The sequence below is a fragment of the Microbacterium indicum DSM 19969 genome, assembly GCF_000422385.1.
GTDB lineage: Bacteria > Actinomycetota > Actinomycetes > Actinomycetales > Microbacteriaceae > Microbacterium > Microbacterium indicum.
Genome location: NZ_AULR01000008.1, coordinates 1 through 53,763, shown reverse-complemented (window position 1 = coordinate 53,763; position 53,763 = coordinate 1). Strand labels below are relative to the sequence as shown.

The following is a 53,763-nucleotide window of genomic DNA, read 5'->3' as shown; positions in this document are numbered from 1 at the left end:
CACGACGCGGATCAGCGCGCCGATGCGCCCCGTGCCGTCGATCATCGCGGCCTCCTCGAGCTCCTTGGGGATCGACGCGAAGAAGCCCGAGAGCATCCAGATCGCGAAGGGCAGCGAGAACGTCATGTACGTGAGGATGAGCCCCAGGTACGAGCCCGTGAGCTGGATCCCGATCACCCTCTGCAGCTGCGAGAAGATCAGGAACAGCGGCAGCAGGAACAGGATCCCGGGGAACATCTGCGTCGAGAGGACGACGAGGCTGAACCCGCGCGACCCCCGGAACGCGAACCGCGACATGGCGTACGACGCCAGGATCGCGAGCACGACCGAGAACGCCGTCGCTGTCACCGTGACGATGAGGCTGTTGACGAAGTAGCGCCCGAGCGGAACCGTCTGCCAGATCTGGAAGTACGGCTCGAGGGTGATCCGCGACGGGATCCACGTGAAGACCCCGCGCACGTCCTCGAGCGGCTTGACCGAGGTCGCGAGGACGACGTAGACGGGGATGAGGACGAGGAGGCTCAGGAAGATGAGCCCGAAGACTCGGAGGATGCGGAATCCGCGGGTCTCAATCATCGGCGGACCTGCCCTTCGGCATGACGAGGCGGATGTAGAACGCCGACGCGATGAGCAGGACGATGAGCAGGAGCACGCTCATCGCGCCGCCGACGCCGAAGTTCCAGTTGTTGAAGGACTGCTGGTAGATGAGCGGGGAGATCAGGGTCGCCTCGGCGGGCGACGACGGTCCGAACAGCACGTACGGCACGTTGAACTGGTTGAAGATCCAGAGGCTGAGGATCAGGAGCAGCACGGTGTTGGCGTGGCGCACCATCGGGAGCGTGATCGAGCGGAACTGCCGCCACAGGCTCGCGCCGTCGAGGGCGGCGGCCTCGTAGACGTCGCTCGGGATCGACTGCAGCGCCGCGAGGAGCATGAGGAACACGAACGGCCAGAACTGCCAGATCGTCACGATCACCATGGCCCAGAAGGCGTTGCCGCCGAGGAGCCAGAAGGGCCGCTCGTCGAGGATCCCGAGGTCGTCCACGAGGAAGCGGTTGATGACGCCGTCGCGCTGGTTGAACATGAACGCCCACGCGATCGTCCCGACGTAGCTCGGGAGCGCGTACGGCACGAGGAAGAGCGTGCGGAAGATCCCGTTGCCGCGGAACTTCGACGAGAGCAGCACGGCGGCGAACATCCCGATCGCCCAGGCGAAGGCGACGACGATCACCGTGAACGCGATGGTGCGGAGGATCGCGCCGTAGAACTGGCTGCCGATCGGGCCCTCGGGGTCGAGCCCCTGGACGAAGTTCTGGAGGCCGACGAACGGCGCGGCCGTCCAGTTCGCGATCGAGTACTGCGTCAGCGAGATGAACGCGATGTACACGCCGAGGATCATCGGCACGATGTGGATGAGGAGCTCCATCACGCCGGCGGGCGCGATGAGCCAGTACGGGAGCCACACGCGCTTCTGCTTGCGCGGGTTCTCGAGGATGTACGGTCCCGGGTTCTCGTCCGGGCGATGGGTCTTCACCGTCGATGTCGTGATGATGGCCATGGATGTCCCTTCGACGACGCGGGGCGCCCCGTGAGGCGCCCCGCGCGTGTCTCTCGGTCGGGTCCGGTCAGCTCGCCGGCATCTGCGAGTCGGCGTCCTCGAGAGCCGACCTCACGTCGTCCTCCGTGACGGTGCCGCCCTGCGCGATCTGGGCGAAGAGCCCGTTGATCGCCTCGCCGACGAGCGTCTCCATCTGTCCCTCGCTGGGGTACAGCGGCATCGGCTGCGCGTGCTCGGCGAGGATCTCCTGCTTCATCGCGATGTCGTCGCTCTGGAACGCCTCGTCGTCGTACGCCGCCGTGACGATCGGCAGCGAGGTGAAGCGCTGGTTGAGGTAGATCTGCTCGTCGTCGCTCGTCAGGTGCGCGACGAAGTCCTCGGCGGCCTCCTTGTTGTCGGAGTTCGCGAAGACGCTGACGTTGATGCCCGCGACGTGGCTCTGGGTGCCCTCGAGCCCCGTCGCGTCCGCCGTCATCATGGGAACGGGTGCGGCCGCGTAGTCGGTCATGCCGGCCTCGTCGAGGGTCTTGCCCGGCGCCTGGTCGAAGAACATCGCCGAGTTGCCGTCGACGAAGTCGGCGACCATCTCGTTGCCCTCGGTCAGCTCGGCGTTCGAGGGGCTCACGACGCCGTCCTCGCCCATGAGCTGGACCCACTGGTTGACGCCCGCCACGACGCCGTCGTTCGCGAAGTCGGGCTGGCCGTCGTCGTCGTACAGCGCCCCGCCGTTCTGGAGGCCGCGGATGAACGCCTGGTGCACGTTGTTCGACGTGCGCTGGCCCGCGAGGGCGACTCCCCACTGGTCGATCTCGCCGTCGCCGTCGGTGTCGATCGTGAGCTTCTTCGCGTCCTCGACGAACTCGTCCCATGTGGCGGGGGGCTCGGTGATCCCCGCCGCCTCGAACATCGCGGTGTTGTAGTACAGCGAGTACGCGAGGCCGTAGAGCGGGACCGACGTGGGAGCCTGGCCCTCCGCGCCGCCCGTCGCCCAGCTCGACGCGAGGAAGCGGTCCTCGCCGCCGAGCTTGTCGAGGAAGTCGCCCTCGACGGGCTCGAAGGCGCCGGACGCCTGCAGCGACACGGCCCACGTGTTGCCGATGTTGAGGACGTCGGGGCCCTCGCCGCTCGACACCGCCGTGAGGATGCGGTTGTAGAGGTCGCTCCACGGGATGACCTCGAGCTCGACCTCGACGCCCGTCTCCTCGGTGAAGCGGTCGATCGACTCCTGCAGGATCTCCTCGTCCTGCGTGACGGACGCACCCTGGTTGCTGGCCCAGTAGGTGATCGTGTTGCCGTCGGCCGAGGTCGACGAGCAGCCGACGAGGCCGGCCACCGCCAATCCCGCCGCCGCGAATCCGGACATCCACCGGATGGTTCGCTTGGTGCTCATGTGATGCTCTCCTTGTTTCTCGCCGTTGAGATGAAGGGTGCGCGGGCAGCCTCAGGCGGCCGTGGGATCCCACGCGGGGTCGAGGGCCGGGGACGGCTCGACCGAGGACGCGACGTCGACGGGCTGGCCCGAGTCGATCGCCTCGCTGATGCTGACCATGACGTCGAGGACGTGCAGGGCGAGCTCGCCCGGCACGCGCTCGCGGCGGCCCTCGCGGATCGCCTCGGCCATCTCGGCGAGGCCCGTGCCTCGGGTCGACCGCGCCTCGCCGGCCTCGATCCGCTCGGGCTCCTCCTGGCCCGGCCGGTAGACGAGGGTGTCGCCCTCGAACGTGTTGGGGTCGGGGAAGGCCGCCGCCCCCTCCGTTCCCTCGATCTCGACGACGGTGTGGCGCAGCTGCGAGTCGAAGCTGAAGGTCGCGAGCGCGCTCCCGCCCGCTTCGAACTCGATGAGGGCGTTGATGTGGGTCGGCACCTCGACGGGGAACTCGGTTCCCGCCTTCGGGCCGCTGCCGATCACGCGCGTCTCGCGCGACTTCGTGCCCGTCGCCGACACCCGCTTGACGCCGCCGAACACCTGCACGAGCGTCGTCAGGTAGTACGGGCCCACGTCGAACATGGGGCCGGCGCCCTGCGCGAACAGGAACTCGGGGCTCGGGTGCCACGACTCGGGGCCGGGGGTCTGGAACAGCGCGAGGCCGCTCGTGGGGGTGCCGATCGCGCCGCCGCGCACGGTGCGCAGGGCGGTCTGCAGGCCGGGGCCGAGGAAGGTGTCCGGCGCGACGGCGACGCGGACGCCCGCCGCGCGCGCCGCGTCGAACAGCTCGCGCGCGCTCTCGCGGTCGAGGGCGTAGGGCTTCTCGCCCCACACGTGCTTGCCCGCCGCGACGACCTGCTTGGCGACCTCGACGTGCACGGCCGGGATCGTGAGGTTCACGACGATCTCGATCTCGGGATCCGCGAGCAGCTCGGCGGTCGATCCCGAGGCCGCGACGCCCCACTTGGCGGCCTGCGCGGCGGCGCGCTCCTCGTCGAGGTCGGCGATGAAGCGCACCTCGATCGACGGGAAGCGCGTGAGGTTCGAGAGGTACTCGTCGCTGATCGTGCCCGCGCCGATGATGCCGACGCCCGTGCGCGCGCTCATGCGGTCACCCCCGCGAGGTAGGAGAAGCTCGCTTCGACGGCATCGAACACGTCGCCCGCGAAGTCGTCGAGCTCGACGACGCGCAGGGCCTGCGGGGCGGCCGCGAGGATCGCCGGGACGTCCATGGATCCGGATCCGACGGCGACCTGGTCGATGTCGTCCTTCGTGAGGGGGCCGTCCTTGACGTGCAGCGCCGTCACCTGGTCGCCGAGGCGCTCGAGGAGCGCGGGGACGTCGCTCTCGCCGCCGACGGCGGCCCAGTAGGTGTCGACCTCGAGCAGCACGCCGGCTGAGACGGCGCCGGCGAGCACCTCGTAGCCGGCGACGCCGTCGAAGCGGTTCTCGAACTCGAACTCGTGGTTGTGGTACCCGACCGCGAGGCCGTGCGCCGCCGCGGCGCGGGCGATCTCGTCGAGCTCGGCCGCGATCTCGCGGATGCTCTCCTCGCTCCTCCACCGCTCGACGGGGACGTGCGGGTCGATCAGCGTCGAGACGCCGAGCGTCGTCGCCGCCTCGAACACCGCCTCGAGGTCGTCGGCCCCGACGAGGTGGCCGTGCGCCGTCGGCGCCGCGAGGCCCGCGGAGTCGAGAGCGGCGCGCAGCGCGTCGGCCCTGTCCACGAAGCCGAACGGCTCGACCTGGCGGAAGCCGATGCCCGCGACGCGGGCGATCGCGCCGGAGAGGTCGCGCTCGAGCTCGTGCCGCACGGTGTACAGCTGGAGGGACGGATGGGTCACGTCGCTCTTCTGAGCGCGCGTTTCGATCATCTTCGATTCCTTCGCGTCCGGCTCGGAGGCCGGGTCGTTGACGTCTTCGGCAACGGTGACCGAGTCACCACGACTTTCTTACTCCGCCTAAGTTAGATTCGTCAACAGGGGGTTCGAGGATGTCGCGAAACGTGATCCGGAGATCAGGCGGGTGCGGCCGCGGTGCTGTCGCGCGCCACGATGACGATGCCCTGCGTGACGCTCTGCGCCGCCGCATCCGCGTCGAGCAGGGCGCGCGCGACGAGCTCGCCGAGCCCGCGGACGTCGCGCGACACGGCCGACAGCGCGGGTCGGGCGAGCTGGCACACGGCCGAGTCGTCCCACGCGAGAACCGACAGCTCGGCCGGCACCGCGATCCCGCGCTCGGCCGCGACGTCGAGCGCGGCCGCCGCCATGAGGTCGTTGTCGAAGACGAGCGCCGTGAGGCCCGGATCCGCGTCGAGCAGCTCGGCCGTGCGCGCGCGGCCCGACGCCTCGCCGTAGTCGCCCTCGAGCGAGAGGGCGCGGATCCCGCGCTCCGCCGTCTCGCGCTCGAAGGCCTCGGAGCGCGCGATCGTGTGTCGCAGCTCGCCGGGGCCCGAGACGCGGCCGATCGCCCGGTGCCCGAGGTCGGCGAGGAACGCGACGGCGTCGCTCATCGCGCTGTCGTTGTCGACCCGGACCGACGCCTGGACGTCGTGCTCGACGCCGCCGACCGCGACGACGCGCAGGCCCAGATCGGCGCAGATCCCGGGGCGCGGGTCGTCGACGAGGAGATCGGACAGGACGATCGCCTCGACGGTTCCCGCCGCGGCCCAGCGGCGGAACGTCGCGAGTTCCTCCTCGAGCGACCCGACGATGTGGATGATCATGCTCGCGCCCTGCTCGTCGAGCACGCGGTCGGCGCCGCTCAGCAGCCCCGCGTAGAACTGGTCGAGCCCCCTCTGCCCCGGCGCCTTGCGCCTGACGGTTCCGAACACCCGATCCGCGTCACCCATGCAAGCAGTATGACCGCACCGCGCACCGCGCCCCTCGCGGACGGGGCCCGGCGATGAGCGGCGCACTGCGGGCCAGTGGCGTCGCCGTCCTCGCCGCGATCCGCAGCGCCGGGCGCGCGAGCCGCGTCGAGATCGCCCACGCGACGGGTCTCACGCAGGCGACGGTGTCGACGGCGGTCCGCGATCTCATCGCCGACGGGCGCGTCGTCGAGACGGGCGAGCGCACCCCGACGCGCGGGAAGCCCCGCACCCTGCTCGAGCTCGCGCCCCTCGCGACCTGCGCCGTCGGGGTGCAGCTCGGCGCCGACGCGATCGTGGTCTGCGTCACCGACGCGGTCGGCGCCGTCGTCGCGCGCTCGCGGATCCGCGGGGCGCGCGATGAACCGCCGTGCGACGTCATCGCCCGCGTCGCCCGCACCGTCCGCGCTCTCGGCGAGACGACGGGCCTCCCGGACGGCGCGATCGTCGGGGCGGGGGTCGTGAGCCCGGGCCTCCTCGACCTCGACCGCGGCGTGATCCTGCGCTCCCGCTCGCTCCCCCGGTGGGTCGGCATCGCGGTCGCCGACGAGATCGGCGCCGCGATCGGGCTGCCCGCCGCCCTCGAGAACGACGCCTCAGCCGCCGCCCTCGGCGAGCATTGGAGGTCCGGATCGGCCGTGTCGCCGGCCCACTGCACGGTCCACATGGGGGCGACCGTCGGGATCGGGATCCTCGCGGGCGGCGAGCTGGTCCGCGGCGCGAGCGGGAACACGGGCGCGATCGGCCCCATGCCCGTGCGCCGCGGCGGCTCCTGGCTCGGCACGACGGTCGACGACCTCGCGACGCCGCGCGCCGTCGCCGAGCGGGCGTACGCCCACGCGGCTCGCGGGACGGCCGACGGGTTCGAGCCGTCGGCCGACCGCGACTGGTTCCACGACTTCCAGCAGATCGCGACCCTCGCGGTGCACGGCAGCGCCTTCGCCCGATCCCTCATCGAGGGGTCGGCCGACGACCTCGGCGACGCGCTCGTGACGGTCGTGAACCTGCTCGACCTCGACTCGGTGTCGCTCGCGGGGCCGGCGTTCGAGATCGCCGGCACGATCTACCTCCGCCAGCTCTCGCGCCGGCTCGCGGCCGAGGCGTTCGCGGGCGAGCGGCACCCTGTCCGAGTGCGGCTCGCCGACCAGCTCAGCGACGCCGCGGCCGTCGGCGCCGCGGCCCTCGCCCTGCGCAACGCGATCGCGGATCCGCACCCGAGGCGTTGACTTTCTTAACCCGGCGATGAAAGTATGAGCTCCGCGCCGCCGACGAAGGAGTCCGTACATGCGCATCGACAGGGCAGAGGTCATCGTCACGAGTCCCGACAGGAACTTCGTGACGCTCCGGATCACGACGAGCGACGGGGTGACGGGCCTCGGGGACGCGACCCTGAACGGGCGCGAGCTCGCGGTCGTCGCCTACCTCACAGAGCACGTCGTCCCGCTCCTCACGGGGCGCGACCCGCGGCGGATCGAGGACACGTGGCAGTTCCTCTACCGCTCGGCGTACTGGCGCCGCGGCCCCGTGACGATGGCCGCGATCGCCGCCGTCGACATGGCCCTGTGGGACGTCGCGGGGAAGGTCGCGGGCATGCCCCTGCACCAGCTGCTCGGCGGCGCCTCCCGCGACGGCCTCCTCGCGTACGGACACGCCTCGGGCAAGGAGCTGCCCGAGCTGTTCGACTCGGTGCGCGAGCACCTCGAGCTGGGGTACCGGGCGATCCGGATCCAGACGGGCGTCCCCGGGCTCCGCGCGATCTACGGGATCGCCTCGCAGTCGGCCGACGCGGGAGGCGGCGACGCGCGCTACGACCACGAGCCGGCCCGCCGCGGCGCCCTCCCCGTGCAGGAGGACTGGGACACGCGTGCGTACCTGCGCCACCTGCCCGGCGTCTTCGAGGCCGTGCGGAACGAGTTCGGCCCCGAGCTGCCGCTGCTCCACGACGGCCACCACCGCATGACGCCGATCCAGGCCGCGAAGCTCGGGAAGTCGCTCGAGCCCTACGACCTCTTCTGGCTCGAGGACTGCACGCCCGCCGAGAACCAGGAGGCCCTGCGGCTCGTGCGGCAGCACACGACCACCCCGCTCGCGATCGGCGAGATCTTCAACACCGTGTGGGATTTCAAGGACCTGATCCGCGAGCAGCTCATCGACTACGTGCGCGGCGCCGTCACCCACATGGGCGGGATCACCCCGCTGCGCAAGACGATGGACTACGCCGCGATGTACCAGATCAAGTCGGGCTTCCACGGCCCGACCGACGTCTCCCCCGTCGGCATGGCGGCGCAGGCCCACCTGGGGCTCGCGATCCACAACTTCGGGATCCAGGAGTACATGCAGCACGGCGAGAGGACCGACCGGGTCTTCCGGCAGTCGTTCCGGTGGGAGGACGGGATGCTGCACCCCGGCGAGGAGCCGGGGCTCGGCGTCGAGCTCGACGTCGACGAGGCGGGGAGGTACCCGTACGAGCGCGCGTACCTGCCGTTCAACCGCCTCGCCGACGGCACCGTGCACGACTGGTGATCAGCCCTCCGACGTCACGCTGAACGCGGCGTCGAACGCGGCGGTCGGCAGCTTCCAGAGCAGCTCGCGGATGCGGCCGATCGCCTCGGCCGCGCCGACCTCGCGGTCCATTCCCGCGTCCTCCCACTCGATCGAGACGGGGCCCGCATAGCCGATCGACGCGAGCGCGCGGAACGCGTCCTCCCACGGGATGTCTCCGTGGCCCGTCGAGACGAAGTCCCATCCGCGGCGCGGGTCGCCCCACGGCAGGTGCGACCCGAGGATCCCCTGCCGCCCGCTCGCCGCCTTGATCCGCGTGTCCTTGCAGTCGACGTGGAAGATCCGGTCGGCGAAGTCGGTGATGAAGGCGACGGTGTCGACGCCCTGCCACGCCATGTGCGACGGATCCCAGTTGAGGCCGAACGACGCGCGGTGGTCGATCGCCTCGAGGGTGCGCACGGTCGTCCAGTGGTCGTAGGCGATCTCGGACGGGTGGACCTCGTGGGCGTAGCGGACGCCCTCGCCGTCGAACACGTCGAGGATCGGGTTCCAGCGCCGCGCGAAGTCCTCGTACCCCGCGTCGATGACGTCCTGCCCGACGGGAGGGAACATCGCGACGTACTTCCACACCGACGAGCCCGTGAAGCCCACGACGGTGTCGACGCCGAGCTTGCGCGCCACCCGCGCGGCGCGCTGCATGTCCTCGGCGGCGCGCCGGCGCACGCCCTCGGGATCTCCGTCGCCCCAGATGTACGGGCGGACGATCGCCTGGTGGCGGAAGTCGATGGGGTCGTCGCAGATCGCCTGCCCGCCCATGTGGTTCGAGATCGCCCAGACCCCGAGGCCGTAGCGGTCGAGGATCTCGAGCCTCGACCGCAGGTAGGCGTCGTCCTCGTCGGCGCGCCTGAGATCGAGGTGGTCGCCGCTCGCCGCGATCTCGAGGCCGTCGTAGCCCCACTCGCTCGCCTTGCGCGCGAGCTCCTCGAAGGGCATGTCCGCCCACTGCCCGGTGAAGAGCGTGACGGGGTGGCGCGAGGCCAGCTGGTCGTTCGTCATGTCGTCTCCTTCGACGTCAGTTCTCGGAAGGGGTCTCGACCCAGCCGCCCGAGGCGGCGGAGGCGAGCACGGCGTCGGTCACCTGGGCGGCGCGCACGCCGTCGGCGAAGGTCGGGAGGCCCTCGGGCCGCTCGCCGCGGATCGCGGCGTACGCGTCGCGCACGAACGCGTTGAACGCGTCCTGGTAGCCCGTCGGGTGCCCGGCGGGGACGTGCGCGAGCCGCGCCGCGTCGGGCGCGAGCGCCGCGGGGTCCTGCTCGAGGATCTCGGTGGATCCGCGGCGCCCGATGCGCAGCGTGCCGGGGCGCTCCTGCTCGAACCGGTAGGCCTCGCTCGTCGTGTGCACCTCGAGCTCGAGGCCGTTCTTGTGGCCCGCGGCGACCTGCGACACTAGGGCGACGCCCGGGGCCCCGCCCTCGAGGCGGAAGAGAACGGCCGCGATGTCCTCGTTCGAGATCTCGCGCCCCGCGCGGGTCGCGTACACGCGGCTCGTGACGGCGTTGACGGCCGCGACGCGGCGCCCCGACACGAACTCGATCGCGTCGAAGAGGTGCGAGCCGATGTCGGCGAACGCGCGCGAGGGCCCGCCGTCTCCCGTCGCGCGCCAGTTGTCGTCGTCCTTCTCGATGAGCCAGTCCTGCAGGTAGCGCGCATCGATCGAGAGCACGTCCTCGCCGCCCGCTGCGATCCGCGCCCGCGCCTCGCGGATCATCGGGTGGTAGCGGTAGACGAAGGGGACGGCGTGGGAGACGCCCGCGGCCTCGGCCGCCCGGAGCAGCGAGCGCGCGTCGTCGGCCGACGTCGCGAGCGGCTTCTCGCAGATCACGTGCCGGCCGGCCGCGATGACCTCGCGCGCCTGCGGCACGTGGAGGGAGTTGGGGCTCAGGACGTGGACGACGTCGGGGTCCGCGGCGAGCGCGCCCGCGACGTCGGCGGATCCGGACTCGACGCCCAGCTCCGCGGCCGCCGCGGCGGCCCGCTCGGGTCGCGAGGCGACGACCGAGACGAGCCGGGCTCCCGCGGCCCGGGCCGCGTGCGTGTGCGCGCGGCCCATCATCCCCGCCCCGATGAACGCGGCCCGGATCGGCGGATCGTCCGGCGTCGTCGCGGTCGCGTCATCGGGGGTGGGGGTCATGGTTCTCTCCTCTGTTCGGGGGTCAGGACTCGAAGGCCAGGTCGATGTACTGGTCGACGTTGTCGGCCGTCACGACGGGGGCGTCGAGCACGATGCGGTACGGGACGCTGGGCGTGACGAGGTCGCTCATCGTCTTCTCCTGCGCGAGGAGCCGGGCGAGGGCGATGCCGTCGGCCGCCTGCGTCGACGGGTAGACGACGGTCGCCTGGATGACGCTGTCGCCGGCCTGGATGCGGTCCATCATGTTCGCGGATCCGGCGCCGCCGACGAGGAAGAACTCGCTGCGGCCCGCGGCCTCGATCGCGGCCATCACGCCGACGCCCTGGTCGTCGTCGTGGTTCCACACGGCGTCGAACTCGGGGTTCGCCGCGAGCAGCTGCGACGCCGCCGACTCGCCGCCCGCGACCGTGAAGTCGGCCGAGACGCGCGCCGAGACCTCGAGCCCGCACTCGTCCAGCGCGTCGGCGAAGCCCTGCGAGCGGTCCTGAGTGAGCGGAAGGGAGTCGATGCCGGCGATCTCGCCGATCGTCGCGCCGTCCTGGCCGTCGAGCTGCTCGCAGATGTACTGGCCCGCGCTCACGCCCATGCCGTAGTTGTCGCCGAGGATCGTGATGCGCGACGCGTTCGAGTCGCTGAACTCGCGGTCGACGTTGACGACGGGGATCCCGGCGTCCATCGCCTGCATCGCGACGTCGGTCAGCGCCGCCCCGTCGGTCGGCAGCAGGACGATGGCGTCGACGCCCTCGTTGATGAACTGCTCGACGGCGGCGATCTGCTGGTTCGCGTCGTTCGTCCCCTCGGCCTGACGGAGATCGACGTCGTCGAAGGAGTCGGCCGCCCCGATGGCGCCCGAGTTGATCGCGCCGAGCCAGCCGTGGTCGGCCTCGGGGCCCGACCAGCCGATGACGACGGTGTCGCCCGACGCCTGGTTCTCGTCTGCCGACGTCCCCTGATCGATGGCCGCGTCGGTGTCGGTCGATGTCCCGCCGGTGCATCCAGCGAGGAGGCCGAGCGCGCCGAGTGCCGCGCCGGCGGTGAAGATCGAGCGTGCCCAGGTGCTGCGCCGTGTCTGCATGATTCCTCCTTGAACATGTGCAGATGCGCCGACGGGGCCCGGCCCGTGACCGGGGGGGTGTCCTCGTCGACGGGGCCGACGCTAACAGAGGCATCCCCCCTCTGTACACCTTTTGTCTGCATCGCGTCAAAAGTGTGATCCGGCGTGTGAATCCGCGAGATCACGACCATTGGAAGGCTTGCGATCACGATCCGATCACGGCCCCTTCCCCCTGTTCGAGAGGGCGGGCGTCATGTTATGTTCGCCGCGTGATCAAAGTCGACCACTCAACGGCACTGCTGTCGGTCCGCGGCGTGACGAAGCGCTTCGGGCCCGTCCGGGCGCTCCGCGGCGTCGACCTCGACGTCCGCCCCGGCGAGGTGCACTGCCTGCTCGGGCAGAACGGCGCGGGCAAGTCGACGCTCATCAAGGTCCTCGCGGGCGTCCACGCCCCCGACGAGGGCGAGATCTTCTGGAAGGGCGAGCCCGTCGCCGTCGACGGCCCGCAGGCGGCGATCGACATCGGCATCGCGACGATGTACCAGGAGCTCGACGTCGTCGACGGGCTCACGATCGTCGAGAACATCTTCCTCGGGCACGAGATGGACCGCGCGGGGCTCACCCGGCGCCAGGCGCAGGCCGCGGAGGCCCGGCGGCTTCTCGAGCGGCTCGGCCACGGATCCCTCTCGCCGCACACCGAGGTCGGCACGCTGAGCGCCGCGCAGAAGCAGATCGTGAGCATGGCGCGAGCGCTCTCGCACGACATCGAGCTCATCATCATGGACGAACCGTCGGCCGTGCTCGACACCGAGGAGGTCGCGAACCTGTTCCGCGTCGTCGGCGAGCTCACCTCGCAGGGCATCGCCGTCATCTACATCACGCACCGGCTCGAGGAGATCCGCCGCATCGGCGACCGCATCACGGTCCTCAAGGACGGCGCGTCGACGGCGAGCGGCCTCCCCGTCGACGACACCCCGACCGCGACCCTCATCACGCACATGACGGGCCGCGAGGTCGCGAACGTCTTCCCGGCGCGGCCCGGCGTCGGCGAGGCGGCGCCCGTCCTCCTCGAGGTCGACGGGCTCGGGCTCGACGGCGTCTTCGACGACGTCTCCTTCCGCGTGCGGGCCGGCGAGATCGTCGGCCTCGCGGGCCTCGTCGGCTCGGGACGATCCGAGATCGTCGAGACGGTCTACGGCGCGCGGCGCGCGACCTCGGGCGTCGTGCGGGTCGCGGGATCCGAGACGACCCGGGGCTCGGTGCCCGCCGCCGTCGCCGCCGGAATGGGGCTCAGCCCCGAGGAGCGCAAGTCGCAGGGACTGATCCTCGGCGAGCCGATCTTCCGCAACGTGACGCTGTCGTCGTTCACGCGCATGGCGCACGGCGGCCTGCTCGACGAGGGCGCCGAGCGCGAGGCCGCCGACGCGCAGATCGCCGCGCTCGAGCTGCGGCCCGCCGACTCCACGCGCGCCGCCGGGACCCTCTCGGGCGGCAACCAGCAGAAGATCCTCCTCGCCCGCTGGCTCGTCCACGGCAGCAGGATCCTGCTGCTCGACGAGCCGACCCGCGGCGTCGACGTCGGCGCCCGGGCCGAGATCTACGCCCTCATCCGGCGCCTCGCCGACGCCGGCAACGCCGTCGTCGTGATCTCGAGCGAGATCGACGAGGTCCTGGGGCTCGCCGACACCGTGCTCGTCATCGGCGACGGGCGCGTCCTCTCCACCCTCCCCGCTTCCGAGATCGACGAGCACGGCGTGCTCGACCTCGTCATGAAAGGCGCAGCAGCGTGACCACGACAACCGACACCCCGGCCGCGCCCTCGGCGGTGCGCCGCGTCTTCTCCGGATCCGTCGGGCGCAACCTCGGCCTCGTGCTGGCGCTCGTGATCCTCATCGTCGTCGGCGTCGCGACGGCGGGCGACACCTTCGCGACCTTCAGCAACGCGCTCGTGATCCTCCGCCAGGCGTCGATCGGCGGCGTCATCGCGATCGGGATGACGCTCGTGATCATCTCGGGTGGCATCGACCTGTCGGTCGGATCCGTCCTCGGCCTCGCGTCGGTCGTCGCGACGATCGCGGCCGTGCAGGACCTCGCCGACCAGGTGCACTGGATCGTCATGGTCCTCATCGCGCTCGCGACGGGCCTCCTCGCGGGTCTCGTCAACGGCGTCGTGATCGCCTACGGCAAGGTCGCCGCGTTCATGACCACGCTCGCGATGATGGTCGGCGCGCGCGGCCTCGCCGAGCTCGTCGCGCAGAACCGCACCCTCGTGATCAGCGACCGCGGCTTCCTCGGCGCGATGAACGTCGATCTCCTGGGCGTCGACATCCTCATCTGGATCTTCGCCGTCGTCGCCGTCGCGGGCTGGTTCCTCCTCAACAGGACGACGTTCGGGCGCAGGACCGTCGCGATCGGCGGCAACGCCGAGGCCGCGCGCCTCGCGGGCATCGCGGTGCGCAGGCACACGATGTGGCTGTACGGGATCCTCGGGCTCTGCTCGGGCATCGCCGCCGTCATGATGCTCGGCCGCACGCAGGCCGGCACCTCGACGCACGGCCTCCTCTACGAACTCGACGCGATCGCGGCCGTCGTCGTCGGCGGCACCCTGCTCGCCGGCGGCAAGGGCACCGTGACCGGCACGGTCTTCGGCGTCCTGATCTTCGCGACGCTCTCGAACGTGTTCGTGCAGAACAACCTCGCGTCGTCGGTGCAGGCGGTCGCGAAGGGCGTCATCATCGTCGTCGCCGTCCTGCTGCAGCAGAGGCTCGCGGGGCGGGAGCGCTGACCGGAACTCCCTATCATGGTCGTCAGTCGCCTGCGGCTCCCCCGGCTCCCGGCGACGCGACACGGGAAGACGCTCCATGACTGATGCTCCGACCGGCGCGCGCGGCAGCGTGGGCCACCTGTTCCAGCTGCTGCGCGACGGGCGGCCGCACACCCGCGCCGAGCTCGCGAAGGCCACGGGGCTCGCGCGCTCGACGATCGCGGCCCGCGTCGACCAGCTCCTGACGCTGGGCCTCATCGTGCCGGTCGCCGACGCCGCGTCGACGGGAGGGCGCCCGCCCTCGCAGTTCGCGCTCAATCCCTCGGGCCGCGTCGTCGTGGCCGCCGACCTCGGCGCGTCCCACGCGACGGTCGCGATCACCGACCTCACGGGATCCGTCGTCGCGGAGGCGACCGACCGCATGCCGATCGCGAACGGCCCCGAGACGGTCCTCGCGTGGATGGTCGACGCGGCGCGCCGGCTGCTGGCGGGCGTGGGGCGCGACGAGACGGCCGTCGCCGCGATCGGCATCGGCCTCCCGGGGCCCGTCGAGTTCTCGACCGGCCGGCCCGTGAACCCGCCGATCATGCCGGGCTGGGACCGCTTCGACGTGCCGGGCTGGGTGCGCGAGCACATCGACGTGCCGGTGCTCGTCGACAACGACGTGAACATCTCGGCGCTCGGCGAGCGCTCCGTCGCCTGGCCGGGCGCCGACGACCTCCTGTTCGTCAAGGTCGCGACGGGCATCGGCGCCGGGGTCGTCTCGAGCGGGCGACTCCAGCGCGGCGCGCAGGGCATCGCGGGCGACATCGGGCACGTGCGGGTGGCGCGGGGATCCGACGTCCCGTGCTCGTGCGGCAACACGGGATGCCTCGAGGCGCTCGCGTCGGGGCCCGCGCTCGCCCGCACGCTGCGCGCCTCGGGGATCGCCGCCGAGACGGGCGACGACGTCGTCGAGCTCGTCAAGAACGGCAGCCTCGAGGCGATCCAGGCGGTGCGCCAGGCGGGGCGCGACATCGGCGAGATGCTGACGGTCGCGGTGAGCCTGCTCAACCCGCGGGTCATCGTCATCGGCGGCTCGATGGCGCGCGTCGGCGAGCACCTGCTCGCGGGGATCCGCGAGGTCGTCTACACGCGCTCGATGCCGCTCGCGACCGAGCGTCTCGCGATCGCGCAGTCGGAGGCGGGCGCCCGCGCGGCCGTCCTCGGCGCGAGCATGCTCGCGGTCGAGCACGCGCTCGAGCCCGAGAACCTCTCGACGAAGATCGCGGCGGCGCTCAGCGCGCGATGATCGCGGCGACGAGCGCCTCCGCGGTCTCGCGCTTCGTCCCGGCGACGTCGGCGACGACGGCGTCCGATGCGTCGATCACGACGAGGTGGTTGTCGGCGAGCTCGAACCCGCGCTCGAAGCCGACCTCGTTGGCCGCGAGCAGGTCGGCGCCCTTGCGGCGGCGCTTCGCGATCGCGCGCTCCGCGAGGGTCTCGCCCTCCGCGGGCGTCTCTGCTGCGAAGCCGACGATCGTCTGGCCGTCGCGACGGCCCCGCGCGAGGCCCGCGAGGATGTCGGGGTTCTCGACGAGGTCGAGGCGGAGCGCGCCGCCCGCCTGCTCCTTCGTGATCTTGCGCTCCGCGACGTCGGCGACGCGGTAGTCCGAGACGGCGGCCGCCATCACGACGACGTCGGCGCCGGGGGCCTCGCGCTCCGCCGCCTCGGCGAGCTGCTCGGTCGACGACACGTGCGCGACGCGGATCCGCGGGTCGCGCAGCGCGTCGGCGATGACGTCGTGCGCGACGTTCGCCGCGACGAGCACGACGTCGGCACCGCGGCGGGCCGCGGCGAGCGCGACCTCCACGCCCTGCCGGCCGCTCGAACGGTTGCCGATGAAGCGCACGGGGTCGATCGCCTCGCGCGTGCCGCCCGCCGTGACGAGCCAGGTGCGCCCGGCGGCCTCCCCCGATCCCTTCCGCAGCTCTCGGGTCACGACCTCGTGGATCCGCTCGGGCTCGGTCATGCGGCCGGGGCCCGAGTCGTCGCCCGTGAGCTGGCCCGACTCGGGGCCGATCATGTGGACGCCGCGCGAGGTCAGGGTGTCGACGTTCGCCTGCGTCGCGGGGTTGCGCCACATCTCGGTGTGCATCGCGGGCGCGATCACGACGGGCGCCGTCGTCGCAAGGAGGGTCGTGCCGAGGAGGTCGTCGGCGAGGCCGGCCGCCATCTTCGCGATCGTGTTCGCGGTGGCGGGGGCGATCACGACGAGGTCGGCCTGCTGGCCGAGGGCGACGTGGCGCACGCGGGCGACGTCGTCGTGCACGCTCGTCGTGACGGGGTTGCGGCTGATCGCCTCCCACGTCGGCCGGCCGACGAACCTCAGCGCATCGTCGGTCGGGATCACGTGCACGTCGTGCCCGTCCTTCACGAGCAGGCGCACGAGGCTCACGGTCTTGTAGGCGGCGATCCCGCCCGTGACTCCGACGACGACGAACATGTCTCCATCCTGACAGGCCGGGGCACCGCGCGTCCGGCTCGCGCGATGGTCCCCCGGGGAGTTCTGTCAGACCCGGTGCCTAGCGTCGGACGGATGATGGGTGCATCTCACGCCGTGTCCGGCGCCGCCGCGTGGGTCGCGGTCACGACGACCTCCCCCGGCTTCGGGTGGGCGCCGCTCGACGCCGTCGGTGTCCTCTCGGGCGCCGCCGTGTGCGCCGGTGCGGCGCTCCTGCCCGACATCGACCACCCCTCGTCGACCGTCGCGGCGGGGCTCCCCGCGGGGCGCATCGTCGCGGGCGCCGTCAGCGGGCTGACGGGCGGGCACCGGAAGGGCATGCACTCCGTCGTCGCGATGATCGCCGCGATCCTCCTCGCGATCGCGCTCTCCTTCCTCACGTGGACGCCCGCGGGCTGGGACGTCTCGCTGGCCGTCGGCCCCGCGCTCGCCGCCGCGGTGTGCATCGCGATCGGGACGAAGTGCCTCCGGATCGCGCGCGGATGGATCGGCGCCTGGATCGTCGGGGCGCTCGCGGCGGGCGGGCTCATGTGGTTCCTCCCGGACGAGTTCGGATGGCTGCCCACCTGCATCGGCGTCGGCTTCCTCGCCCACCTCGTCGGGGACACGCTCACGACGGGCGGCGTCCCGTGGCTCTGGCCCATCATGCCGCGCCGGCCCGCGGGCCTCCGCCGCACCGTCGTGCTCTCGCGGATCTGGCCGCGGCGCGGGTCCTTCGCCGTCCCGATCCTCGGCGACGCGGGCTCAGGGCGCGAGTGGGTCCTGTCCATCCTCCTCGCGGCGTATGCGCTGTGGGGCGTCGGCGGGCAGGCCGTCCGGCTGATCGGGTCGCTCGCGGCCTGAGGCCGCCCGCGCCGGAGCACAATGGATCCATGGCGACGAAGGACCCCCGGGAGGAGGGCCGCTCGGTCGGCGGCCCGCCGCAGTGGACGACGCGCGAGGAGCGGGTCTCGGCGGTCGAGGCCGCGATCCAGGTGGCGATCCGCCGCGGCGACTTCGACGACCTGCCGGGGGCAGGCAAGCCCCTCGAGGGGCTCGACAGGCCCCTCGAGGACGACTGGTGGATCCGCCGCAAGATCGAGACGGAGAACCTCACCGGGATCGCCCCTCCTGCCCTCGCCCTCAGGGTCGAGCACCGCGCGATGGCCGAGACGCTCGACCTACTGGCGCGCGAGGAGGAGGTGCGCGAGCACGTCGCCGACTTCAACCGCCGGGTGCGCCGCGCGCGGATGCAGCTCGAGGGAGGGCCGCCGGTCGTCACGCCCCTGCTCGACGCCGACGCCGAGGTCGCGGCCTGGCGCGAGCGCCGCGAGGCCGCCGCGCCTCCGGCCCCCGAGCCCGCGCAGCGCCGCTGGTGGCGGCGGGCCTGACGCCCCTACGCGAGCGACAGCAGCCGGGGTGCCTCCTCCGACGCGCCCCAGGACGCGAGCAGGCCGAGCGTCTCGACGGTCGGCGATCCGGGCGTCGCCGTGTAGACGGTCATCGACAGGCCCGGCTCCCCGTCGAGGTCGAGCGTCTGGTAGTTGAGCTCCATGCCGCCGACGACGGGGTGGACGAAGCCCTTGACCCCCGCATAGTGCTTGCGCACGTCGTGCGCCGCCCAGAGCTCACGGAACACCTCGCTGCGCGTCGAGAGCTCGCCGATCAGCGCGTGCAGGCGCTTGTCGTGCGGGCTGCGCCCCGCCTCGCGCCGCAGGATCGTGACGTTCGTCCACGCCGCGCGATCCCAGTCGAGGTAGAAGTCGTGGCTCTCCTCATCGAGGAAGATGTGCCGGGCGAAGTTCGCGTCCTCCCGCGACCCGCGCAGGATCGGCGCGTACATCGCCCGGCCGAGCAGGTTCGCGGCGACCATGTCCATGCGGTTGTTCTGGATGAACGCGGGCGCGAGCGTGATGGCGTCGAGCAGGTACTGCAGCTCGGGGCGGACCGCCGTGTCGCCGTGCGGGCGAGGTCGAAGAGGTGATCGTGCTCCGCCCGGTCGAGCATGAGCGCCCGCGAGATCGCCTCGAGGACCTCCTCCGAGACGCCGCGCAGGTTCCCGCGCTCGAGCCGCGTGTAGTAGCCGACGCTCATGCTCGCGAGCCGCGAGGAGGTCGCGTACGTCGCCGCTGCGGAGATCCGCGGGATCCTCCTCGTCACCGCCGACGCGCGCATCGCGCGGGCCGGCGCCGCCCGTTGCGAGGTGCGTGTCACCGGCCGCGCGTGAGCAGGACGACGGCAGAACGGGCCCGGATCTCGCGGATCCGGGCCCCACAGCAGTCAGCGACGAATATCTGCCGTACTCATGCGGGCTCGACGACGAGGGTCGCCGCCGCGGACGCGTCGGTCGTGACGCCGTCGGAGTAGGTGTTCACGCCGAACTTCTCGCGGTACGCGGCGTCGATCGCGGCGCGGTCGAGGCGGCCGCCGTCTGCGAAGACGACGTCGCGGTCGACGCCGCCCGACGCGATGTGCAGCTCGTTCGCCCGGCCGCTGCGGTCGAGCTCGTCCTCGGTCCATGTGGTCATGGCTCCAGGATCCGCCTCGCCGCCCGTCCCGAGAAAGGCCCTGTCAGAGCCCCCCTGCGTACGGATCCGGCCCGCCGCCGAAGCGAACGGGCCGGATCCTCATCACAGGCTCAGAGGCCGGCGCCGCTCGGCGACACGAGGATCTTCACGGCTGTCTCGTTGCGGTTGATGAGCGTGTCGAAGCCCTCGTCGACGAGGCCCTCGAGGCCGATCTTCCCCGTGATGAACGGCTTGAGGTCGACCTTGCCCGACTCGACGAGCGCGATCGTCTCGGGGTGCGAGTTGACGTAGCCGATCGTGCCGCGCACGTCGACCTCCTTCATGACGAGCTTGTGCATGTCGAAGGTCGCAGGCTTTCCCCAGATCGAGACGACGACGATGACGCCCGTGGGGCGCACGGCGTCCATGAGGGTGTCGAAGACGACCTGCACCGAGGTGCACTCGAAGGCGCCGTCGGCGCCCTTCCCGCCCGTGAGCTCGCGGACCTCGGCGACGACGTCGACTTCGGCGGGGTTGAGCGCGTAATCGGCGACGCCCGCGTCGATGGCCTTCTGGCGGCGCAGCGGCGAGAGCTCCGAGACGACGACGGTGACGCCGAGGGCGTGCAGGACCGTCGCGGTGAGAAGGCCGATCGGGCCCGCTCCGCCGACGACCGCGACCTGGCCGGCCGCGACGCCCGAGCGCTTGACCGCGTGGAACGCGACGGAGAGCGGCTCGATGAGCGCGGCCTCGTCGAGCGCGACGTCGTTCGAGATCCGGTGCACCCAGCGGCGCTTGACGACGATGTTCTCGCTGAGGCCGCCGCCGCGGCCGCCGAGGCCGATGAAGTTCATGTCGGGCGACAGGTGGTAGTCGTTCGACGACGCGCTCGTGTCGACGTCGTCGCGGATGATGTAGGGCTCGACGACGACGTGGTCGCCGACGGCGAGGTCGGTGACGCCCTCGCCGAGCTCCGAGACCGTGCCCGAGAACTCGTGGCCCAGCGTCACGGGGGCGGACTCGCCCGAGATCGGGTGCGGGTGCCCGTGCGCCGGCACGAAGATCGGCCCATCGAGGTACTCGTGCAGGTCCGTGCCGCAGATGCCGCACCACGCGACGTCGATGCGGACGGTGCCCGGCTCCAACGGCTGCTGCTCGATGTCCTCGATGCGGATGTCGCCGCGGTCGTAGTAGCGCGCTGCCTTCATGATGCGTTCCTTCCCGGAGAGCTCGATGCTGTCGGTCGTCGATGACCGGGATCCACGCTACGCGTGTCGATTTGGACGCGCCAGCGTGTCGGATAATGGGGCGATGGCGCGTCAGAACGGCATCACCCGCGGCGATCGCGAGGCGCGCGGTGCGCACCTCAAGGAGCGGATCTACCTGAGCTTCTCGGCGCTCGCCGTCGTGTCGACGATGGGCGGGCACGGCGACCCGACGGCGGGCGAGGCGGCCGTCACGCTCTTCGTGACGGCGCTCGGCACCCTCCTCGCGGTGTTCACGGCCGACGTCATCTCGCACACGATCGTCAACGAGCACTTCCCGTCGCGGCACGAGGTCGCCGAGACGGTGCGCACGACGTTCAGCGCCGCGATCGCGATCGTCCCGGTGTTCCTCCTCCTCGCGGCGGCGGGGGTCGGCTGGTGGGAGACGACGACCGCGCTGCGCGCCTCGACCGTCGTGCTCGTCGCGTCGCTCGTCCTCATCGGCTGGGTCGCCGTCCGGCGCGTGCCCCTGACGTTCTGGCAGCGCGCGCTCGCCCTCGCGGCAGAGGCCGTCCTCGGCGTCGCGGTCGTGCTCCTGCAGCGCCTCGCGCACGGGTGACGGGAACCAGAACTCATTGCTATGGGTCGCATGTCCGCCGGGGATCCGTGTCAGTCTGAGACGGCAACCCCACCCATCCGACAGGAGTCACCCATGCTCACCGTCAGCGCATACGGCATGAAGGCCGCGGGCCAGCCCCTCGAGCCGCTCACGATCGACCGCCGCGACGTCGGCCCCCACGACGTCCTCATCGAGATCCGCTACGCCGGCATCTGCCACAGCGACATCCACACGATCCGCGAGGAATGGGGCCCGATCCAGTTCCCGCAGGTCGTCGGCCACGAGATCGTCGGCGAGGTCACCGAGGTCGGGTCCGAGGTCACGAAGCACGCGGTCGGCGACCGCGTCGGCGTGGGCTGCATGGTCAACTCGTGCGGCGAGTGCGACGAGTGCCGCGCGGGCAACGAGCACTACTGCCTGAACGGCAACGTCGGCACCTACGCGTCGGTCGACGTCGACGGCACCATCACGCAGGGCGGCTACTCGACCCACGTGGTCGTCGACGAGGGCTTCGTGCTGCGGGTCCCGAAGGAGATCCCCTACGAGGCCGCCGCTCCCCTGCTCTGCGCGGGCATCACGACCTACTCGCCGCTGCACCGCTTCGGCGCGGGGGCAGGCAAGAAGGTCGCGGTCGTCGGCATGGGCGGGCTCGGCCACATGGCCGTCAAGTTCGCCGCCGCGATGGGCGCCGACGTGACCGTGCTCTCGCGCACCGCCTCGAAGAAGGACGACGCCATCGCGTTCGGCGCGAGCCGCCACGTCGCGACCGGCGAAGAGGGCGCCGTCGCGGCCCTCCGCGGTGAGTTCGACCTCATCATCAACACCGTGAGCGCGCCGCTCGACATCGACGCCTACCTGCGCACGCTGCGCCCCGAGGGCGCGCTCGTCAACGTGGGCCTGCCGCCCGAGGCCCTCCCGATCCACGTCTCGTCGCTCATCGGCGGCGGCAAGACCTTCGCGGGCTCGGCGATCGGGTCGATCGGCGAGACGCAGGAGATGCTCGACTTCTCGGCCGAGCACGGCATCGCCCCCGAGATCGAGCTGATCTCGGCCGACCGGATCAACGAGGCCTACGAGCGCGTCGTCGCGAGCGACGTCCGCTACCGCTTCGTCATCGACACCGCGACGCTCTGACGCGCACCCCGCGGCGGCGCCGGCTCCCGATCGGGGGTCGGCGCCGCCGCGTTCCGCGGGGCCGACCGCCTAAACTTGCGGCCGTGACCCTCGAAACGCTGCTGCGCCGCGTCGACCGTCTGGCCGGCGGAAGCCTCCGCGACATCCGCGTGCCGCGCGTCGCCGACCCGCGCGCCGCGCTCGCACTGCGCTGGGTCGCGTGGATCTTCGTAGGCTGCCTCGCGCTCGGCGTCGCGACGATCACGATCGCGCTCGTCCTGACGGTCGAGGGATCCGCGCCGAGCCTCGTCGTGTGGATGCGGTGCCTCGTGCTCTTCGCGATCACCGCGAGCCTCTTCTACTTCCTCTGGCGCGCGCAGCTCGGCTGGTACTGGGCGTTCCGGCGGCTGCAGCTGTTCACGCGGATCTTCCCGGTCGTCGCGATCGTCCTCGCCCTGATCCCGGGGCTCTTCCCCGTGTGGGTCATCGCCGAGCAGCTGCTCTTCGGGGTCCTGCTGATCGCGGCCCAGGTGCTGCTCGTCTCGCGCCCCGTGCGCGAGGCCTTCCCGAAGCCTCAGCCGGCCTCGGCGTAGCGCGTCGCGGCCGTCGCGACGCGGGTCTGGTAGTCGAGGGTGTCGTTGTACGAGCGGACGGCGGCGATCCAGCCGTCGTCGGTCTCGAGGGATCCGTCGAGCCGGCACAGGTAGTTCGCGGCCGTGTACGCGGCGTCGTCGATGTTCTGCGGGTCGACGGATCCGTCGCCCGAGCCGTCGACCGCCCACCGCAGCCACGTCTCGGGGATGAACTGCATCGGCCCCACCGCGCGGTCCCACGTCGCGTCGCCGTCGAGCTCGCCGCCGTCGGTGTCGGGGATCGCCATCGTGTCGTTCGTGCCGTCGAGCGGGATCCCCGTGATCGCGGGCCGCGTCACGCCGTCGGCGTCGACGGATCCGCCCCGCAGCTCTCCGTGGTGGCTCTCGACCCAGCCGATGCCCGCCAGGGTGTTCCACCCGATCGCGCAGCCGAGCGTCTCGCGCGCCCAGCTGTCGGCGTTCGCGTACGCCCGCATGGCGCGCTCCGGGATCCCCGTCGCGAGCGCGCGGTCGGCGATCCACGCGTCGTCGACCTGCGCGGCGGCGGGCGACGCCGAGGTGACGGGAGGCGCGGGCGTGCCGATGACCTCGTCGAAGCCGACGGGGTCGACGCGGAAGGTCCCGATGAGCGCGACGACCCCGACGACGCCGAGCGCGCCGACGCCCCCGATGAGCGCGACCGCTCCGAGTGCGATTCCGACGCCGCGCTTCATGCGCCCATTGTCGCGGCCCGCCCGCCGCGCGAGCTGACAGGGCGCCGAGACATACGCTTGTCCCCATGGCACGCGAGACCCCGATGGAGCGATGGTGGCCGCTCCGCCGCCAGGAGCCGACCCGCACGGCCGTCGCGACCGCGACCCAGTGGCTCGTGCGATACGCGAAGGCCGGCAGGTTCGTCGACGCGCCGTCGAGCGCGACGCCGGGGACCGCCTACCAGTTCGCGCAGGAGAGCGCCGAGAACATGGCCGTACTCCTCTACCCCGCCCCGACCTCGGCCGACGTCGACGAGCTCGCCCGAGAGTGGGATCTGCACCCCCTCCTCACCGAGGACCTGCAGCAGGCGGGCCAGCGCCCCAAGCTCGAGCGATACGGCGACGTCCTCTCACTCGTCGTCCGCGCCGCCTACTACGTCGATGAGGCCGAGGACGTGCGCCTCGCCGAGTTCCACATGCTCGTGAAGGGCGACGCGATCGCCGTCCTCTGCCAGGACGGTCTGTGGATCGACGGCACGCCCGCCGCCGCCTACATCGCGCAGGTCGAGGGGCCCTCCCCCTCGGGGATCCTCGACCGCGGCATGCTCGAGCACGGGCCCGAGGCCGTGATCTACCGGCTCATCGACGCGATCGTCGACGGATTCACGCCCGTGCTCCAGGGGCTCGGGATCGACAAGGAGCAGATCGAGCGGCAGGTGTTCGGCGGGTCGAGCGAGGTCGCCGAGCGCATCTACCGGCTGAACCAGGAGGTCATCGACCTCCAGCACGCCGCGACGTCGCTGACCGAGATCGTCGAGGCGCTGCGGCGCGGGCACGCGCGCTATGGGATCCCCGACGCCCTCCAGTCCTACCTGCAGGACGTCGCCGACCACCTCGAGATCGTCGACCGCCGGGTGACCGAGCTGCGCGACGCGCTCGCGCAGATCCTCACCGTCAACGCGACCCTCGTCGCGCAGCGGCAGAACGAGGACATGAAGAAGATCTCGGGGTGGGCGGCGATCCTCTTCGCCCCGACGCTCATCGGCGCGATCTACGGCATGAACTTCGACGACATGCCCGAGCTGCACTGGACCTTCGGCTACCCCGCCGCCGTCGCGGCGATGGTCGCGCTCGGGGTCGGCCTGTGGGTCGTGTTCAGGAAGAAGAAGTGGATGTGACGAAGCGCTCGCGGGCGGCGAGGACGGGGCTCATGTGCTCGATCGCCCATTCCTCGAGCGCGCGGAGGGGGCCCTGCAGCGAGCGCCCCGAGTCGGTCAGCTCGTAGTCGACGCGCACGGGGACCGCGGCTGTGACCGTGCGGGTGACGAGGCCGTCCTGCTCGAGGCCGCGGAGCGTCTGCGTCAGCATCTTCTGCGAGATGCCGTCGACCCGGCGCGCGATCTCGCTGAAACGGCGCGGCCCGTCCGACAGCGCGCCCACGACGAGCACCGTCCAGCGATCGCCGATGCGGTCGAGGAGACGCCGCGACGGGCAGTCGGAGACGTACGGATCCCATGCGGTCATGTCAGCTCCCGGTGACGAAAAAAGCACCTACGCACCTTCTGGTGCCTCATATGTTTTCGAATGTTGGTCACTTATCGTAAGTCATGCGCCTCGGATGAGGCCCAACGAAAGGATTCCCATGGCTCGCATCACCGTCATCGGCGGCACCGGATACGCCGGCTCCCTCATCGTCGCAGAGGCCGCCGCGCGCGGCCACCAGGTCACCTCGATCAGCCGCTCGGTGCCCGCCGAGCAGGTCGACGGCGTCACCTACGTCGCGGGCTCGCTCCTCGACGCCGACACGCGCGCTCGCGCCGTCGCCGACGCCGACGTCGTCTACTCGGCCATCTCGCCGCGCGGCGACATGGCGGGGCAGACGCGCCAGGGGCTGGCCGACCTCGCCGCCGCGGCCCAGGACGCCGGCGTGCGCCTCGGCATCACGGGCGGGGCGGGATCCCTCCTCGTCGCAGAGGGCGGCCCGCAGCTGTTCACGACCCCCGAGTTCCCCGAGGCCTTCCAGGCCGAGGCTCTCGAGATGGGCGAGGTCCTCGACGACCTCCGCGCGTCGGACGAGGCGCTCGACTGGTTCTTCGTCAGCCCCGCCGCGGGCTTCGGCGCCTTCGCGCCGGGCGAGAAGACCGGCGCCTACCGCGTGGGCGGCGACGTGCTGCTCGCCGACGCCGAGGGAAACTCGTTCATCTCGGGCGCCGACTTCGCAACCGCGATCGTCGACGAGATCGAGAAGCCGGCCCACCGCCGCGCGCGCTTCACCGTCGCGTACTGACCCCGCCCTGCAGGACTACGGCAGAAAACACCCGCCGGGCCCCGACACCCCGGCCCCAGCCCCCTAACCGGCCGGATCTGCCGTAGTCCTGCGCCCAGGGGTCGGACAGACCGGCCTGAGCGCCGCCCGGCCGCACCTCGGCACCCCGCACCACCCCCGCCGAGCACGAGTACGGCAGAAAACACCCGCCGGGCCCCGACACGCCGGTCCCGGCCCCGAACCGGCGAAATCTGCCGTAGTCATGCGCCGGGGCGGCGGGTCAGCCCGCCATCTCCTGGGTCCCGACGACGCGCAGGAGGTCGAGTTTGCCGGCGTCGTCCGAGCCGGGCGGCGCCGTCAGCACCAGCAGGACCTGCGTCTCGTCCTCCGTGAAGAGGGCCTGGCAGTCGACCTCGATATCCCCGATCTCGGGGTGCACGACCACCTTGTGATCCTCGAAGCGCCGGGCGACGATCTGCTGTTCCCACAGCCCGCGGAACTCGTCGCTCAGCGGCAGGAGGGCGCGCACGATCTCCCCCGCCTTCGAGTCGGGCCCCAGCACAGCGTGCGCCGCCCGCAGACCCGCGACGTTCTGCCTGCTGTGCCGCGCGTGGTCCCGCTCCGGGTACACCCGGCGGGCCTGCGGATCCGCGAACCACCGATACACGGCGCTGCGCGAGAGACCCGTGAACGCCGTCTCATCGCCGAACAGCGCGCGGGCCGGCTCGTTCATCACGAGGGTCGTCGCGAGCCCGTCGAGGATCAGCGCCGGCACGTCGGTCAGCCGGTCCATGACCCGCATGAGCGCGGGCGCGACGTAGTCGCTCAGCCCCCTCCTGTCGGGTGCGCTGTGCCCCGCGACGCGGTGCAGGTAGTCGCGCTCGTCGGCGCTCAGCCGCAGCGCGCGGGCTATGGCGTCGAGGATCGCGACGCTCGGCTGCGGCCCGCGGCGCTGCTCGAGGCGGGCGTAGTAGTCGGTCGACATCGCCGCGAGCTGCGCGACCTCCTCGCGCCGGAGGCCCGGCGTGCGGCGGCGCGGCCCCGCGGGCAGGCCGACGTCGGCCGGCCGCAGGTCCTCCCTGTGCCGCACGAGGAATGCGGCGAGCGCTTCACGATCCATGCGTCCAGTCTCGCGCGCACGGCGCGGCGCAGGCAGGGATCCCCTGTCCCTGGCTCCGCCTCGGCCCGCGGATCACGCTGGATCCATGCAGATCAGCGGAAACACCATCTTCATCCCCGGCGCCACGAGCGGCCTGGGCCTCGCGCTCGCCGTCGCCCTCGAGCAGCGCGGCAACCGGATCATCGTCGCGGGCCGCCGCGAGGACCGCCTCGCGGAGATCCGCGCGGAGCACCCGGGCTTCGCGACCTACCGCCTCGACGTGTCCGACCGCGACGACGTCGCCGCGGTGTCGGCGCGCGTCATCGCCGAGCACCCGGACGTCGACGTCCTCGTGACGATGGCGGGGATCATGGTCGCCGAGGACTGGACCACGGGATCCTTCCTCGAGACCGCCGAGCGGATCGTCGAGACCAACGTGCTCGGCACCATCCGCCTCATCGCGGCCTTCACCGAGCACCTCCAGTCGCGCCCCGCCGCGACGATCATGACGGTGTCGTCGGGCCTCGCCCACGCGCCGCTCGCCCCGACCGCGACTTACAACGCGACGAAGGCCGCGATCCACCAGCTCTCGGAGACGATCCGCCTGCAGCTCGGGGACACGAGCGTCCGCGTGACGGAGCTCGTGCCGCCTTCGGTCGCGACCGAGCTCATGCCCGGCCACGCCGACGACGCCCGCGCGATGCCGCTCGACGAGTTCGTCGACGAGGTCGTCGCGCTCATCGAGGCCGATCCCGACGCGACCGAGATCCTCGTCGAGCGAGTGAAGTTCCTGCGCTACGGCGAGGTCCGCGGCGACTACGCGCAGGTCGTCGCGGCGCTCAACGCGTAGCCCGCGCGCGGCGCAGAATGGGGGCATGAGCTCCGCCCTCCCCCGTCTCGTGTCGGCGCCGATGGCGGGAGGCCCGACGACCGTCGCCCTCGCGAGGGCGGCGGCGTCGGCCGGCGCCTTCCCGTTCCTCGCGGGCGGCTACCGGGCCCCCGGCGCGCTCGCGGAGGAGATCGGGCAGCTGCGGGACCTCGCGGGGTTCGGCGTCAACCTCTTCGTCCCGCAGACCGCGGACGCAGACCGCGCGGCGTTCGCCGCCTACGCCGACGAGCTGCGCGACGACGCGGCGGCGTACGGGCTCACGCTCGACCCGGACCCGCGCTCCGACGACGACCGGTACGCCGAGAAGGTCGACCTGCTCGTCGCGGATCCCGTCGCGGTCGTCTCGTTCACTTTCGGTCTGCCGTCGCCCCGCGACGTCGCCCGGCTCCGCGCGGTCGGCACGCGCGCCTTCACGAGCGTCACGACGCCCGGCGAAGCGGCGCGCGCCGCGGCCGTCGGCGTCGACGGGCTCGTCGTGCAGGGCTTCGCCGCCGGCGGGCACAGCGCGACGTTCGACGCCGCGACCGATCCGGCCGACGTCCCGACGGCCGATCTCGTGCGCGCCGTCCGTGCGCGGACGGATCTGACGATCGTCGCGGCGGGCGGCGTCGCGGGGCCGGACGACGTCCGCGCGCTCGTCGACGCGGGCGCCGACTCCGTCGCGGTCGGGACCCTGCTCCTGCGCACGGACGAGGCCGGCACCTCGCCGACCCACCGGGCGGCGCTCGCGGATCCGCGCTTCGCCGAGACCGTGCTCACGCGGGCCTTCACGGGCCGGCCCGCCCGCGCGCTCCGCAACGGGTTCGCCGACCGCCGCTCGGGCCTCACGGCGTACCCCGCCGTGCACCACCTGACCCGCGAGCTGCGGCAGGCGGCGGGGCGCGCGGGCGACGCCGAGAGGCTGCACCTCTGGGCGGGATCCGGGTGGCGCGCGGCCGCGGAGGGCCCGGCCGCCGACGTCTTCCGCCAGCTCGCCGCGGGCCTCCCGTGACGCGCCGCAGACGCGCCGCGTCGGCCAGAATCAGAGCATGACCGCGCCGCCCGCCCGCGATGGATTCGCCGCCGTCTCGCTCACGTTCGGCATGATCGCGATCGCCTGCGCACTGATCCCGGTGATCGGCGACGTGCTGTCGGCCGTCCCCGCCGTCGTCGCCGTCGTCTGCGGGGTCGTCGGCATCGTGCGCCACGAGAGGCGCGGAACCCAGGGCGCCTGGGCGGCCGTCGTGGGCGCCGCGCTCGGCGCGCTGGCGCTCGCCCTCATCGCGCTGCTCGCGGCGATGGGCCACCTGCCGTCGTGACGGCGGCCCCCAGCGCGATCCGCGCCGGGGGCCCGCTCGTCACATCTCCTCGTGGTGGTTCGGGTCGGCGTCGAACAGGCGGCCGCGCTCGAGGGCGCTGATCTCGGCGACCTCGTCGGCCGTCAGGGAGAACCCGAACACGTCGGCGTTCTCGCGCTGGCGCTGCGGGTCGGCCGACTTGGGGATGGGCGTCGCGTCGAGCTCGACGTGCCAGCGGATCACGACCTGCGACGGCGTCACGCCGTACTTCTCGGCCAGGCGGCCGAAGACGGGCTCGGCGAGCAGCTCGCTGCGGCGGGCGAGGGGGCTCCAGCTCTCGGTGCGAATCCCGTGCTCGGTGTGGAAGGCGCGCATCTCGGCCTGCGGGAAGTAGGGGTGCAGCTCGATCTGGTTGACCGCCGGGGTCACGCCCGTCTCGTCGATCAGGCGTCCGAGCATCTCGGCCGTGAAGTTCGACACCCCGACCGAGCGCACGAGGCCCTGCTCGCGCGCCTCGAGCATGCCCTCGTAGGTCTCGAGCCACTTGCCGACCGAGGGGTTGGGCCAGTGGATCAGCAGCAGGTCGACGCGGTCGAGGCCGAGGGTCTGGAGGGACCCCGTCACCGACGCGATCGCCTCGTCGCGCCCGTGGTGGCGCCCGGGGATCTTCGTCGTGACGACGAGCTCGTCGCGGTCGACAGGCGATCGCCGGACGGCCTCGCCGACCTCCGCCTCATTGCCGTAGTTGACCGCCGTGTCGAGCACGCGGTAGCCGTTGTCGATCGCCGAGACGACGGCGTTCGTGCCCTCGTCTCCCGTCAGCTTGTAGGTGCCGAACCCGAGGGCGGCGAACGAGGTTCCGTCGTTGAGCGTGATCGCGGGAATCGTCATGCCCCCACCCTAGAACCGTGACCGGGAGCCGCGGCCACCGGACGTTACGTGATCGGCATCGGCATGATCGCGCTCGGCGTGAGCGCCGCGATCGCGGCTCAGACCGTCCAGCAGGACGTCGACCGCCCTGCGCATGAGGATCCTCATGGCGCGGGCCCTCGAGAACCAGCGCGTCGTGCCCGAGCAGATCGATGCCGTGAACCGCACGGCGGACGAGGACCTCGCGACGACGGCAACGGCACTCGAGCAGCAGTTCGAGAGCGCCCAGCCTTACCCCGAGAGCGAGGCGCAGCCGCGCGTCAGTCTCCGACGGCGTCGCGCCCGCGCTTGACGATGAGCGGGTCGGGGGTCCCGACGACCTCGGGATCCTTGCCCGCGTAGTCGACCGTCGACAGGAAGGGCGCATCGCGTTCAGGCGGGCGCGCTTCTTGTCGTTGCTCTTGATCGTGATCCACGGCGCGTGGTCGGTGTCGGTGCGCAGGAACGTCTGCTCCTTCGCGTCGGTGTAGGAGACCCACTTGTCGAGCGACTCGATGTCCATCGGCGAGAGCTTCCACTGCCGCACGGGGTCGACCTGCCGGATGATGAAGCGCGTGCGCTGCTCGGACTGCGTGACCGAGAGCCAGAACTTCGTCACGTGGATCCCCTGTCGACGAGCATGCGCTCGAGGAGCGGGACCGTGCGCATGAACTGCTCGTACTGCTCGTCGCTGCAGAAGCCCATGACGCGCTCGACGCCCGCGCGGTTGTACCAGCTGCGGTCGAACATGATGAGCTCGCCGGCGGCGGGGAGGTGCTCGATGTAGCGCTGGAAGTACCACTCGGTCGACTCGCGCTCGGTCGGCTTCACGAGCGCGACGGTCTTGGCGTAGCGCGGGTTGAGGTGCTCGGCGAAGCGCTTGATCGTGCCGCCCTTGCCCGCGGCGTCGCGCCCCTCGAAGATGATGAGGTGCCGCTCGCCGGTCTCCTGCTGGTGCTTCTGGAACTTCAGCAGCTCGACCTGGAGGCGGTACTTCTCGTCGTCGTACACAGAGCGGTCCAGCCGCTCGTCGTACGGGTAGTTCTCGCGCCATGTGTCGACGGCGCGGCCGACGGGGTCGATGAGAACGGGGTCGTCGTCGTGGTCCTCGCCGATCGTGTGCTCCTCGGATCCGAGCAGCTGGTCGATGTACGCGCGCAGGTCGTTCGCCATGAGCCCGAAGCTAGGCCCGGTCGGCGAACGATCGGTGTCACCCGACGAGGACCGTCCGCTCGGCGCGCGCCTCGACCTCGCGCACCTCGAGGACGACGCGGTCGGGGCGCACCCGCGGGTCGACGTGCACGCCGGGGGCGGGGTTCCAGGCGAACGCTCGGAGCGCGAGCCCGACCTCGCGGATCCGCTCGCGGTACGGCGTGAGATCGACCTCGAGGTCGCGGCCCGACCAGAACTGATCGGCGATCAGCCGGTCGCCCGCCTCGAGCCGCAGGACGTCGCCCGTCCACGCGATGCGCAGGAGCAGCCGCTCGCCCTCGTCGAACCAGGCGTCGTCGATCGGCAGCTCGTGCGGCTGGAGCAGCGCGAAGTCGTCGTCGGTCGGCGCCGACAGCCGGTGCGCGGGGCCGCCGCGCCGCACCGGCGCGATGACCGCGTCCGGCCGCGGGGCCGGGATCGCGTGGGGCGCGGGCGCCGCCGGAATCTCGGAGGATCCCTCGACAGGAGGGAACATGCGGATCCGCTCCGCGGCCGGGCCGCAGACGGCGCGGAAGCCGCCGTCGTCGAACCATCCCTCGCCCGCCCAGAAGACGAGGCGCTCGCGGCCCGCGACCTCGCCGCGCCACACGGCGTCCGCCGCCTGCTCGTCGAGGATCACGAACGAGGTGTCGCCGACGTCGACGGTGCCGAGGGTCGGCCGCACCACGATCTCGTCGCCCCGCACCTCGGCCTCGGCGCCGCGCACGTCGTCCGCGTCGACGCCGCCGAAGCGCAGCTCGACGGGCGCGCCGGGCGTCGCGGCGAGGAGCACGAGGCGGAAGCCGTCGTCCCCCGCGAGCTCGGTGATGGGCTGTGCCGTCGCCGTCACGCGGGGCACCGTGCCGAGCGGCTGCCGGATCGGCCATGCCGCGAAGGATCCCTCCCACAGCGTGAACGGCTCGGACGGGATCGCGACGTCCCCGACCTCGAACCGCACGCCCTCGACGTCGCCGAGCGGCGCCTGGTCGGGCTGGTGGTTCTGGAAGAAGAGGTAGCCGCCGCGCACGGCCCAGCGGACCCGGTCGTCGTCGCCGATCGCGACGGGCGAGGAGACCAGGGCGGATCCGTACGCGTCGAGGAAGAGGTGCTGGCGACGCAGCAGGTGGAAGTGCGGCCGCAGCCCGCCGGCCGCACCGATCGGCGCCGCGAAGTCGTAGTCGCGCCGCGGAAGGTCGTTGGGGTAGCCCGTCGCCTGCGACTCCTGCGTCTCGCCCGGGTGCGTGCCGCCGTGGAACATGTAGAACCCCTGCCACGCCGATCCGCTCCCGATCTTCGCGTGCGCGAGCGCCGCGACGTCGCGCGGCTCGACGAGAGGACGCCGGTGATACGCCACCTGCATGCCGCCGCCGAGCTCGCAGGTCGCGAAGGGCCAGGGATCGCCCGACGCGTCGCCGGCCTCCTCGGCGCGCAGGGCGCGCAGGTCGGCGCCGACCGTCACGTCGTCGCGCACCGTCGTGAAGCGGAAGTGCATGGGTCCGAAGCTCGGCCAGCCGACGTGCGACTCCTCCCAGAAGCCGTCGGCGTAGCCGCTGTAGACGGGCAGGACGCGACGCTCGGGCAGCCGGGCGCCGCCCCAGCCCGTCGCGGTCCACAGCGGCGCGCGCATGCCCGCCTCCTCGGCGATGTCGCGCAGCGTCGCGATGTGATCCGGCTGGTCGTAGAGCTCGTTCTCGACCTGCACACCGACGATCGGGCCGGGCGCGAAGAGCCCGTCGACCTGGGCCGCGACGGCGCCGAACCACCCGCGGACGAGCTCGAGGTAGGCCGGGTCGTCGGTGCGCAGGCCGACGCCCGACTCCTGCACCCAGTCGGGGAAGCCGCCGTTGCGGGTCTCGCCGTGCACCCACGGGCCGATCCGCAGCACGACGTCGAGACCCACGCGGGCGGCCGTCTCGACGAAGCGCCGCAGGTCGCGCCTCCCGTCCCACAGCACGTCGCCCCGCTCGAGCTCGTGGAGGATCCAGATCGCGTAGGTCGAGACGACGGAGACCCCGCCCGAGCGGATCTTCCGCAGCTCGGTCTCCCACAGGCTCGGGTCATCGCGCGAGAAGTGGTACTCCCCCATGATGGGGATCCACGGGCGGCCGTCGCGCTCGATGTGCGTCGTGAGGACCCGGATCCCGTGCCCGCCCATGTCGAGCGGGGCTTCGGCCTCCGGAACGGCGTCGGGCATGTCCAGGCGTCGGCGCACGGTCATAGCGCCGACCCTACCGGCGGGCCCCACCTGAGCGAGCGCTATGCGCTGGGCCTGGGAATGTTAGTTCTCGAGGAACGAGGTCGCGCCCCGTTATCTGACCGTTATAGAGTGCATCGCACGGTGATCGTTTGCTGTGGCGGTCACCGCATGTGAATCAGGGACACTCTTGGTGCAAGGGACAGGAGGGGCTCGGTCGTTCTGACCGGGCCCCTCTCACATGCCGCGGGCGCGGAATCCCCGGCGACGCATACAATTGCATGCATGCCTGATCGCCGCCTCGCCGTCGAAGCGTGGGAATCGCTGTTCCGCGCCCAGCACGAGATCTTCGCGGCCACGCAGCGCGACTTCTCGGCGACGTCGCTCTCGCAGGGCGAGTACGACGTTCTCCTGACCGTCACCCGCGGCGCCGAGCACACGGCGCGGCTGCGCGACGTCACGGGCAACATGCTCGTGAGCCAGCCGAGCGTGTCGCGGCTCGTCGACCGGATGGTCGCGCGGGGTCTCGTGACGAAGCAGCCGGATCCCGAGGACGGCCGCGGATCGCTCGTCACGGCGACGCCCGAGGGCCTGCACACTTTCCGCAGCGCCGCCGTCACGCACGGCCGTCACATCGCCGACCGCATGTCGTCGCTGTCGAACGACGAGCTGCGCACGCTGCGCGACCTCACACAGCGCCTCCGCGAGGCGCAGTAGCGCCGGCGCCCGTCGGCGGCGCCAGCGTGAGCTGCCGATCGGCGGCGAGCGCCAGGAGGTCGTCGTCGTGGCTGATGAGGATCACGACGCTCCCCGACTCTGCGACCTGCCGGATCTGGTCGGAGATCGACTGGAGATGGCGGCGGTCGACGCCGGAGCTGGGCTCGTCGAACACCACGATCCGTCGGCCCGCCACGCGGACGGACGCGACGACGAGGCGCTGCTGCTGCCCTCCCGACAGCGACAGCGGATGCCGGTCGGCGAGGTCCGCCAGGCCGAGGGCGTCGAGCACGCCCGGGCCGCCCATCGGGCCTGGCTCCTCGCCCCGCGCGACCAGCGCGATCTCCGCCGCGACGCTGTCGGCGAAGAGCTGGCGCTGCACGTCCTGCATGACGATCGCGCTCGCGCGCTGGCGCGCCCTCCTGCTCAGCGCGCGACCGCCCAGCCGCACGGTTCCGACGCTGCGCTGGAGGCCGACGACGATGCGCGCCAGCGTCGACTTGCCCGCGCCGTTGACGCCGCGGATCGCGGTGACCTCGCCTGCCGCGAGAACCGCGCGGTCGATCTCGACGACGGTGCGCCCGCCGAGCCGGCAGCGGATGCCGGAGAGCTCCAGGGCGCCCCTCGGGACGTCCCCCACGGCGGCGGGGTCGACGACGCTCGCGCCGATCGCCGGAACGGCCGGCGCCGAGGCTTCGCGCGTCCGCCCGCGCAGCCCCTCGCGCGCGAGCTGCTCGTCCGAGACGGCCCGGAATGCGCCGGCGTCCCACTCGAGATCGATCGCGCCGTCCCGCATGACGACGACGCGGTCGACGAGGTCCTGGAGGTAGCGCAGGCGGTGCTCGGCCGCGACGATCGTGACGCCCCGTTCCTTGAGCTCGGCGAGCGTGAGCGCCAGGCGATCGACGGCCTCGGCCGAGAGGTTCGAGCTCGGCTCGTCGAGCAGGAGCACTCGCGGCCCGTGCGCCGTCGCGGCGGCGATCGCCACCTGCTGCTGCTGGCCGCCCGACAGGTCGGAGAGGCGCCGATCGACGGGGACGCCGGCGCGCAGGCCCGCCAGCAGCTCCCCCACGCGGCCGCGGATCTGCTCGGAATCGAACCCGAAGTTCTCCATCGCGAAGGCGAGCTCCTCGCGCACGCCGTCGGTGAAGAACTGCCGCCGCGGGTGTTGCAGGACGGTCCCCGTGACGAGCCCCGTCTCGTCGAGCTCGGCGCGCGTCACGTCGACGCCGCCCACCGTGACCGTCCCGGTGAGCCTGCCGCCGTCGTGGAAGTGCGGGATGAGGCCGTTCATCAGCCGCAGCGCCGTCGACTTCCCGGATCCCGAGGCCCCGCAGAGCACGACGAACTCGCCCGGCGCGACGCGCAGGTCGAGCGCGCGCAGGCTCGGCGCATCGGCGTGCGGATAGGTCCAGGAGACGTTCTCGAGCCGGATCATGCCAGCGCCCACGGGGAGAGCAGGGTCCCGGCCGCGAGAGCCAGGAGGGCGACGAGCAGGATCAGGTCGGCGGCGGCGAACCGCGGCGCGACCATCGACGTCGGAGCCCGCCTGGAACCCAGCCCCCGCAGGATCGCCGAGGCGGAGAGGTCCTCGCTCGCCCGCAGGCTCGCTGCGATCATCGGGACCGCGAACCGCTCGAGGCTCAGGACCGGGTGGCGCACGAGCCCCGCGGGCCCGGCGAGGCCGCGGAGGCGCATCGCGTCCAGCACGGCCGCGGCCTCGGAGCGCACGACGGGGAAGAACCGGAGCATGACCGCGAGGGTGACGGAGATCGCGCGCGGCACGCGCCAGGAGCGGAGGGCGGCCGAGAGGTGCGTCGGCGAGGTCGTCGCGACGAGATGCATCCCGACGCCGATCGCGGCGACGAAGCGGATCAGGTAGGCGCACGCGACCGACACGACCATCGTCGCGGCGTTCGGCCACCACAGCGGGAGCGCCCAGCCGAGCGCCCACATGGCCGAGGCGACGATCGGCAGGGCGACGACCCGACGCCAGGCCCCCTCCGCCGCGGCGAGCGCGACGGCGAGCACGAGCGCGGCCGGCACGAAGCGCAGGCCGAGCGGGCTCATCACGACGACGCTGACGAGCACGACGAGGAGGATCCTGCTGCGCGGGTCGAGGCCCCGGCGGGTCGCCGGCGCGACGCCGGCCGGGGCCGCGACGTCAGGCGAGGCCGGCGCGGACAAAGTGCTTGCGCAGCAGCGACGTCCCCAGCAGGGCGCCGAGGAAGCCGCAGACGAGGGTCGCGGCGATCATGATCGTCACCATCGGGACCGTGACGACCTCGGCGAACGCCTCGACGTAGTCCTCACCCATCGCCTGGCTCCCCGAGCGCTGCAGGTAGGCGACGGGGTCGGCGAAGAAAGGGATCCACGGCCCGGCGAACCACCCGGAGAACACGACGTACGCCCAGATCGCGCCCCATTTCGAGCGGTATCGGCCCGCCCAGAGAAGGAGCTCGGCGAGCACGGACAGCGCGATCGTCGTGAGGGTGCTCTGCCAGGGGTGCCCCATCATCAGGTAGAGCAGCGCGATCACGATGCCGAACAGCGCCGCCATGCCCGCGTGCCGCACCCGAGTGAGGAACAGCATGTAGGGGATGCCCGCCGCGATCGCCGACAGCGGCAGCGTGAGCAGCATCACGAGGGGGCTGACGACGCCGAGCATCGCGATCACGACGACGATGACGAAGTAGATGACGGCGAAGATCGCCACGTTGAGCAGGTCGCGGGCGCTGAACGCGATCGTCGCGCGCGGTCGCTCGGAGGCGGCGCCGGACGCGGCCGCCGTCAGGGTCTCGTCTTCCATGTGATGTCCTTTCAGGAACGGGGTTCGTCTGCGGGGGCGAGCTCCCAGCCGGCGGCGTCGACGCGCTCTGTCCAGTAGCGGGCGTACCCGCCCCCGGCCGCGAGCAGCTCGGCGTGGGTTCCGGTCTCGCGGATGCCGCCGTCTCCGTCGAGCATGATGATCCGGTCGGCGGTCATGATGGTCTGCAGGCGGTGGGCGACGACGATGACGGTGCGCCCGCCGCGGATCTGGTCGACGGCGTCGCCGATCGCCATCTCGTTGCCGATGTCGAGCGCCGCGGTCGCCTCGTCCAGCAGCACGATCGGGGCGTCCTTCAGCAGCGCGCGGGCGATGGACACGCGCTGGCGCTCCCCTCCGGAGAGGTTCGATCCACCCTCCCCCACGCGGGCGTCCCAGCCCCCGGGGAGCCGTCGCGCGATCTCGTCGACGCGCGCACGTTCGGCGGCGGCGACGACCTCCTCGCGGGACAGGCTCGGGTTCCCGATCCACACGTTGTTCAGGATCGTGTCGTCGAAGAGGTAGACGTCCTGGAAGACGGGGGCGACCGCGGCCTCGACGGCCGGCGTCCCGAGGTCGGGCAGCGACGCGCCGCCGATGCGCACCTCGCCCGATTCGGGGTCGTAGAAGCGCGCGATGAGCTTCGTGATGGTCGTCTTCCCCGACCCGGACGGCCCCACGATCGCCGTCATCCCACCGGCCGGCGCCGTGAACGACAGGCCGCGGAGCACGGCGGCGTCCCCGTAGCCGAAGGTGACGTCGCGGAACTCGATGCCCCAGTCCGACGGCTCGGCAGGGGTCTCCGGCTCCGGGAGGGAGGCGACCGCGGCGAGCTCGTCGAGCTGGTCGAGGGTGTTCCGCGCGACGGCGACTCCCCCGCCGAGGTCGCCGGCCGTGACGATGGGCTCGTTGAAGCGCACGCCGAGGACGAGCAGCGCGATGAGGGTCGCGATGTCGACGGTGCCGCCGATCGCGAGGAACGCGCCGACGGTCAGGAGGAGCGTCAGCGAGAGCTGGACGAGGCCGGTGAAGGTCGCGATGCCCGCGCCCCCCGTGACGAGCATCCCGCGGTAGGCGCGGTGCTGGTCGCGCAGCGCGTCGTCCACGAGGCGGTCGGCGATCGATCCCTCCCCCGCCGTGCGCAGCGTGGGCTGCGCCCGCGCGAACTCGATGACCCGGTTCGATGCGTCGGCGACGGCCTCTGCGTGGACGACGTCCCCGCGCCCGATCGCGCGGCTCAGCAGGCGGTACCCGATGAGCAGCACGGGGATCATGACGGTCATCGCGAGCGCCAGGCGCCAGTCGAAGACGTACATCCCGACGAGGACCGTTCCGGGGGTGAGGAAGCCGACGATGACCTGGCGGAGGATCGCGTACGGCATGTTCGAGACGAACATCGCCCCCTGGGTGGCGATGCCCGTGACCAGGCCGGATCGGTCGGGGCCGAACCACGTCACGGGCAGCTCCACAAGGCGGTCGCCGAGGCGCGTGAGCAGGGAGTCGAGCAGCGCGCTCGACGCCCTCATGCCGATCTGGCTGGCGAGCCAGGTGGCGACGACATATCCGGCTCCGACGGACGCCACGGCGATCAGCCAGGACGTCGCGGCCACGACGTCGCCGAGGAACAGCGAGCGCAGCAGCGGCACGAGAAGCAGGAACGCGACGCCCTGCAGGATCGCCGCGGCGACGACGCACACGAGCTCGACGATCAGCAGCCGTCGGGCGTCGGGCGAGGAGTAGTGCAGAAGTCGGCGGATCACAGCCGGGCCCCTTCCGGGAGCGAGCGTTCGTGGTTGTTCTGGTAGTCGGCCCACATCGCGGCGAACCGTCCGCCCGCCGCGACCAGCTCGGCGTGCGTTCCGCGCTCGACGATGCGGCCCTCGTCGAGGACGACGATCTGGTCCGCGCCCGTGATGGTGTGCAGCCGGTGCGCGATCACGAGCACGGTGCGGTCGGCCGCGAGGGTCGACAGCGCCCGCTGGATCGCGGCCTCGGAGCCCGGATCCGCGAAGGCGGTCGCCTCGTCGAGCACGAGGACGGGGGTGTCGGCGAGCAGCGCGCGGGCGATCGTCACGCGCTGCGCCTCGCCGCCCGACAGGTTGGCGTCCTCGCCGACGACGGCGTCGTAGCCGCGGTCGAAGCGAAGGATGCGCTCGTGGATCTGAGCCGCGCTGGCGGCGACCTCGACCTGCTCATCCGACGCGTCGGGCCGCGTCAGCCGGATGTTGTCGCGCAGGCTCGCGCGCACGAGCTGCACGTCCTGGAGCACGAACCCGACCGATCGATACAGCTCGGGCGCCTCGACCTCCCTCACGTCCGCCCCGCCGATCGAGACCGATCCCCGCTGGGCGTCGTAGAACCGCGGCACGAGCTTCGCGAGGGTGGACTTCCCCGACCCCGACGCCCCGACGAGGGCCGTGAGGGTGCCGGGCGCGCACGCGGCGGCGACGTCGCGCAGCACGAGGTTCTCGCCGTCGTAGGAGAAGGAGAGGTCCGCGACGTCGATTCCGTTGCCGAGCGGCAGCATCGGGGCATCGGGGCGAGGGACGGGCGGGATCGCGAAGAACTCGGCGAGAGACTGCTGTGCCTTGGCGGCGCTGCGCAGGAACTGGGCCGACGCCCCGAGCTTCATCAGCGGGCTCGTCAGCCCGAGCCCCAGAAGCAGGCCGGGCAGGACGTCGAGCGGCGTCGCCGCCCCGACCCCCACGAGCCACAGCCCCGCGACGAGCAGCCAGACCAGGCCCACGACGGGGGACGTGATGATCTCGATGACCGTGAACATCGCGGCCGTCTCCCGCGTCCACTGCGCGACGAACCGCACGTACCGCGTCGTCTCGTCGCGGTACCTGCTGTGGCTGCGCCCCAGCTGCCCGAACCTCTTGACCACCGTGATCCCGTGGACGAACTCGACCGTCGCGCCCGAGAGGGCCGCGGTGGACTCGTCGTATCGGCGGTACTTCTCCTCCCCGCCCCGCATGAGGATCGGATAGAGGATCGCCGTGGCCGCGAGCGGCACGAGGGCGGCGAGCGCGAGCTGCCACTGGACCGCGAACAGGTAGGCGAGGCTCACGACGGGCACGGCGATCGCTGTCACGACGTCGTGGATCGCGTGCGCGACGAGCTGGTGCAGCGCGACGACGTCGTTCTCGACGAGCTTGCGCACCGTCCCCGACGTCTTCCGGTCGAACCACCCCAGCGGGAGGCGCTGCAGGTGGCGGACGATGCGCTGCCGCAGCGAGAGCTGCAGCTCGGCGTCGGCGAGGTGGCTCACGAGGCCCGAGAGGAACGCGGCGCCGAAGCTGAGGAAGAGCGCGGCCACGGCCGCTCCCACGATCACCCACACCCGGCCCGCGTCGATCGCGGCCCCCGACAGACCGGGCAGCAGTGTGCGCGCGAGCTCGACGATCGCGACGAACGGGATCACGCCGCTCACGGCCCCGAACGCGCTCAGGGCGATGATCCCCGCCAGGCTGCCCCGCACCGGCGCGAAGAACGACTCGCCCCGAGCCTCGATGCGCTCTCTGCTCATGCGCTTCCTCCTACTATTGAGAACTGTTCTCACATAGTACATCGAACAGTGTTCTAATCTCGAACCCGAGGCGAGCGAAGGAGCCACGATGACCACGACGGACCCCGCACCGTTCCATGCCGGCCTGACCCCCGAGCGCGTGATCGACGCCGCGTCGGACCTGACGCGCGAGACCCACCTCATGAGCTGGTCGATCCGCGACCTCGCGGGGCGGCTCGGCGTGGCCGCGTCGGTGATCTACCACCACGTCGGCGGGAAGGACCTGCTCTGCCGCGGGGTCGTCGACCGCGCGCTCGCCCGCGTCGCGCTGCCCGACGCAGGGCTGCCCTGGCAGGAGTGGTTCCGCGCCCTCCTCGGGACCCTCGGGCCGCGCGCGGCCGAGTACCCCGGCTCCGCGAAGTGGATGCTCATGCACGGGCCGACGCTCCCCGCGGCGCTGCCCGTCCTCGAGGCGGGCACCGCGGTGCTGCGCGCGGCGGGCTTCGGCTCGCGCACGAGCTCCGCCTACGCGGTGCTCCTCAACAACGCCATGCTGACCGTGTCGATGAGCGACGACAGGCTCCAGCACGAGGGCGACGGCCCGCGGGATCACGCGAGCATGATGGCGGAGTTCCGCCGGATGCCGACGGCGTCAGACGACGTCCGCGCGATGGGGCAGGACCTCATCCGCCCGTTCGCCGAGGGCGGCGACGCCGCGGCCGGAATGCGGTGGGAGTACTTCAGCCTCGTCATCGAGACGACGATCGCCGGGCTCGACACCGTCTGGCTGGCGGCCCCGGGTGGCTTATCCCCACGACAGACGGAAACGGCCCCCACCGAAGCGGAGGCCGAATCTGGACTGTCTCAACACAGTGTGCGCCTGGAGGGACTCGAACCCCCAACCTTCTGATCCGTAGTCAGATGCTCTATCCATTGAGCTACAGGCGCCCTGCCGCTCTCGCGGCAACCAGATAAGCTTACAACGGGGCCGCCCCCGGCGCGAAATCGGCCCGGCTAATTCGCAGGCTCGGGCGTGTCAGCCCTCGGCGCTCTCGTGCTTCTCGTGTCGCGCGGCCTGGCGCTCGAGGCGCTCGTGGGCCTTCTGCTTGCGCTTGACGTCGCTCTCGAGGGCCTGCAGGTCGACGAGGCGCAGCGCCTGCATGCGCGCCTCGCGCATGTTCTCGTAGTCGGGGTCGTCGCCCGGGCGCATAGCCTCGACATTGAGCCGCGTCGCGATGTTGTTCTCGACGTCGTGCCAGGCCGCGTCGCGCGCGTCTTCGACGAGCGAGTGGACGCGTTCGTCGCTCGCGGCGATCTCGCGCAGGCGCTTCGCGACGCCGGCGTACTGCTTCGACCGGCGGCGCAGGTTGCGCACGTCGCGATCACGATAGTCGTGCGTGCCGTGGGGATCCGAGTGGCGGCCCCACGCCTTGGCGCGCAGCTTGCCGACGGCCTCGGCCGCGTTCTCCTGCTCGGTCGCGAGCTGCACGAGCGCCTCGCGGGCGTCGCCGCTGAACACCTCGGGCGAGAAGTCGTCGTCGGCCGCGATCGTGTCGACGAGGATCCGGTTCTTGACCTGCAGGCGCACGGCGGCGAGCGCGATGGCGACGCCATCCTCGATGGCGGACGCGTTGCGCTTCATTCGGGCCTCCCGGTTCTCTCATCAGCGTAGTGCGCGGGAGGGCCCGGGACCCTCAGAGCTCGAGCACGATCTTCCCGTGCACGTGGCGCGCGAGCTGCAGCGCGGCGGCCTCCCGCACCTCAGCCAGCGGGAAGCGACGCGCGATGGGCACGCGGATCCGCCCCGCGGCGATCGCGGCCGCGAGCTCGTCCAGCGCCTCGGGGCGCGCGTCGGTCGCGCCGCGCTGATGGACCCCGGCCGGAAGGTCGCGGCCCGGCAGGACGGTCGTGATCCGCTCGGGCGCGACGCCCCAGGCGACCGCGGCGATCGCCGTGTCCGCCGAGAAGGCGTCGATCACGGCGTCGACGCCGCCGGGCGCGATCTCGCGGATCCGGCCCTCGAGCCCCTCTCCGTACGCGACGGGGTCGACGCCGAGGCCGCGGAGGAAGTCGGAGGTCGCGGGCGACGCCGTGCCGATGACGCGCGCTCCGCGATCGGCGGCGAGCTGCGCGGCGAAGACGCCGACCCCGCCGGCGGCCGCGGTCACGAGGACGGTGTCGCCGGGGCCCGGGGCGACGGCCTCGACGCTGGCTGCGGCCGTCGCGCCCGCGACGGGAAGCGCGGCCGCCTCGGCGTCGCTGACCCCGTCCGGCGTGTGCCAGAGGCGCGAGCCGACGGGGAGGACGACGTATTCGTCCGTCGAGCGCCCGATGACGCCCCCGAAGACCCGGTCTCCGACGGCGAAGCCCACCGCCCCCTCGCCCACCTCGTCGACGACGCCGGCTAGGTCCGCCGCGAAGCCGCCCGGGAGCGACAGCCCGAAGGCGCCGGCCATCCCCGCGTCCCCGACGAGCCAGGGATCCATCGCGTTGAGGCCGACGGCGCCGACGCGGACCCGCACCTCCCCGGGCCCCGCGTGCGGCTCGGGAACGTCCCGAACCTCGAGGACCTCGACGCCGCCGAACGAATCGTGTCGCACTGCTCTGCTCATGCGAGCCTCCTTGATAAGACCTTGTCCCATCACGCTACACCCGCGACGGGACCATGTCCCATAAAATGGACTCATGCCCCGATGGGATCCGAACCCCCGCGACCGCCTCGCCGTCGCCGCGCTCGAGATGTTCGAGGAACGCGGGTACGACGCCACGAACGTCGCGCAGATCGCCGAGCGCGCGGGCCTGACGAAGAGCACCTTCTTCCGCCACTTCCGCGACAAGCGCGAGGTGCTGTTCGGCGGCGGCGAGCTCGCGGAACTCATCTCCGAGGCGCTGCGCGCGGCGCCCGTAGGCGCGTCGGCGCGCGACGCCCTCGCGGGCGTCGCCGACGCCATGGGCGCGTCGGCCTTCACCCCGGAGCGGCACGACTTCGTGGCCCGCCGCCACGCGGCGATCGCCGGCGCGCCCGAGCTGCAGGAGCGCGAGGCCCTCAAGAACGTCGCGCTCACGCGCACGATCGCCGACGAGCTCGCCGCCCTCGGATCCGCGGACCTCGAGGCCGAGATCACGGCCCGGATCGCGGCCCTGGCGATCAGCCGGTCGCTGACCGAGTGGATCGCGGGGCCGCCCGGCGCCCCGTTCGCGCCGATCGCCCGCCGGGAGCTCGCCGGGGCGCTCGCGGCCGCCCGGGGGGCCTGAGGGCGCGGCGACGGCTCCGACCCCTCACGCCGTCGTCATGTGCGCGCGCTCGCCGTTGCCGCCGAAAAGCGAGATCACCTCGGCACCGCCGCCGGCCGGCGAGATCGCGTGGGGCGTGCGCGTGTCGAACTCGGCGGCCTCTCCGGGGCCGACCTCGATCGCCCGCTCGCCCAGCCGCAGGATCAGCCGACCACTCAGGACGTAGATCCACTCGTATCCGTCGTGCGTGCGCAGCGCTCGCTCGCCCCGCGCCGTCGGGTAGATCACCTTGTACGCCTGGATCCCTCCCGAGCGCCGGGTCAGCGGGATGTAGGTGACGCCCCAGCGGATGATCGGCTTGATGTGCACGCGCGGATCCCCCGTCTCCGGAGCCCCGACGAGCTCGTCGAGCGTGACCTCGAACTCGCGCGCGAGCGGGAGGAGGAGCTCGATCGTGGCCCGCCGCCCGCCGCCCTCGAGCCGCGACCAGGTGCTCGCCGAGACGCCCGTGCGCCGCTCGAGCTCCGTCAGGGTGATGCCGCGCTGCGTCCGGATCGCACGGATCCTCTGGCCGATCGCCGCCGTGTCCATGTTTGCCATTATCGCAAGTTCCGTTTGCGGCGTCGCCCCGTCCCCCGAAGACTCTCCCGCATGGACACCACCTTCGACGCCGCCGTCATCGGCGCGGGACCCGCGGGCCTCCAGGCCGCCCTCACCCTCGGCCGCATGCACCGCAGCGCCGTCGTCTTCGACGCCGGCACGTACCGCAACGACCCCACGGACGCCGCGCACAACCTGATCGGCCACGACGGGCAGGCTCCGGCCGAGCTCCGCGCCGCGGCGCGCGCCGACGTCGCGCGCTACGACGACGTCCGCTTCGTCGACGCCGAGGTGTCGCGCGTCACGGGATCGGCGGGCGCCTTCGCGCTCGAGACGGCGTCGGGAGCGTTCTCGGCCCGGCGCGTGATCCTCGCGACGGGCGTCCGCGACACCCTGCCGGCGATCCCCGGCCTCGCGGACGCGTTCGGAACCGTCGTCGCGCACTGCCCCTTCTGCCACGGGCACGAGTTCGCGGGCCGCGCCGTCGCCCTCATCGGGCCCGGGCCGATGCTCCTGCACATGTCGGCGCTCATGGATCCGATCGCGTCGTCGGTCGTCGGCTATCCGTCAGCCCCGCTCACACCCGACGAGGAGGCCGCGCTCGCGGCGCGCGGCGTCGAGATCTCGGAGGCCCCGATCCGCGAGATCCGGCGCGCAGGCGACGGCGTCAAGGTCGACGGGAGGCCGTTCGGCGGCGCCCTCGTGCGCGTCGAGAGCGCGCCCGCCGCGCCGCACGCCGAGCAGCTCGGCCTCGAGCTGTCGGATCTCGGGCTGATCGCGACCGACGCGCTCGGGCGCACGAGCGAGCCCGGGGTGTTCGCGGCAGGGGACGCGGCGCATCAGCGCGGCCTGCCCGGGCCCATGTGGCAGCTGTGGTCCGCGATCGCGACGGGCGCCGCCGCCGCGACGGCGACCGTCCAGAGCCTGCTCGCCTGACGCCGGGGGTGGGTCAGCGCAGCAGCGCGCCGATATCGTCGATCGCCTCGGGGATCCACCATGTCCAGTCGTGGCCGCCCGACGGGGTGCGGGTCGTCGCGTCGACGCCCTGCGCGCGCAGCCGGGACGCGAGGCGCTCGCCGCGCGCCGGCCCGTCGCCCTCGTAGCGGCCGTGGTGCAGGCGGACGCGGGATCCCGCGGGGACCGCGTCGCAGATCGCGTCGTCGAGGGCCGGGTCCGGGTACCGCCAGTACGAGGTCGACTGTGCGACGGCCGCGGCGACGCGCCCCTCCCCGTGCAGGAGCGCGAACAGCGCCGACAGGCCGCCGAACGAGGACCCCGTGACGATCGTGTCGTCCGGCGACACGGGCCCGAGCACGCCGTCGCGGTGCAGGCGCGGCACGAGATCCCGGCCCACCCGCTCGGCGTTGCCGCCCGGCACGCCGAGGATCTCGGCGCGCGCGTCGCCCGAGTCGACAAAGGCGAGCGCGACGTCAGGCAGGACGCCGGCCGCGTGCGCGCCCGCCGCGATCGACGCCGTGCCCTGGCGCTCGATGTGCCCCTCGCCGTCGAACCACACGACGAGCGGCGCGGGGCGCGACGGATCCCCGAGCCGGGCGAGGCGCACGCCGGGCTCGAGCTCGACGATCCGGGGCCCCGCGCCTCCCGCGAGCCACGGCTTGTCCGCCCCGAGGCGCACGACGCCCGTCGTCGCGGCCTCGACGCCCTCGATCGGCTGATCGCGCCCGCCGCGGCGGATCCCCAGGCCGTACATGTGCCAGGCCGGCGCACCCTGCCCGCGGTGCTCGAGGATCTCGAACCGCGTCTGCCAGTCGCCGGGAACCCGGAAGGCGGCCGTCCACCACCCGTCTCCCGCTGGCTCGAGGTCGCAGGCGTCGACGGGGTCGGGCCAGCGCCATCCGCTCGCCGAGACGGCGACGGCGGCCGCGTCGGAGCGGTGCCAGAACCGCACCGTCGCCTCGCCGCCCGACGCCTCCTCGACCAGCCAGCCGGCCGCGGGAGGCGCCGACGGGGCCGACGACGCCCGCGGCACGCGCACCCCTCCGCCCATGCCGGGCCTCGGGAGCGGCGTCAGCTCCTCGAAGGCCCTCATACGGCGACCACCAGGGGCAGGCCCGCGGTCGGATGCTCGAGGATCCGCACCTCCTGACCATAGACCGCGCGCACGCGCTCGGCCGTCAGCACCTCGGCGGGCGGGGCGTCGGCGACGAGCCTGCCGCCGTGGAACATCGCGATGCGGTGCGCGTAGCGGGCGGCGAGGTTGAGGTCGTGCAGCACGACGACGACGCAGGATCCCCCGGCCGCGAGCGCGGCGGCCGCACGCATGAGGTGCTCCTGGTGGCGCAGGTCGAGCGCCGCCGTGGGCTCGTCGAGCAGCACGACGGGAGTCGACTGCGCGAGCACGCGGCCGAACACCGTGCGGGCGAGCTCGCCGCCCGACAGCGTCATGACGTCGCGCCCCGCCAGGTGCACGACGTCCCCCGACGCCATCGCCGCGTCGACGATCCCGTCGTCGGCATCGGAGCGATCGTGCGGCACGCGCCCCATCTCGACGACCTCGCGGGCCGTGAACGAGAACGCGATCGCGTGGTCCTGCGCCATGACCGCGCGGTGGCGCGCGAGCTCCCGCGAACGCCACGCGGAGGGCGCGCGCCCCGCGAGCGCGACGGACCCGCCGTCGGGCTCGATGTCGCCCGCGAGCACCTTCAGGAGCGTCGACTTGCCCGCCCCGTTGGGCCCGACGAGGGCGACGACCTCGCCGGCGCCTGCCGCGAAGGAGACGTCGGACAGCAGCTCGCGCCCGTCGATCTCGATCCGCAGCCGCTCGACCGAGATCACGCGCGGACCTCCTTCGAGCGCATCACGAGCCAGAGGAAGAACGGCGCGCCGAGGGCCGCCGTGAAGAGGCCGATCGGCACCTCGGAGGGCGGCGCGACGGTGCGGGACGCCGTGTCGGCGACGACGATGAGGATCGCGCCGACGATCGCGGACATCGGGACGACGGCCCTGTGGGCGGGGCCGAACGCCATGCGCACGATATGCGGGACGACGAGGCCGATGAACCCGATCGTCCCCGCGAACGCGACGGTCGCCCCCGTGAGGAGCGCGGCGAGCGCGATGACGACGGCGCGGGTGCGCACGATGTCGAGGCCCAGGTGCCGCGCGTCGCGCTCCCCGAGCGCGAGCAGGTCGAGCGAGCGGTTCATCGCGAGGAGGACGACGATCCCGAGCGCGATGGGCGGCGCGACGAGGGCGAGCTTCGTCCACGTGATGCCGCCGAGGGATCCCATCTGCCAGAACACGACCGACTCGAGCTCGTCGTCGTCGGCGATGTAGGTGAGGAAGCCCGTGATCGCGGCGAAGGCCGCCCCGACGGCGACGCCGACGAGCAGGAGCCGCGCCGTGCCGCTCGTCGCGGACGGCCGCGCGAGGAGGTAGATCAGGACGGTCGCGAGCGCGCCGCCCGCGAACGCGCTCGCCGGCACGAGCCACGCGAACGCCACGGTGCCGACCGACGGCAGCAGGACGATCGCCGCGACGGCGCCCGTCGACGCGCCGCCGCTGACGCCGATGATCCCCGGGTCGGCGAGCGGGTTGTGGAACAGCCCCTGCAGCGCCGCGCCCGACACGGCGAGCGCCGCGCCGGCGAGGGCACCGAAGAGCACGCGCGGCATGCGCAGGTTCATCACGACGGTCGTCTCGAGCGACGCCCGCGCCTCCCCGACCCCGAAGACCTCGTGCAGGACGACGCGGACGGTCTCCCCCGGCTCGATCCGGATGGGGCCGATCCCGATGGCGAGGACCACGAGCGCAACGATCACCACGAGGCCGACGGCGGCCCCGACCGAGACGGGGAAGCGGCGGACCGAGCGGGATCCGCGCGCCATCACTCGGAGAAGGAGGCGTCGAGCGCGGAGGCGAGCGCCTCGGCCCCGACGCCGAGGGCGGGGCCGCTGATCTTGATCTGCTCCGAGGGCATCACGAAGATCCGGTCGTTCTGGAAGGCCGGGGTGTCGACGAGCGTCGGGAACGCGGCGACGAAGCCGTCGAGGCCGCCCCACTCCTCGAGGTCGGCGGTCCCGACGAGGATCGCGTCGGGCTCGGTCGCGAGCAGGCCCTCGTCGCTGTACTCGACCGAGTATCCGCGCAGCCCCGCGTCGACGCCGACGCTCGTCACGCCGATCGCCTCGGCGATGTCGGCCCCCGCCGTGCCCGTTCCGACGACGGCGTTCGCCCCTCCCGCGCCGCTCGCCGTCACCTGCAGGACCGTGATGCCCTCGAGGTCGTCGGCGTAGGAGGCGGCCTCGGCGAGCTGGCCCTCGACGGCGGCGGCGATCTCCTCGCCCGCGTCGGCCGCACCGACGTACTCGGCGACCGCGCGGATCTTGTCGGCCGTCGGCTGCTGGTCGTCGTAGACGACTGCGTCGACGCCCGCATCGCGGAATTGCTGCGCCACGTCGCCGTGCCGGTTCGGGTTGTTGCCGATGAAGAGCGTTCCGTCGACCGAGAGGAGCCCCTCGGTCCCCGTCGACTGGTTGAACTCGTACTGCACCTCCGCGCCCCGCGCGATCGCCGATGCGCCGTCCGCGGGGGCCGCGTACACGTCGTCCGCGAGGCCCAGCGCGCCGAGGATCTCGGCGACGTCGTCGCCCGCGGCGATGATGCGGCTCGTGTCGTCGACCTCCACCTCGGCGCCCGTCCCGTCGGTGACGGTGACGGGCAGCTCCTGCACGACCTCGGCCGTCGGCTGCGCGTCGCCCTCGACGTAGGTCCACCCGTCGGGGACGTCGACGGGGGGCGCGGCGCTGGGCTCGACGGCGGCGGCCGAACCGGCGGCCGCCGTGTTCGAGGAGCAGCCGGCGAGGAGCGCGACGGATCCCACGACGGCGACGGACGCGAGGACGAGGCGGTGCTTCATGCGGTGATTCTCCTGATATAGGTAAGGCTTGCCTGCCTAATGGTAGCACCGCGGGTAGCGTTGTCCCCATGGCCCACCCCCCAGGCAAGACCGCCGGCGCCGTCGCGTACCTCCGCGCGCGCATCGCCTCAGGCGAGTGGACCGTCAACGCCCGGATCCCCGCCGAGGCCGAGCTCCTCAGCAGGATCGGCGTCGGGAAGTCGACGCTGCGCGAGGCGATCCAGGCGCTCGTGCAGTCGGGCATGCTCGAGCCCGTGCGCGGGGTCGGCACATTCGTGCGCTCGCAGACGCCCGTCGACGGCGCGGTCGCGGCCCAGATCGCGGACCGGCCGTTCGCCGAGGTCCTCGGCCTGCGGCGAGCGCTCGAGATCGAGGCCGCACGGCAGGCGGCGCTCCGGCGCACGCCCGACCAGGTGGCCGCGCTCCGGTCACTGCTGAGCGACGCGAGCAACCCCGGCGCCGAGCACACGCTGCCCGCCGAGCACGCGCAGGGCCCCGGAAGCTTCCACCAGCTGCTCTTCGAGGCCGCGGGGAACGCGCTCGCGCGGGACCTGTACGCCGCGGTCCTCGCCGCCATCCGGACGAAGCGCTCCGCGGGGGACGACGCGCCGGCCCGCGCGCACGACCACGCCGCGATCGCCGAGGCCGTCGCCAGCGGCGATCCGGCCCGCGCGGCCGTGCTCATGGCCCGCCACGTCGACCGCGACATCGTCGCCGAGCGCGCGGGGGACGCCTGATGCGCCGCGTCCTGACCGGCGATCACGAGATCCCGGATCGCGCTCCCCTCGCGGTCCACCCGGGCGACGCCGTCTCGGTCGGCGAGCGCGACACCGAGTGGCCGGCCTTCGTCTTCGTCACGGCGCCCCGCGGATCCGGCTGGGTCCCCGCGCGGCACATCGCGGCCGACGGCACCGTCCGCACCGCATACGACACGACCGAGCTGCCGGCGCCGGCGGACTCGATCGTCGACGTCATCCGCGAGGATCCCGAGAGCGGCTGGTCGTGGTGCCGCGACGGATCCGGGCGCGAGGGCTGGATCCCCGACCGCCTGCTCGCCGCACTGTGACGGCGCCTCAGACGAGGGCGACCGCGCGGCGCTCGGGCAGGATCCGCGGGTGCGCCCCGGCCATCCGCTCCAGCACGCGCACGACCTGGCTCGAGTAGCCGAACTCGTTGTCGTACCAGACGTAGACGACGGCGTTCCGGCCGCCGTCCGCGATCGTCGCGAGCCCGTCGACGATGCCGGCGCGCGTGCTGCCGACGAAATCGGTCGACACAGCCTCGGGCGACTCGCTGTAGTCGATCTGCTGCCGCAGCTGCGCGGTCAGCGACGTCTGGCGGAGGAAGCCGTTGACCTCGTCCCGCGTGACGTCGCGCCCCAGCTCGAGGTTGAGGATCGCGAGCGACACGTCGGGCGTCGGCACGCGGATCGCGCTGCCCGTGAGGCGGCCCGCGAGCTGCGGGAGCGCCTTCGCGACGGCCTTCGCGGCGCCCGTCTCGGTGATGACCATGTTGAGGGCGGCCGACCGACCGCGGCGCGATCCGCTGTGGAAGTTGTCGATGAGGTTCTGGTCGTTTGTGAACGAGTGCACCGTCTCGACGTGCCCGCGCTCGACGCCGAACGCCTCGTCGAGCGCGGCGAGGACGGGCGTGATCGCGTTCGTCGTGCACGAGGCGGCCGACACGATCCGGTCGTCGTCGCCGATCTCGTCGCCGTTCACGCCGAACACGATGTTCGGGATCCGCCCCTTCCCCGGAGCCGTCAGCAGCACCCGCGCGACGCCCGGGGCGCGGAGGTGCCGCGAGAGGCCCTCCTCGTCGCGCCAGCGGCCCGTGTTGTCGACGACGATCGCGTCGCGGATCCCGTGGGCCTCGTAGTCGACCGCGGCGGGATCGTCCGACGCAATCACGTGGATGAGCGTGCCGTTCGCGAGGATCGTCCCCGCCTCCTCGTCGACGTCGATGTGCCCGTCGAACGCCCCGTGCACGGAGTCGCGGCGCAGGAGGCTCGCGCGCTTGCGCAGGTCGCCCGGCCCTCCCCCGCGCACGACGATCGCCCGCAGCCGCAGACCGTCGCCCTGGTGCGCGATGAGGATCCGCGCGAGCAGCCGGCCGATGCGGCCGAAGCCGTAGAGGACGACGTCGGTGGGGCGCGCGGGCTCGGCCCCGATCACCTCGCCGAGGCGCAGGCGCAGGAAGTCGTCGAGGTCGCCGCCCGCCGCGTCGTGCTCGGCGATGAGCCGCGCGATGTCGAGCGAGGCGGGACCCGCGCCGACGCGCTCGAGCGCCTCGAGGACGGCGAACGTCCGGTCGAGGCTCAGCACCTCGTCGCCCAGCTTGCGGGTGAAGCGGTGGGCCTTCAGGATCCCCGTCGGCGAGAGCCCCACGAGGCGGCGGCCGAGGATCGACGGGACGACGCCCCGCTCCCGCGCGAGCCGCCCGATGAGCGGGATCATCCGCTCGGCGAGCTCCTGCTTGCGGTTCCAGGCGGTGCGGTGGGCTGTCGCGGTCTCGATCACGCTGACTCCTTCGTCGTACGGTTCGGATCCGACGCTAGGCGGCGCGACGGGGCCGATCCGGCGGTCTCCGCGGGCAAGATCCCCCGTTCTTGCCGCGATCGGAAGCGGCCCGCGCGCGGCGCCCGGGGCGATCAGGGGGCGCTCAGTAGGCTGAAGCGGATGCCGCTCCTGGGCATCGCGTCACCTCCGAGTCGAAGGGTTGCCATGCGCGACAGCTCGAACGAAGACGGCCTCCACGCCACGATCAACGAGGACGGATCCGCCCTCTTCGTGGTGGACGAGACGCCGCAGTCGATCACCACGACCCAGGCCGAGGACGCCCGGCGGGAGATCGTGCGGCTCACGGCCGAGATCGCGCGCCGCGTCGGCATGCCCATGCGCGTCGTCGTGGCCGAGCCCGACGGCGAGTGGCCCCTCATCGTCGACGGCGAGGAGCACGTCGAGTACGCCGCCCCGGAGGGCACCCCGCGCCCCGCCGTGCGCCCCTACACGCCCGTCGCGACGGTGTCCGACGCGTCGCCGCTCACCCGATCCGTCCCCGTCGCGGTCGACCCCGCGCCCGTGTCGATCCTCCCCGAGAAGGCGGCGCAGGCCCCCGCCCCCGCGGGCCGTACGCAGGCGCCTGCGGGACGCACCGAGGCACCCGCCGGCCGCACCGCCGCGCGCCCGACGCCCGAGCGGCCGTCCGAGCGGGAGACCTTCCTCACGGGCACGAGCGAGGAGAGCGTCGAGGAGCCCGCGACGCGGGGCTTCCGCGGTGCGATGACGCGCATGGGGATCCGCATGGCACCGGGCGAGGCCGAGCGTTCGGAGCGCGCCGATCAGATGGCGGTCGCCCAGCACTGGCCGGGCCCCCGCACGATCGCGATCGTGAACGGGAAGGGCGGCAGCGGCAAGACCCCGACGACGATCCTCACGGCGGCGGTGTTCGCGCGCTACGGCGGGGCGGGCGTCCTCGCGTGGGACAACAACCAGACGCGCGGCACGCTGGGCTGGCGCACCGAGCAGGGTGCGCACGAGTCGACGCTGCACGACATGCTCGAGGCGTCGGATCACCTCCTCTCGGCCGAGGCGCAGGCCGCCGACGTGGCGAACTTCGTCCACCACCAGCGCCGCGACCGCTTCGACGTGCTGCGTTCGCAGCCGATCGCGCTCGCCGAGGATCAGCGCATCAGCGCCGACGACGTGGACCGGATCCACGCGGTCGCCTCGCGCTACTACCGCCTCATCGTCATGGACTCCGGCAACGACGAGTCGGATCCGCTGTGGCGTCGCATGATCGATCGCACGGATCAGCTCGTGGTCGCGACGACGACGCGAGACGAGCACGCGGAGGCCGGCGCCCTGCTGCTCGACGCGCTCGCCGAGCGCGACGAACGGTCCGCGCGACTCGCGGCGAACGCGGTCACGATCGTGAACCAGGCCGACCAGCGCGCGCCGTCGAGCGAGGTGCGCCGCGTCGTCGACGGCTACCGAAAGCTCACGCGCGACGTCGTGCAGATCCCGTTCGACCCCGCGATGATCGACGGCCACCTGCACTACGGCGCGCTCCGCCCCGAGACGCAGCGCGCCTGGCTCGCGGCGACGGCGACGATCGCCCGCGGCCTCGTCGCCGACTGACGCGCCCCGCCGCAACTCTCCTTTTCTCCGTGTTTTCCCCACGCCTCGCGTGGGGAAAACACGGAGAAAAGGAGAGTTCTCGCGCACGCGCAATCGCCGCGTCCCTCCTGAGCGAGGCGGAGCGCGGCGATCACACGTTGAGTCCGAGCGCTAGGGTGTGTCTGACAATTGTCTGGTCCAGGCGATGACGGCGTTGAGGATCACGGCGGCGCGGTAGATGATCGCGTGCTTGTCGTAGCGGGTGGCGAGTCCTCGCCATTGCTTGATGTGGCAGTAGCGGCGCTCGATGACGTTCCGGTTCTTGTAGTCGGCGGTATCGAGGCCGACGGGGCGGCCGCCGCGTGAGCCGCGCCGTTTGCGGTGTCCTTGCTGATCGGCGGGTTCGGGGATCACGGCCTTGATCCCGCGGGAGCGGAGGTGTCCGCGGATCGCGCGGGACGAGTACGCCTTGTCGCCCCGGACTGCGGCGGGCCTGGTGCGGG

Annotated in this window: 56 protein-coding genes, 1 tRNA gene and 1 pseudogene (1 of these 58 only partly in view); 24 read left to right on the top strand and 34 right to left on the bottom strand. The window is 72.5% G+C overall.

Annotation, left to right across the window (positions count from 1 at the left end; all coding sequences use genetic code 11):
• From H576_RS0108275 to H576_RS0108250, 6 genes are all read right to left on the bottom strand, one after another.
• Window positions 1–576, bottom strand: the 5' portion of a protein-coding gene (locus H576_RS0108275) for a carbohydrate ABC transporter permease (protein WP_029150546.1). The gene continues 264 nt to the left of window position 1, outside the view; only the first 576 of its 840 coding nucleotides appear in the window; it begins with the start codon at window positions 574–576; its stop codon lies off the left edge, out of view.
• Entirely contained in the window at window positions 569–1,558 is a 990-nt protein-coding gene (locus tag H576_RS0108270) for a carbohydrate ABC transporter permease (RefSeq protein ID WP_084502589.1), read from the bottom strand. The genes H576_RS0108275 and H576_RS0108270 overlap by 8 nt, the downstream gene beginning before the upstream one ends.
• Before the next feature lie 67 nt (window positions 1,559–1,625).
• A complete protein-coding gene (locus tag H576_RS0108265; protein WP_029150544.1) occupies window positions 1,626–2,948 on the bottom strand; it encodes an ABC transporter substrate-binding protein in 1,323 nt (440 codons plus the stop codon).
• A 51-nt stretch (window positions 2,949–2,999) separates the two neighbouring features.
• The gene (locus tag H576_RS0108260) at window positions 3,000–4,091 is read right to left on the bottom strand and encodes a Gfo/Idh/MocA family protein (protein ID WP_029150543.1); all 1,092 of its coding nucleotides are present in this window, start codon (window positions 4,089–4,091) and stop codon (window positions 3,000–3,002) included.
• Window positions 4,088–4,858: a sugar phosphate isomerase/epimerase family protein gene (locus H576_RS0108255; protein WP_051172455.1), complete on the bottom strand. Its 771-nt coding sequence runs from the start codon at window positions 4,856–4,858 to the stop codon at window positions 4,088–4,090. The genes H576_RS0108260 and H576_RS0108255 overlap by 4 nt, the downstream gene beginning before the upstream one ends.
• 143 nt (window positions 4,859–5,001) lie before the next feature.
• On the bottom strand, window positions 5,002–5,835 hold the full coding sequence (locus tag H576_RS0108250) for a LacI family DNA-binding transcriptional regulator (RefSeq protein WP_029150541.1): 834 nt from the start codon (window positions 5,833–5,835) through the stop codon (window positions 5,002–5,004).
• A 53-nt stretch (window positions 5,836–5,888) separates the two neighbouring features.
• Between H576_RS0108250 and H576_RS14970 the strand changes: the two genes are divergently transcribed.
• Both H576_RS14970 and manD read left to right on the top strand, forming a co-directional pair.
• Window positions 5,889–7,079, top strand: coding sequence for an ROK family transcriptional regulator (locus H576_RS14970; RefSeq protein ID WP_051172451.1), 1,191 nt, complete (start codon window positions 5,889–5,891; stop codon window positions 7,077–7,079).
• A 58-nt stretch (window positions 7,080–7,137) separates the two neighbouring features.
• Window positions 7,138–8,376, top strand: a complete 1,239-nt coding sequence (gene manD, locus H576_RS0108240; protein WP_029150540.1) for a D-mannonate dehydratase ManD — start codon at window positions 7,138–7,140, stop codon at window positions 8,374–8,376.
• Here manD and H576_RS0108235 read toward each other — a convergent pair whose 3' ends face one another.
• Genes H576_RS0108235 through H576_RS0108225 form a run of 3 tightly spaced genes read right to left on the bottom strand, consistent with a single transcriptional unit; the run spans window position 8,377 to window position 11,621 of the window.
• Window positions 8,377–9,411, bottom strand: a complete 1,035-nt coding sequence (locus H576_RS0108235) for a sugar phosphate isomerase/epimerase family protein (protein WP_029150539.1) — start codon at window positions 9,409–9,411, stop codon at window positions 8,377–8,379.
• Between the two features lie 16 nt (window positions 9,412–9,427).
• Window positions 9,428–10,546, bottom strand: a complete 1,119-nt coding sequence (locus H576_RS0108230) for a Gfo/Idh/MocA family protein (protein WP_029150538.1) — start codon at window positions 10,544–10,546, stop codon at window positions 9,428–9,430.
• Between the two features lie 22 nt (window positions 10,547–10,568).
• On the bottom strand, window positions 10,569–11,621 hold the full coding sequence (locus H576_RS0108225; RefSeq protein ID WP_029150537.1) for a substrate-binding domain-containing protein: 1,053 nt from the start codon (window positions 11,619–11,621) through the stop codon (window positions 10,569–10,571).
• A gap of 293 nt (window positions 11,622–11,914) precedes the next feature.
• Between H576_RS0108225 and H576_RS0108220 the strand changes: the two genes are divergently transcribed.
• From H576_RS0108220 to H576_RS0108210, 3 genes are all read left to right on the top strand, one after another.
• A complete protein-coding gene (locus H576_RS0108220; RefSeq protein WP_029150536.1) occupies window positions 11,915–13,390 on the top strand; it encodes a sugar ABC transporter ATP-binding protein in 1,476 nt (491 codons plus the stop codon).
• Window positions 13,387–14,385 (top strand): ABC transporter permease, encoded by a 999-nt coding sequence (locus H576_RS0108215; protein WP_029150535.1) that lies wholly within the window; start codon window positions 13,387–13,389, stop codon window positions 14,383–14,385. Before H576_RS0108220 ends, H576_RS0108215 begins: the two co-directional genes overlap by 4 nt.
• 76 nt (window positions 14,386–14,461) lie before the next feature.
• Entirely contained in the window at window positions 14,462–15,655 is a 1,194-nt protein-coding gene (locus H576_RS0108210; protein WP_029150534.1) for an ROK family transcriptional regulator, read from the top strand.
• Here the strand turns inward: H576_RS0108210 and coaBC are convergent.
• A complete protein-coding gene (gene coaBC, locus H576_RS0108205; protein ID WP_029150533.1) occupies window positions 15,642–16,850 on the bottom strand; it encodes a bifunctional phosphopantothenoylcysteine decarboxylase/phosphopantothenate--cysteine ligase CoaBC in 1,209 nt (402 codons plus the stop codon). The two genes, H576_RS0108210 and coaBC, sit on opposite strands and share 14 nt — an antisense overlap.
• 93 nt (window positions 16,851–16,943) lie before the next feature.
• On the opposite strand from coaBC, the gene H576_RS14965 reads away from it, so the two are divergent.
• Window positions 16,944–17,711, top strand: a complete 768-nt coding sequence (locus tag H576_RS14965) for a metal-dependent hydrolase (RefSeq protein ID WP_169564328.1) — start codon at window positions 16,944–16,946, stop codon at window positions 17,709–17,711.
• Window positions 17,712–17,740: 29 nt separating this feature from the next.
• The gene (locus tag H576_RS14960; protein ID WP_051172447.1) at window positions 17,741–18,238 is read left to right on the top strand and encodes a DnaJ family domain-containing protein; all 498 of its coding nucleotides are present in this window, start codon (window positions 17,741–17,743) and stop codon (window positions 18,236–18,238) included.
• A 5-nt stretch (window positions 18,239–18,243) separates the two neighbouring features.
• On the opposite strand, the gene H576_RS17140 is transcribed toward H576_RS14960, so the two are convergent.
• A complete protein-coding gene (locus tag H576_RS17140) occupies window positions 18,244–18,741 on the bottom strand; it encodes an MmyB family transcriptional regulator (protein WP_245559148.1) in 498 nt (165 codons plus the stop codon).
• A gap of 198 nt (window positions 18,742–18,939) precedes the next feature.
• Here H576_RS17140 and H576_RS17285 point away from each other — a divergent pair, with 198 nt between their 5' ends.
• Window positions 18,940–19,074 (top strand): hypothetical protein, encoded by a 135-nt coding sequence (locus tag H576_RS17285; protein WP_281167309.1) that lies wholly within the window; start codon window positions 18,940–18,942, stop codon window positions 19,072–19,074.
• Window positions 19,075–19,150: 76 nt separating this feature from the next.
• Here the strand turns inward: H576_RS17285 and H576_RS0108185 are convergent, their stop codons facing one another.
• Both H576_RS0108185 and H576_RS0108180 read right to left on the bottom strand, forming a co-directional pair.
• Window positions 19,151–19,375, bottom strand: a complete 225-nt coding sequence (locus tag H576_RS0108185) for a hypothetical protein (protein WP_029150532.1) — start codon at window positions 19,373–19,375, stop codon at window positions 19,151–19,153.
• Between the two features lie 110 nt (window positions 19,376–19,485).
• Window positions 19,486–20,562, bottom strand: a complete 1,077-nt coding sequence (locus H576_RS0108180) for a 2,3-butanediol dehydrogenase (RefSeq protein ID WP_029150531.1) — start codon at window positions 20,560–20,562, stop codon at window positions 19,486–19,488.
• A 103-nt stretch (window positions 20,563–20,665) separates the two neighbouring features.
• Here H576_RS0108180 and H576_RS14950 point away from each other — a divergent pair, with 103 nt between their 5' ends.
• The 3 genes from H576_RS14950 (at window position 20,666) to H576_RS0108165 (ending at window position 22,884) form a co-directional block, all read left to right on the top strand.
• On the top strand, window positions 20,666–21,178 hold the full coding sequence (locus tag H576_RS14950) for a hypothetical protein (RefSeq protein ID WP_051172444.1): 513 nt from the start codon (window positions 20,666–20,668) through the stop codon (window positions 21,176–21,178).
• Between the two features lie 93 nt (window positions 21,179–21,271).
• Window positions 21,272–22,312, top strand: a complete 1,041-nt coding sequence (locus tag H576_RS0108170) for an NAD(P)-dependent alcohol dehydrogenase (protein ID WP_029150530.1) — start codon at window positions 21,272–21,274, stop codon at window positions 22,310–22,312.
• Window positions 22,313–22,395: 83 nt separating this feature from the next.
• Window positions 22,396–22,884, top strand: a complete 489-nt coding sequence (locus H576_RS0108165) for a hypothetical protein (protein WP_029150529.1) — start codon at window positions 22,396–22,398, stop codon at window positions 22,882–22,884.
• On the opposite strand, the gene H576_RS0108160 is transcribed toward H576_RS0108165, so the two are convergent.
• Window positions 22,866–23,597, bottom strand: coding sequence for a lytic transglycosylase domain-containing protein (locus H576_RS0108160; RefSeq protein WP_084502585.1), 732 nt, complete (start codon window positions 23,595–23,597; stop codon window positions 22,866–22,868). The two genes, H576_RS0108165 and H576_RS0108160, sit on opposite strands and share 19 nt — an antisense overlap.
• Window positions 23,598–23,662: 65 nt before the next feature.
• Between H576_RS0108160 and H576_RS14945 the strand changes: the two genes are divergently transcribed.
• Entirely contained in the window at window positions 23,663–24,754 is a 1,092-nt protein-coding gene (locus H576_RS14945) for a magnesium and cobalt transport protein CorA (RefSeq protein WP_245559144.1), read from the top strand.
• Here the strand turns inward: H576_RS14945 and H576_RS0108150 are convergent.
• The gene (locus H576_RS0108150; protein WP_029150527.1) at window positions 24,732–25,100 is read right to left on the bottom strand and encodes a winged helix-turn-helix transcriptional regulator; all 369 of its coding nucleotides are present in this window, start codon (window positions 25,098–25,100) and stop codon (window positions 24,732–24,734) included. The genes H576_RS14945 and H576_RS0108150 overlap by 23 nt on opposite strands.
• 118 nt (window positions 25,101–25,218) lie before the next feature.
• Here H576_RS0108150 and H576_RS0108145 point away from each other — a divergent pair, with 118 nt between their 5' ends.
• Window positions 25,219–25,863 (top strand): NAD(P)-dependent oxidoreductase, encoded by a 645-nt coding sequence (locus tag H576_RS0108145; RefSeq protein ID WP_029150526.1) that lies wholly within the window; start codon window positions 25,219–25,221, stop codon window positions 25,861–25,863.
• Between the two features lie 259 nt (window positions 25,864–26,122).
• On the opposite strand, the gene H576_RS0108140 is transcribed toward H576_RS0108145, so the two are convergent.
• The gene (locus tag H576_RS0108140) at window positions 26,123–26,962 is read right to left on the bottom strand and encodes a helix-turn-helix transcriptional regulator (RefSeq protein ID WP_029150525.1); all 840 of its coding nucleotides are present in this window, start codon (window positions 26,960–26,962) and stop codon (window positions 26,123–26,125) included.
• Between the two features lie 85 nt (window positions 26,963–27,047).
• Here H576_RS0108140 and H576_RS0108135 point away from each other — a divergent pair, with 85 nt between their 5' ends.
• The 3 genes from H576_RS0108135 to H576_RS14940 are packed head-to-tail and all read left to right on the top strand — an operon-like array spanning window position 27,048 to window position 29,128.
• Entirely contained in the window at window positions 27,048–27,791 is a 744-nt protein-coding gene (locus H576_RS0108135; RefSeq protein WP_029150524.1) for an SDR family oxidoreductase, read from the top strand.
• A gap of 25 nt (window positions 27,792–27,816) precedes the next feature.
• The gene (locus H576_RS0108130) at window positions 27,817–28,821 is read left to right on the top strand and encodes an NAD(P)H-dependent flavin oxidoreductase (protein WP_029150523.1); all 1,005 of its coding nucleotides are present in this window, start codon (window positions 27,817–27,819) and stop codon (window positions 28,819–28,821) included.
• A gap of 37 nt (window positions 28,822–28,858) precedes the next feature.
• A complete protein-coding gene (locus H576_RS14940; protein WP_051172440.1) occupies window positions 28,859–29,128 on the top strand; it encodes a hypothetical protein in 270 nt (89 codons plus the stop codon).
• Window positions 29,129–29,167: 39 nt separating this feature from the next.
• Here H576_RS14940 and H576_RS0108120 read toward each other — a convergent pair whose 3' ends face one another.
• Window positions 29,168–29,998, bottom strand: coding sequence for an aldo/keto reductase (locus tag H576_RS0108120; protein WP_029150522.1), 831 nt, complete (start codon window positions 29,996–29,998; stop codon window positions 29,168–29,170).
• Between the two features lie 145 nt (window positions 29,999–30,143).
• On the opposite strand from H576_RS0108120, the gene H576_RS0108115 reads away from it, so the two are divergent.
• A complete protein-coding gene (locus H576_RS0108115) occupies window positions 30,144–30,329 on the top strand; it encodes a hypothetical protein (RefSeq protein ID WP_029150521.1) in 186 nt (61 codons plus the stop codon).
• Here H576_RS0108115 and ppk2 read toward each other — a convergent pair.
• Both ppk2 and H576_RS14930 read right to left on the bottom strand, forming a co-directional pair.
• Window positions 30,298–31,189 (bottom strand): annotated as a pseudogene (ppk2, locus tag H576_RS14935) (polyphosphate kinase 2). The gene H576_RS0108115 and the pseudogene ppk2 overlap by 32 nt on opposite strands.
• A 37-nt stretch (window positions 31,190–31,226) precedes the next feature.
• Window positions 31,227–33,425: a beta-galactosidase gene (locus H576_RS14930; RefSeq protein ID WP_051172439.1), complete on the bottom strand. Its 2,199-nt coding sequence runs from the start codon at window positions 33,423–33,425 to the stop codon at window positions 31,227–31,229.
• A gap of 261 nt (window positions 33,426–33,686) precedes the next feature.
• Here H576_RS14930 and H576_RS0108100 point away from each other — a divergent pair, with 261 nt between their 5' ends.
• Window positions 33,687–34,118, top strand: a complete 432-nt coding sequence (locus tag H576_RS0108100) for a MarR family winged helix-turn-helix transcriptional regulator (protein WP_029150520.1) — start codon at window positions 33,687–33,689, stop codon at window positions 34,116–34,118.
• Here the strand turns inward: H576_RS0108100 and H576_RS0108095 are convergent.
• From H576_RS0108095 to H576_RS0108075, 5 genes are read right to left on the bottom strand one after another with little or no spacing between them, the layout of a single operon-like run.
• Window positions 34,090–35,556, bottom strand: a complete 1,467-nt coding sequence (locus H576_RS0108095) for an ABC transporter ATP-binding protein (RefSeq protein WP_029150519.1) — start codon at window positions 35,554–35,556, stop codon at window positions 34,090–34,092. The two genes, H576_RS0108100 and H576_RS0108095, sit on opposite strands and share 29 nt — an antisense overlap.
• On the bottom strand, window positions 35,553–36,305 hold the full coding sequence (locus tag H576_RS0108090) for an energy-coupling factor transporter transmembrane component T (RefSeq protein ID WP_029150518.1): 753 nt from the start codon (window positions 36,303–36,305) through the stop codon (window positions 35,553–35,555). The genes H576_RS0108095 and H576_RS0108090 overlap by 4 nt, the downstream gene beginning before the upstream one ends.
• Window positions 36,283–36,927, bottom strand: coding sequence for an MptD family putative ECF transporter S component (locus H576_RS0108085; protein ID WP_029150517.1), 645 nt, complete (start codon window positions 36,925–36,927; stop codon window positions 36,283–36,285). Before H576_RS0108085 ends, H576_RS0108090 begins: the two co-directional genes overlap by 23 nt.
• 11 nt (window positions 36,928–36,938) lie before the next feature.
• Complete coding sequence (locus H576_RS0108080; RefSeq protein WP_029150516.1) at window positions 36,939–38,684, bottom strand: ABC transporter ATP-binding protein; 1,746 nt, start codon at window positions 38,682–38,684, stop codon at window positions 36,939–36,941.
• Complete coding sequence (locus tag H576_RS0108075; protein WP_029150515.1) at window positions 38,681–40,453, bottom strand: ABC transporter ATP-binding protein; 1,773 nt, start codon at window positions 40,451–40,453, stop codon at window positions 38,681–38,683. The genes H576_RS0108080 and H576_RS0108075 overlap by 4 nt, the downstream gene beginning before the upstream one ends.
• An 88-nt stretch (window positions 40,454–40,541) precedes the next feature.
• On the opposite strand from H576_RS0108075, the gene H576_RS16150 reads away from it, so the two are divergent.
• Complete coding sequence (locus H576_RS16150) at window positions 40,542–41,342, top strand: TetR/AcrR family transcriptional regulator (RefSeq protein ID WP_211215787.1); 801 nt, start codon at window positions 40,542–40,544, stop codon at window positions 41,340–41,342.
• On the opposite strand, the gene H576_RS0108060 is transcribed toward H576_RS16150, so the two are convergent.
• The 3 genes from H576_RS0108060 to H576_RS0108050 all read right to left on the bottom strand — a co-directional run bounded on the left by H576_RS0108060 (window position 41,308) and on the right by H576_RS0108050 (window position 43,044).
• Window positions 41,308–41,380, bottom strand: a tRNA-Arg gene (locus tag H576_RS0108060). The genes H576_RS16150 and H576_RS0108060 overlap by 35 nt on opposite strands.
• 88 nt (window positions 41,381–41,468) lie before the next feature.
• Entirely contained in the window at window positions 41,469–42,074 is a 606-nt protein-coding gene (locus tag H576_RS14925) for a hypothetical protein (RefSeq protein WP_036320034.1), read from the bottom strand.
• Window positions 42,075–42,126: 52 nt separating this feature from the next.
• Complete coding sequence (locus H576_RS0108050; RefSeq protein ID WP_029150513.1) at window positions 42,127–43,044, bottom strand: NADP-dependent oxidoreductase; 918 nt, start codon at window positions 43,042–43,044, stop codon at window positions 42,127–42,129.
• A 73-nt stretch (window positions 43,045–43,117) separates the two neighbouring features.
• Here H576_RS0108050 and H576_RS0108045 point away from each other — a divergent pair, with 73 nt between their 5' ends.
• Window positions 43,118–43,687 carry a TetR/AcrR family transcriptional regulator gene (locus H576_RS0108045; protein WP_029150512.1) on the top strand — a complete coding sequence of 190 codons (570 nt, stop codon included), beginning with the start codon at window positions 43,118–43,120 and terminating at the stop codon, window positions 43,685–43,687.
• Between the two features lie 24 nt (window positions 43,688–43,711).
• On the opposite strand, the gene H576_RS0108040 is transcribed toward H576_RS0108045, so the two are convergent.
• Window positions 43,712–44,266 carry a helix-turn-helix domain-containing protein gene (locus H576_RS0108040; protein ID WP_029150511.1) on the bottom strand — a complete coding sequence of 185 codons (555 nt, stop codon included), beginning with the start codon at window positions 44,264–44,266 and terminating at the stop codon, window positions 43,712–43,714.
• Window positions 44,267–44,317: 51 nt separating this feature from the next.
• Between H576_RS0108040 and H576_RS0108035 the strand changes: the two genes are divergently transcribed.
• Complete coding sequence (locus tag H576_RS0108035; protein WP_029150510.1) at window positions 44,318–45,202, top strand: NAD(P)/FAD-dependent oxidoreductase; 885 nt, start codon at window positions 44,318–44,320, stop codon at window positions 45,200–45,202.
• A gap of 13 nt (window positions 45,203–45,215) precedes the next feature.
• On the opposite strand, the gene H576_RS16145 is transcribed toward H576_RS0108035, so the two are convergent.
• From H576_RS16145 to H576_RS0108015, 4 genes are read right to left on the bottom strand one after another with little or no spacing between them, the layout of a single operon-like run.
• Window positions 45,216–46,316 (bottom strand): alpha/beta hydrolase-fold protein, encoded by a 1,101-nt coding sequence (locus H576_RS16145; protein WP_084502583.1) that lies wholly within the window; start codon window positions 46,314–46,316, stop codon window positions 45,216–45,218.
• Complete coding sequence (locus H576_RS0108025; protein ID WP_051172435.1) at window positions 46,313–47,062, bottom strand: heme ABC transporter ATP-binding protein; 750 nt, start codon at window positions 47,060–47,062, stop codon at window positions 46,313–46,315. The genes H576_RS16145 and H576_RS0108025 overlap by 4 nt, the downstream gene beginning before the upstream one ends.
• Window positions 47,059–48,111 (bottom strand): FecCD family ABC transporter permease, encoded by a 1,053-nt coding sequence (locus H576_RS0108020; RefSeq protein ID WP_029150508.1) that lies wholly within the window; start codon window positions 48,109–48,111, stop codon window positions 47,059–47,061. Before H576_RS0108020 ends, H576_RS0108025 begins: the two co-directional genes overlap by 4 nt.
• Complete coding sequence (locus tag H576_RS0108015; RefSeq protein ID WP_029150507.1) at window positions 48,111–49,142, bottom strand: ABC transporter substrate-binding protein; 1,032 nt, start codon at window positions 49,140–49,142, stop codon at window positions 48,111–48,113. Before H576_RS0108015 ends, H576_RS0108020 begins: the two co-directional genes overlap by 1 nt.
• 68 nt (window positions 49,143–49,210) lie before the next feature.
• Here H576_RS0108015 and H576_RS14915 point away from each other — a divergent pair, with 68 nt between their 5' ends.
• Both H576_RS14915 and H576_RS0108005 read left to right on the top strand, forming a co-directional pair.
• Window positions 49,211–49,879 carry a FadR/GntR family transcriptional regulator gene (locus H576_RS14915; protein ID WP_051172433.1) on the top strand — a complete coding sequence of 223 codons (669 nt, stop codon included), beginning with the start codon at window positions 49,211–49,213 and terminating at the stop codon, window positions 49,877–49,879.
• Complete coding sequence (locus H576_RS0108005) at window positions 49,879–50,208, top strand: SH3 domain-containing protein (RefSeq protein ID WP_029150506.1); 330 nt, start codon at window positions 49,879–49,881, stop codon at window positions 50,206–50,208. The genes H576_RS14915 and H576_RS0108005 overlap by 1 nt, the downstream gene beginning before the upstream one ends.
• A 7-nt stretch (window positions 50,209–50,215) precedes the next feature.
• Here H576_RS0108005 and H576_RS0108000 read toward each other — a convergent pair whose 3' ends face one another.
• The gene (locus tag H576_RS0108000; protein ID WP_029150505.1) at window positions 50,216–51,661 is read right to left on the bottom strand and encodes a glyceraldehyde-3-phosphate dehydrogenase; all 1,446 of its coding nucleotides are present in this window, start codon (window positions 51,659–51,661) and stop codon (window positions 50,216–50,218) included.
• A 204-nt stretch (window positions 51,662–51,865) separates the two neighbouring features.
• On the opposite strand from H576_RS0108000, the gene H576_RS0107995 reads away from it, so the two are divergent.
• Window positions 51,866–53,281 (top strand): AAA family ATPase, encoded by a 1,416-nt coding sequence (locus H576_RS0107995; protein WP_029150504.1) that lies wholly within the window; start codon window positions 51,866–51,868, stop codon window positions 53,279–53,281.
• Window positions 53,282–53,431: 150 nt separating this feature from the next.
• Here H576_RS0107995 and H576_RS0107990 read toward each other — a convergent pair.
• Window positions 53,432–53,763: IS5/IS1182 family transposase (locus tag H576_RS0107990; protein WP_029150503.1), on the bottom strand; the 332-nt coding region annotated here is incomplete at its 5' end.

What these genes read in the sequence shown, in the direction of transcription:
- H576_RS0108270 (WP_084502589.1), bottom strand. Translation starts at nt 1,558, where the DNA reads ATGGCCATCATCACGACATCGACGGTGAAGACCCATCGCCCGGACGAG.
- H576_RS0108265 (WP_029150544.1), bottom strand. Translation starts at nt 2,948, where the DNA reads ATGAGCACCAAGCGAACCATCCGGTGGATGTCCGGATTCGCGGCGGCG.
- H576_RS0108260 (WP_029150543.1), bottom strand. Translation starts at nt 4,091, where the DNA reads ATGAGCGCGCGCACGGGCGTCGGCATCATCGGCGCGGGCACGATCAGC.
- H576_RS0108255 (WP_051172455.1), bottom strand. Translation starts at nt 4,858, where the DNA reads ATGATCGAAACGCGCGCTCAGAAGAGCGACGTGACCCATCCGTCCCTC.
- H576_RS0108250 (WP_029150541.1), bottom strand. Translation starts at nt 5,835, where the DNA reads ATGGGTGACGCGGATCGGGTGTTCGGAACCGTCAGGCGCAAGGCGCCG.
- H576_RS14970 (WP_051172451.1), top strand. Translation starts at nt 5,889, where the DNA reads ATGAGCGGCGCACTGCGGGCCAGTGGCGTCGCCGTCCTCGCCGCGATC.
- manD (WP_029150540.1), top strand. Translation starts at nt 7,138, where the DNA reads ATGCGCATCGACAGGGCAGAGGTCATCGTCACGAGTCCCGACAGGAAC.
- H576_RS0108235 (WP_029150539.1), bottom strand. Translation starts at nt 9,411, where the DNA reads ATGACGAACGACCAGCTGGCCTCGCGCCACCCCGTCACGCTCTTCACC.
- H576_RS0108230 (WP_029150538.1), bottom strand. Translation starts at nt 10,546, where the DNA reads ATGACCCCCACCCCCGATGACGCGACCGCGACGACGCCGGACGATCCG.
- H576_RS0108225 (WP_029150537.1), bottom strand. Translation starts at nt 11,621, where the DNA reads ATGCAGACACGGCGCAGCACCTGGGCACGCTCGATCTTCACCGCCGGC.
- H576_RS0108210 (WP_029150534.1), top strand. Translation starts at nt 14,462, where the DNA reads ATGACTGATGCTCCGACCGGCGCGCGCGGCAGCGTGGGCCACCTGTTC.
- coaBC (WP_029150533.1), bottom strand. Translation starts at nt 16,850, where the DNA reads ATGTTCGTCGTCGTCGGAGTCACGGGCGGGATCGCCGCCTACAAGACC.
- H576_RS14965 (WP_169564328.1), top strand. Translation starts at nt 16,944, where the DNA reads ATGATGGGTGCATCTCACGCCGTGTCCGGCGCCGCCGCGTGGGTCGCG.
- H576_RS14960 (WP_051172447.1), top strand. Translation starts at nt 17,741, where the DNA reads ATGGCGACGAAGGACCCCCGGGAGGAGGGCCGCTCGGTCGGCGGCCCG.
- H576_RS17285 (WP_281167309.1), top strand. Translation starts at nt 18,940, where the DNA reads ATGCTCGCGAGCCGCGAGGAGGTCGCGTACGTCGCCGCTGCGGAGATC.
- H576_RS0108185 (WP_029150532.1), bottom strand. Translation starts at nt 19,375, where the DNA reads ATGACCACATGGACCGAGGACGAGCTCGACCGCAGCGGCCGGGCGAAC.
- H576_RS0108180 (WP_029150531.1), bottom strand. Translation starts at nt 20,562, where the DNA reads ATGAAGGCAGCGCGCTACTACGACCGCGGCGACATCCGCATCGAGGAC.
- H576_RS14950 (WP_051172444.1), top strand. Translation starts at nt 20,666, where the DNA reads ATGGCGCGTCAGAACGGCATCACCCGCGGCGATCGCGAGGCGCGCGGT.
- H576_RS0108170 (WP_029150530.1), top strand. Translation starts at nt 21,272, where the DNA reads ATGCTCACCGTCAGCGCATACGGCATGAAGGCCGCGGGCCAGCCCCTC.
- H576_RS0108160 (WP_084502585.1), bottom strand. Translation starts at nt 23,597, where the DNA reads ATGAAGCGCGGCGTCGGAATCGCACTCGGAGCGGTCGCGCTCATCGGG.
- H576_RS14945 (WP_245559144.1), top strand. Translation starts at nt 23,663, where the DNA reads ATGGCACGCGAGACCCCGATGGAGCGATGGTGGCCGCTCCGCCGCCAG.
- H576_RS0108150 (WP_029150527.1), bottom strand. Translation starts at nt 25,100, where the DNA reads ATGACCGCATGGGATCCGTACGTCTCCGACTGCCCGTCGCGGCGTCTC.
- H576_RS0108145 (WP_029150526.1), top strand. Translation starts at nt 25,219, where the DNA reads ATGGCTCGCATCACCGTCATCGGCGGCACCGGATACGCCGGCTCCCTC.
- H576_RS0108140 (WP_029150525.1), bottom strand. Translation starts at nt 26,962, where the DNA reads ATGGATCGTGAAGCGCTCGCCGCATTCCTCGTGCGGCACAGGGAGGAC.
- H576_RS0108135 (WP_029150524.1), top strand. Translation starts at nt 27,048, where the DNA reads ATGCAGATCAGCGGAAACACCATCTTCATCCCCGGCGCCACGAGCGGC.
- H576_RS0108130 (WP_029150523.1), top strand. Translation starts at nt 27,817, where the DNA reads ATGAGCTCCGCCCTCCCCCGTCTCGTGTCGGCGCCGATGGCGGGAGGC.
- H576_RS14940 (WP_051172440.1), top strand. Translation starts at nt 28,859, where the DNA reads ATGACCGCGCCGCCCGCCCGCGATGGATTCGCCGCCGTCTCGCTCACG.
- H576_RS0108120 (WP_029150522.1), bottom strand. Translation starts at nt 29,998, where the DNA reads ATGACGATTCCCGCGATCACGCTCAACGACGGAACCTCGTTCGCCGCC.
- H576_RS0108115 (WP_029150521.1), top strand. Translation starts at nt 30,144, where the DNA reads ATGGCGCGGGCCCTCGAGAACCAGCGCGTCGTGCCCGAGCAGATCGAT.
- H576_RS14930 (WP_051172439.1), bottom strand. Translation starts at nt 33,425, where the DNA reads ATGACCGTGCGCCGACGCCTGGACATGCCCGACGCCGTTCCGGAGGCC.
- H576_RS0108100 (WP_029150520.1), top strand. Translation starts at nt 33,687, where the DNA reads ATGCCTGATCGCCGCCTCGCCGTCGAAGCGTGGGAATCGCTGTTCCGC.
- H576_RS0108095 (WP_029150519.1), bottom strand. Translation starts at nt 35,556, where the DNA reads ATGATCCGGCTCGAGAACGTCTCCTGGACCTATCCGCACGCCGATGCG.
- H576_RS0108085 (WP_029150517.1), bottom strand. Translation starts at nt 36,927, where the DNA reads ATGGAAGACGAGACCCTGACGGCGGCCGCGTCCGGCGCCGCCTCCGAG.
- H576_RS0108075 (WP_029150515.1), bottom strand. Translation starts at nt 40,453, where the DNA reads ATGAGCAGAGAGCGCATCGAGGCTCGGGGCGAGTCGTTCTTCGCGCCG.
- H576_RS16150 (WP_211215787.1), top strand. Translation starts at nt 40,542, where the DNA reads ATGACCACGACGGACCCCGCACCGTTCCATGCCGGCCTGACCCCCGAG.
- H576_RS14925 (WP_036320034.1), bottom strand. Translation starts at nt 42,074, where the DNA reads ATGAAGCGCAACGCGTCCGCCATCGAGGATGGCGTCGCCATCGCGCTC.
- H576_RS0108050 (WP_029150513.1), bottom strand. Translation starts at nt 43,044, where the DNA reads ATGAGCAGAGCAGTGCGACACGATTCGTTCGGCGGCGTCGAGGTCCTC.
- H576_RS0108045 (WP_029150512.1), top strand. Translation starts at nt 43,118, where the DNA reads ATGCCCCGATGGGATCCGAACCCCCGCGACCGCCTCGCCGTCGCCGCG.
- H576_RS0108040 (WP_029150511.1), bottom strand. Translation starts at nt 44,266, where the DNA reads ATGGCAAACATGGACACGGCGGCGATCGGCCAGAGGATCCGTGCGATC.
- H576_RS0108035 (WP_029150510.1), top strand. Translation starts at nt 44,318, where the DNA reads ATGGACACCACCTTCGACGCCGCCGTCATCGGCGCGGGACCCGCGGGC.
- H576_RS16145 (WP_084502583.1), bottom strand. Translation starts at nt 46,316, where the DNA reads ATGAGGGCCTTCGAGGAGCTGACGCCGCTCCCGAGGCCCGGCATGGGC.
- H576_RS0108020 (WP_029150508.1), bottom strand. Translation starts at nt 48,111, where the DNA reads ATGGCGCGCGGATCCCGCTCGGTCCGCCGCTTCCCCGTCTCGGTCGGG.
- H576_RS0108015 (WP_029150507.1), bottom strand. Translation starts at nt 49,142, where the DNA reads ATGAAGCACCGCCTCGTCCTCGCGTCCGTCGCCGTCGTGGGATCCGTC.
- H576_RS14915 (WP_051172433.1), top strand. Translation starts at nt 49,211, where the DNA reads ATGGCCCACCCCCCAGGCAAGACCGCCGGCGCCGTCGCGTACCTCCGC.
- H576_RS0108005 (WP_029150506.1), top strand. Translation starts at nt 49,879, where the DNA reads ATGCGCCGCGTCCTGACCGGCGATCACGAGATCCCGGATCGCGCTCCC.
- H576_RS0107995 (WP_029150504.1), top strand. Translation starts at nt 51,866, where the DNA reads ATGCGCGACAGCTCGAACGAAGACGGCCTCCACGCCACGATCAACGAG.